Below are 56,259 nucleotides of genomic sequence, written 5' to 3'. Positions count from 1 at the left end.
GGCTTCGAGCGGGTCGCTACCGTCGACTGGGACGTCCATCACGGCAACGGCACCCAGTCCGCCTTCTATGCTGACCCGTCCGTGCTGACGATCTCGATCCACCAGGACGGGCTCTATCCGCCTGACAGCGGGCTTCTCAAGGAACGCGGCGAGGGCAGGGGCGAGGGCTACAACATCAATGTGCCGCTGCCTGCCGGATGCGGCAACGGCGCTTACGTGTCCGTGTTCGAGCGCATCGTGCTGCCGGCGCTCACTCGCTACAAGCCCGATCTCATCGTCGTACCGTCGGGCTTCGATGCCTCGGCGGCCGATCCGCTCGGACGCATGATGCTGCACAGCGGCAGCTACCGCGAGATGACGCGGCTGCTGATGCAGGCGGCGGACGACCTCTGCGGCGGGCGGCTGATGATGTCGCATGAAGGCGGCTATTCGGCTTCCTACGTGCCCTATTGCGGCCTGGCGGTGATGGAGCAATTGTCCGGCATCAGGACTGTGATCGACGACCCGTTCCTGCCGGTCTTCGAAGGCTACGCCGGCCAGCTTCTGCAGCCGCACCAGGCGGCGGCCATTGCCCAGGCGGAGGAGCTTGTGGACGGGATTGGATGATGAATAGTCAGTCGTGAGTTCGTCACGTCTCTGAGTCCAATTCTCACCATTCACCACTTGATCTGGATCAACATGCAGGTCCCTCAATGCGCGTATGTGGTTCCTGTCTTGGGAAGGACACGAGGCGGGCAGGTGATCCACTGAAAAGCTGAAAACAGCTCCGACGTGGATCACCCATACCCTTCATCGGCGTGATCCGCCGGTCAGTCCACTTTCGCCTTCTTCAGCACATCGTTGACTCTGGCCTGCCAGCCCTTGCCAGTGGCTTTGAACTTCTCGATCACCGCCGGTTCAAGCCGGATGGGAATCTGCTGCAACGGGACAGCGACGGGAGGCTGCCCCCGGCCGCGCTTGATGCTCTCGGCCAGATCGGGAAACGCTTCGGCAAAAGGCTTGCCCTTGGCGATCTGTTCAGCGGTTGTTTGCCTACTTTCCAAGGACAACCCAAAAGGCAGACACGGCACGCTGCATAGCCGCCTGATGGCAGGGCAGACTCATTGGCCCTGGCGCGTCGATTGTTCCAGGCTGCTCTTGCGCCACAGAAAATTGACACGACCGTCTGTCTCGGCCATCCTTATGCCAGCCGCCTTTCCTGCGGCGGTGTGTATGAGCGAGTCATGGCCAGTTCCGTCACCAGCCAGAATTCCAAGCGCGCCGCGGTGCGCAAGGCGCTCGATCGGCACAAGGTCTACATCACCGCACAGAGCTTTTCCGCCGGTGCCTACAAAGCGCGCGTCCTCGTCGACGGCGAGGCCTACTGGGTCGATGAGTTCCGGCTGAGCCAGCTCCAGCAGGGCCTGTCGCCGGCCGAGCTCGAGCTGACGCCGGCCACCGACGATTGAGCCGGGTGATTGGTGGCAGCGACTTTTTTTGGCTAGTCACCTGATGCCCGCAGCAACATCCATCTTTTCGAACGGGCGTATCGTTCTGTCGCGCCCCCCTCTGTCCTGCCGGACATCTCCCCCACGAGGGGGGAGATCGACAGCTTTGGCGCCGGCTCTTCCGTTGCAACGTCGCAGATTGGCGAAGGCCATCGTGACGGCCAATCTCCCCACAAGTGGGGGAGATGTCCGGCAGGACAGAGGGGGGCGCGAAGGAATGAGGCGGTTGCTCTTGACCGCCGCGCGCTTCGGTCCTTGACATGGCGGCCCCCCCAAAACTCGAGGTCTATCGCGCCAAGCGCGAATTCTCGAAGACGCCGGAACCCGTCGGCGGGCTGGCTGCCGGAGAAGGCAACCGCTTCGTCGTCCATAAGCACCATGCCACATCAGACCATTACGACCTTCGGCTGCAGGTCGGCGATGTGCTGAAGAGCTGGGCTGTGCCGCGCGGCCCGTCGCTCAACCCCGCCGACAAGCGGCTGGCGGTTGAGACCGAGGACCATCCGCTCGAATATATCGACTTCGAGGGCGTGATTCCCGAGGGAGAGTACGGCGGCGGGCCGATGATCGTCTGGGACACCGGCACCTGGGCGCCGATGGACGATGTCGAAAAGAGTTTGCTCACCGGTTCCTTCAAATTCCGCCTCGCCGGCGAGAAGCTGAATGGCGGCTGGATGCTGACACGGCTGAAGCCCAAGCCCGGCGAGGATGAGGGCAAGAACAACTGGCTGCTGTTCAAGGAACGCGATCTGGCGTCCGACACCAAGCTCGACATCCTTGCCATGCGGCCGGAAAGCGTCAAATCCGGCCGCCGCATCGAGGAGCTGGTGGCGTCGCCGAAGCCGGCGGCCAAACAGGCAAAGCCTGTCGTGCTGAAACCCGGCGCGCTGCCCGGCGCGGTAAAGACGCCAGCGCCTGCCCGCATCGAGCCGCAGCTGGCGACGCAGATTCCGAAGCCGCCGGGCGGTGATGACCCCGCGGACCGCACCGGCGAAGTCTGGCTGCATGAGATCAAGTTCGACGGCTACCGTACTATGGCGCATCTTTCCGACGGCGCGGTCAAGCTGATCACCCGCGCCGGTCTCGACTGGACGAAGCGCTATGGCGATCTGCCGCTTGCCTTCGCCAGGCTGCCGTGCCGGGACGCAATCATAGACGGCGAGGTCGTTGCCCTCGACGTCAAGGGCATCAGCCGCTTCGCGCTGCTGCAGGATGCGCTGGCCAAGGGTGCTGGCAACAAGCTGCACTTTTATGCCTTCGACCTGCTTTATCTCGACGGCTGGGACTTGAGAAAAGCACCTCTCGGCCGGCGCAAGGCGCTGCTTGCGCAACTGCTGTCCGGGCTTGGCGCCAACTCCGCCATCCAGCTCTCAGACCATGTCGAAGGCGACGGCCAGGCACTCTATGATCAGGCCTCCGAGATGGGGCTGGAAGGCGTCGTCTCCAAACGCGCCACGGCGACCTATCAGAGCGGCCGCACCAAGACCTGGACCAAGATCAAGGCGCTGAAAACCGACGACTTCGTCATCGCCGGCTACACCGTCTCCGATGCGGCCGAGGGGCTGGCCGCACTCGGTCTCGCCGAATTCGAGGACGGCGAATTGCATTATCGCGGCAAGGTCGGCACCGGCTTCGATGCCGAGACAGCAGGCGAATTGCTGGCCCGGCTGGAGCCGCTGCGCGCCGGCGCGTCGGCGCCCGAAGGGGTTCCGCGAGAGATCATGCGCGAGATGAACTGGGTGCGGCCGCTGCTCTCGGCCCGCATCCACTATGCCAACCGCACCGGCGACAACATGCTGCGCCACGCGGTGTTCCGCGGGCTCAGGGATGTCGGCCTGTCGACGCCGGTATCAGTCAAGCGCAAGCGGCTGATTTCGGAAGCCGACCTCGCCACGATCTGGGTGACCAACCCGACGCGGCGGCTGTTTGGCAAGACCGGGCCGACCAAGCTCGACATTGCCGTCTACTACGCGCTGGTCGGCGACTTCATGCTGCCGCACATCCTCGGCCGCCCGGTGTCGCTGGTGCGCTGCCCTACCGGCAAGCCGCAGGACTGTTTCTTCCAGCGCCATGCCTTTACCGGCATGCCTCCATCGGTGGCGACCTTCCAGGCGACCAATTCCGAGGGCGAGACCAAATCCTATCTGTCGGTGGAAGATGCCAAGGGCTATCTGGCGCTGGCGCAGTTCGGCGTCGTCGAGTTCCACACTTGGGGCACCCATCGCACGCGGCTCGACAAGCCCGACCTGATCGTCTTCGACCTCGATCCGGGTGAGGGGATTGCCTGGCGCGAGGTGGTCGAGGCGGCGGTGCATATCCGCGCCGAACTCGAGGCGATGGGGTTGGTGCCATTTGCCAAAACCTCGGGCGGCAAGGGCATCCACATCACCGTGCCGGTGACGCAAAAACAGAACTGGAAGAAGCTGCACCAGGCGACCAGCGCCATCTCCTCGGCATTGGCCGCCACCGCGCCCGACACCTTCACCACCACCATGGGCAAGGACAACCGCAAGCGGCGCATCTTCATCGACTATCACCGCAATGCGCGGGGCCACACCTCGGCAGCACCTTACTCGCTGCGCGCCCGCACCAATTTGCCGGCCTCGACGCCGGTGAGCTGGCCCGATCTGGAATCCATCGATGCGCCGGAGGATCTGAATTATTCTTCGCTGCCGGATCTTCTGGCCACCTCCGGCGATCCCTGGGCCGACATGGAAGAGTTCGCCAGGGATTTGCCGGTCTTGGGTTCCTCTCCCCCGTGAAACGGGGGAGAGGTGGCCGCCAAGCGGCCGGAGAGGGGACTTCGTAAGGCGCTACCGAGGCAAGATTCCACTGTTCCATATGCGGATGTGCGGCGTGGCTCCCCCTCTCCGTCTCGGCCGCTCGGGCAGTCCGGCAATACACGAGATTGGCCGAACTTCATAACTGGTAACTATATAATCATAAACGACTTTTTCCAGATTAATAGGAATATTGGCCGATCATTTGGCCGATTATCTGCCGGCGGGCCGGCGACCGGTCATGGCCGATCGCAAACTTCGAAACTCCAGCGTCAAAGCGGGTCGAGGCAAAGATTTGGCCGATCTTTTGGCCGACGCACAGAGCCTGATCCGTCCGGTAGAGCTAGTGACGCCGGTGCGCCGGTCCGATCTGGAATCCATCGACGCTCCGGAAGATTTGAACTATTCTTCGCTATCGGGTCTTCTGGCGACCCCTGGGCGACATGGAAGACTTCGCTAGGGATTTGCCGGTATTGTAAGGATGGATGTAGGATTTCCGCAGCCTCGTTCGTCCTCCGGACGAACAGCGCTGCAAACAGTTCGACAGTGCACGGCCGCGTAGGAGAATTTCATGGCGCCCAGGGCAAGTTGGAAAGGTTACCTCAAGCTCAGTCTCGTCAGCTGTCCGGTCCGGCTCTATCCGGCGACGAGCGCCAGCGAGCGGATCAGCTTCAACCAGTTGCACAAGAAGACGCACAACCGCATCAACATGAAGCCGGTCGATCCCGAACTCGGGCTGGTCGAGCGTTCGGACCTGATCAAGGGCTACGAATACGAGGACAAGCAGTACATCATCATCGATGACACCGACCTCGACGCGGTGCGCATCGAATCCAATCATACGATGAACATCGAGGCCTTCGTCGACGAGGGCGAGGTCGACGTCATCTACCAGGACGCGCCCTATTATCTGGCGCCGGATGGCGCGATGGCCGAAGAGACCTTCGTCGTGCTGCGCGAGGCGATGCGCAAGTCGGGCAAGCTGGCGATCGCGCGGCTGGTTCTGTCCAGCCGCGAGCGCGTGGTAACGATCGGCGCGCGCGAGAACGGCATGTTCGTCTGCACCTTGAGGAATCCGAACGAAGTGCGCGGCACGGCTGAATATTTCGGCAACATTCCGGGGGGCAAGCCCGACCCGGAAATGCTGCAGCTCGCCGAAGCGCTGATCAAGCAGAAGGAAACCACCTTCGATCCGAAGAACTACGAGGACCGCTACGAGATCGCGCTGATGGCGATGATCCGCGAGAAGCTCAAGGGTCACAAGCCGATCATCGCGGCCGCACCCGAGCGCGGCAACGTCATCAACCTGATGGATGCGCTGAAGGCCAGCCTGTCGCAATCGGCCAAGCCGCCGGCCAAGTCGAAGAGCAAGGCCGATGAAGCGGCGAAGCCTGCGGCCAAGGGCAAGGGCGCCGCGGCCAAGGAAAACCCGCTCAAGGCCAATCTTCTCAAGGCTGTCGGCAAGAGCAAAGGGTGACGGCGCCCACCGGCATAACACCCCGGGTAGCGTCGTCGGCACCATCGGCGCGCTGGCGGCGTTCCCGCTCAGGCTGGCGGCGCGCGAGGTCGAGCGCCAGCACGGCCAGTTGCGGCGCGGCGTCACCAGGCGCACCACCCATGTGGTATTCGGACGCACATATCTCGCCAAGGCCGGGGATGCCGAGATCGAGCGCCGTGTCGCGGCTGAGCACGCGGCCGGCCGAAAGCTGATCAGCGAAAACGGTTTTTTGCGCCTGCTCGGGCTGATGAAGGCGCCGGAGGCCTCGGCCTTGTCGCGGCAATCGCTTCTTGATCAGTCGCGGCTGGCCGCCGATGCTCTCGACCTTCTCAGCCTGTTCGATGCCTTCGAGCATGATTGCGAACCCTATTCGTTCCGCGACCTGATCCTGGCCCGCAAATATGCCGGGCTGGTTGCCGGCGGCGCCTCCTGGGGAGCGATCGCGCGCTCGGTGCATCGCTCCGGCCCGGTCGCCTCGCTGACCGCCAAGTCGCTCAATGTCGGCTCGCAGCATGGCCGCGCCGATGCGATCTATCTCGAGGACGGCCAGAGCGAGCTCGACGGCCAGTTGCTGTTCGATCTGGGGTCGGCGGATGACGACACGCTGGAAGAGCTGTTCGCCGACGCCGAAGCCGCGGAAGCGGCTGAAGACCACGAGCAGGCGGCGGTGCTCTACCAGCGCTGCCTTTCCATCGATCCGACCGATGCCATCGCCGCCTTCAACCGCGCCAACTGCCTGCGCGCCGCCGGCCGCGCGGCCGAGGCGGCGCACGACTATGCGCGCGCGATCAAGCTCGATCCTGGCTTTGTCGAGGCCTGGTTCAATCTCGCCGGGCTGATGAGCGACGAAGGCCGCGAAGCCTCGGCGCGCCGGCACCTGCAAAAGGCGATCGTACTCGACGCCAACTATGCCGATGCGGTTTTCAACCTGGCACGGTTGGAGTTCGATGCAGGCAACCTTGCCGAGGCACGGCGGAACTGGTCGCGCTACCTCGAGCTCGACGCCAGCTCCGAATGGGCGCGTATGGCGGCCAAGGGCATCCAGTTCATCGATTTGCAGCTGGCGCGGATGTCGGCGGGGTAACGATGGTTGGCGAAGGCCGAGATGACAGCCGATCTCCCCCCTTGTGGGGGAGATGTTCGGCAGGACAGAGGGGGGCGCTGTCCCGCCAGCGGTCCGACCAATTTCATGGCGTTTTTCCTCTCAGAAGTTTGACCGAAGGCTGGCATTCCTTCACGCCCCCCTCTGCCCTGCCGGGCATCTCCCCCACAAGGGGGGAGATGGGCAGCGTCGCCGTCGCACCAGGACGTCATCGTCATGCCCACTAGCTTCCTCCTCGACGGTCCCGCGACCGCCCCCATCACCATCCTTCTCGCCCATGGCGCCGGGGCGCCGATGGACTCGGCCCCGATGACCGCCACGGCAAAAGCGCTGGCTGTCGCCGGCTTCCGGGTCGCGCGCTTTGAATTCCACTACATGGCCGCCCGCCGCTATGGCCACCGCAAGCCGCCGCCGCGCGCCGAGGCGGTGAATCCCGAATACATCAAGGCGATCGCCGACCTCAGGGCAAAGGGTGTGACCGGCCCGCTGATCGTCGGCGGTAAGTCGATGGGCGGCCGCGTCGCCTCGATGATCGCCGACGAGATGTTTTCCAGGGGCGAAATCTCCGGCCTGCTTTGTCTGGCCTATCCCTTCCACCCGCCGGCCAAGCCGACGCAGTTGCGCACCAAGCATCTGGCCGGCCTCCAAACCCCGACATTGATCTTCCAGGGTACGCGCGACGAGTTCGGCACGAAGGACGAGGTCGCGACCTACGATCTCTCCGACAGCATCGAAATGTTCTGGCTGGAGGACGGCGACCACGATTTGAAGCCGCGCAAGAGCGTCTCCGGCTTCTCCACCGCCGATCATCTGAAGACGATGACTGATGCGGTAAAGGCGTGGGCTAACAGGATCGCTTCCTGACGTGTCGATGAAGATCGCCACCTTCAATATCAACAACATCAACAGCCGGCTGCAAAACCTGCTGGCCTGGCTGGCTGCCGCCAGGCCCGATATCGTCTGCCTGCAGGAACTCAAGGCAAGGCAGACGCAGTTTCCGCGCACGGCACTCGCCGCGGCCGGCTATGGCGCGGTGTTTGTTGGGCAGCCGACCTGGAACGGCGTCGCCATACTCGCGCGCGGTTCCGAACCCGTGCTGACCCGCGAGGCGCTGCCCGGCGACGAGAGCGACCAGCAGGCCCGCTACATCGAGGCGGCGGTCAACGGCATCGTCGTCGCCTCGCTCTATGCGCCGAACGGCAACCCGCAGCCCGGCCCGAAATTCGCCTACAAACTGGCCTGGCACGAACGCCTGAACGCGCATGCCGCGGAACTGTTCGACACCGGCCTGCCGGTGGTGCTGGCCGGCGACTACAACATCGTGCCCGAGCCGCGCGACATCTACCCGACCCGCTCCTATGACGACAATGCGTTGGTGCAGCCGGAAAGCCGGGAAACCTTCGCAGCACTCCTCGACCAGGGTTGGACCGACGCGCTGCGCAAGAAACACCCTAAGGAGACGCTCTACACATTCTGGGATTATCGCCGCAACCGCTGGCCGCGCGACGCCGGCTTGCGGCTGGATCATATGTTGCTCAGCAAGAAGCTGGCGCGTCGATTGGCCGGGGCAGGGATCGACCGGGACGTGCGCGGCGAGACCGGCGCCAGCGACCACGCGCCGGTGTGGGTGGAATTGCGGTGAGAACGGAGAGCCAATCTCAGTCACGAGGGAGAGATCGGCCATCAACAGAAGGACATCGACAAGCCCGGCGTTGACCGGCATCATTATGGGCGAAACGGATGGCGGCCCAAGGGGGGAGCCCAATGAACAGGTTTACCGACAGGCTGCTCGCGGTGCTGCTGCTGGCGGTCGGCGTGCTCTGCCTCACACGTGTGTATTTCGTGCTGGGCGGCGAGGGCGCTGGCGACGCTTTCGCCTCCGTGCGCCTGGCTTTTTTCGGGGTGGCGGGCATCGTCTCGGCGCTTGCAGCCCTGCTGTTCTGGGCCGGCCTGTTGTCAGGCCGGTCGAAGCCGGGACCAGCCGCGCCCTTGTTCGGCCGAGGTGCCGAAACGCAACCCGGCGGACGACCACGCCTGCGGAAGCTCTTCGCCGTCGTTCCGTTCCTTGCCGTTCTCGCTCTGGTGGCCGACCAGTTCGGCCCCTGGCCGGAGCGGCCAAACGCCGGCAAGGACTTGACCGCCGAGCAACCCGTGCCGAACGCCCCGAAGGGCGAAGATGTCGCCAGCGCACCGGCCTCTGCGCCGGAAGTACCCGCCGCGTCGGGTCCGCCTGAGGCAGCGGTTGCGCCTGAGGCAGCGGTTGCGCCGCCAGAGCAGGCTGTGCCTGCTTCGACGCCCAATGCAATGGCGGGGCCTTCGCTGCCGAGCGGAAACGGCGATCAATCCGGCGATGGGGATGGGCAAACTGTGGACTCTGGCGCCGGGGTCGAGCAGGTGCAACCGCCGAATACCCCGTTGGCGCCTGCCTCGCCAACCGAGGTTGCGCTTGCCCCGCCTGTCTCGTCGCCGGAGGCTGCACCAGCGCCCGCTCCGACACCGCAGACCGTCGCGCCGCTGCCCCCGGCTCCACCGCCGCAGCCGACGCAACCCGATGGCCACCGTGATGCTGTCGTCTGGCTGGCGGTGGCGTCCGGCGGGCACTCGATTCTGAGCGCCAGCACCGACCACACGATCAAGCTTTGGGATGTCGACGGCAAGCGCCTGATCCGCACCCTCGGCACCCACAAGGACATGGCGCGCACCGCGCTGTTCATGCCGGACGGGACGCGGGCGCTGACGGCGGGCGACGACGGCGAGATCGTGCTGCGCCAGGTCTCCGATGGCGCGGTACTGCATGTGTTCTCGTCAGGGCAGAACGGCGGCGTCAACAAGCTCGCCATCAGCCCCGACGGCAAACGCGCCGTCAGCGGGCACGATACCGGCAGGGTCATCGTCTGGGATATCGAGAAGGGCTCCGTGCTGCATGTGCTGACGAAGCACGATTGGTCGATCAGCGGCGTCGCCGTCTCGCCCGACGGCACACGCGCGGTCAGCGGCAGCATCGACGGCACGCTGAAGCTATGGGATATCGACACCGGCAAGCAGCTGCGCAGCTGGCGCGGGCATGAGCACGGCCCCTATGGAGTCGTGTTCATGGCCGACGGGCATCATCTGATCACAGGCAGCGGCGACTATACGATCAAGCTTTGGGATCTCGACACCGGCCGCGAAGTCAGGCGCCTCGAGGGCCATTCGGGCACGGTCTATGCGCTGGCGCTGTCGGCCGACGGCAAGCGCCTGCTTTCCGGCTCGCTCGACGGCACGGCACGGCTGTGGGATATGGAAACCGGCAACGAGACCGCCCTGTTCGACAGCCAGTCCGGACCGGTCTACGCGGTGGCGTTCGCCGCCGACGGCACGATGCTGACCGGCGGCTACGACCGCGCCATCCGCGACTGGCCGGCGGCCGGCGGCGACGGCGTGGTGCTTTTTGCTGGCGCGCCGGAGTGAACAAATTTTTGATCGGCGCTTAGACGCCCCCCTCTGTCCTACCGGACATCTCCCCCACAAGGGGGAGATTGGATGTCGTCATCGCCTTCGCCAATCGTCACTAACCTTGGAAAATACACCCATGACCGATCTCAGCATCGTCGAAGCGTCGATCGCGCAGTTGCGGCGGGCGCTGGAAGGCGGCACCGTCACCAGCGTCGAACTGGTTGGCGCGTATCTCAGGCGCATCGCCAGGTATGACCGCCACGGCATCACCCTCAACGCCGTTCCCGTGCTCAATCCCAAGATGTTTGAGGAGGCTGCTGCATCCGACCTGCGGCGTAGGGAGGGAGCCGCGCTCGGGCCGCTGGACGGCATCCCCTACACCGCCAAGGACAGCTACAAGGTATCGGGCCTGACGGTGGCCGCCGGCTCGCCAGCCTTCGAACATCTGATCGCCAATGAGGACGCCTTCACCATCGCGCGGCTCAGGGCCGGCGGCGCGGTGCTGATCGGGCTCACCAACATGCCGCCGATGGCCAATGGCGGCATGCAGCGCGGCGTCTACGGCCGGGCGGAAAGCCCCTACAATTCCGATTACCTGACCGCGGCCTTCGCGTCCGGCTCGTCCAACGGCTCGGGCACCGCGACAGCCGCCAGTTTCGCCGCCTTCGGGCTCGGCGAGGAGACATGGTCTTCGGGCCGGGCGCCAGCGTCGAACAATGCGCTGGTCGCCTACACGCCGTCGCGCGGCGTCATTTCCGTGCGCGGCAACTGGCCGCTGGTGCCGACCATGGACGTGGTGGTGCCGCATACGCGCAGCGTGCCGGATCTGCTCGAACTGCTCGACGTGATCGTCGCCGACGACCCCGACACGAGAGGCGATTTCTGGCGCGCGCAGCCCTGGGTGGCGCTGCCGAAGAGCTCGGATGTGCGGCCGCCACGCTACACCGGCCTCAGGCTGGAAGGAGCGCTGCAAGGCATACGGCTCGGCGTGCCGCGCATGTATATCGGCCGCGATACGGAGGCTGACGTTCCGATCCAGACCCGCGCGTCGGTGCTGGATCTGTGGGAGCAGGCGGCAGCGGATCTCAGGCTGCTCGGGGCTGATGTGGTCGAAGTCGATTTCCCTGTCGTCTCCAACTATGAGCGCGACCGGCCGGGCACAAAGAACATGGTCGATCGCGGGCTGGTGCCGGAAGGATTCGCCGAGCGCGAGATATGGGACCTGTGCGTCTTCGCCTGGGACGATTTTCTACGCGCCAATGCCGACCCGACCATCCCCGATCTCGCTTCGGTCGACGGCCCAAGGATCTTTCCGCAGCCGCCGGGCACGCTGCCGGATCGTTATGAGGACAGTTTCGATCTGGCGGAATATGTCGAACGGGCGAAGCTGGGCGTGACACCCTTCGCTGATATCCCCGAGCTGGAGGCCGGCCTGAAAGGCCTCGAGGCAACGCGGCGCGTCGACTTCGAAGATTGGCTCGACGCGCAAAGGCTCGACGCGGTCGTGTTTCCCGCCGTCGCCGGCGTCGGTCCGGCCGATGCGGATGTCAACGAGGCCTCCGCGGCGCTCGCCTGGCGCAACGGCACCTGGGTCGCCAACGGCAATCTGGTGCCGCGCCATCTCGGCATTCCGACCGTGACCGTGCCGATGGGCACGATGGCCGATATCGGCATGCCGGTCGGCCTGACCTTCGCCGGCAAAGCCCACAGTGATACTAAGCTGCTTCGGCTGGCCGGCGACTTCGAGCGCTCTGGCCAGCGCCGCACCAGCCCGCCGCGCACGCCTGAATTGACCGATGATGTATTTCCTGGTCGGGGCGGTGGCTTTCCGTCCAGCAATATCGATGCGTCGCTCACCGTCACGCTTGCCGCCGAAACGCGCCGTTCGGGCGGCCAGGACGAGATAACCATCACGCTCAGTCTATATGGCGAGGCTGAGTCCGCCAGCGTAAAAGTTCATGTCAACGGTGAGCCTGTCGCCGTGCAGCGCAGCGGCGCGCACTTCACCGGGCGCGTCCTTGTGGCGACCGCCACGCATAAGGCAGTCCACAGCGTCTGGCGCGGCTCGTACGGCTCGATCGTCACCGCTGTCGTTCGCCTGGAAGATGGGCGCGTCGCCGGCGCCTATGCGGTGATGGGTGGGATTGCGTAGCGTCGCGCTTCGCCGTGTGCCACGGCATGCAGGGCGGCATATGCGGCCGGCTTTTCAATCGGCATCAGTCCGGCTTGCAGGGGTCGCTGCCGGCGTCGGCCTTGGCCGCCGCGGTCTCGTCGCCCTCCTGCTGCGCCTCTGTATCCTGCTGCGACGTGGCAAGGTTCTTATCCCCGCCGCCTTCCTGGTTGGCGAGCGGCATGGTGTTGGCGTCCTTGTTGGCCGGGCCGCCTTCGGCCCTGTTACCGGCATTCGCGTCAGTTTCAAGCGGCGCACGCGTTCCGTCTTTTGAGATACCCGCCTGGGCCTGGCTGTCGATCGATGCGGTCGTGTCATGGCACTTGGCGCTTGCCGTGCCGGCGGTCAGGCCGATCATAGAGGTGGCGAGCAAAATAGCGGTTAGCGTCTTCATCTTATCCTCCTTTCGGTGTTTGAGGCTATCTTCCTAAACTGCCGTCAGCATCCGAGGTTCCGCCAATTAAGTTCAAACCTCGAAATCGGAACGCCAAGCGGATCCTTCCGGACTGGCCATCGCTCCTAATGTCCGGCCAACATCCCGAGCTCTCGTCGGCGGCGTCGAGAAACAACCGGACCCAAGCAACTTGGACAACCAGACGTTGCATCGGCGCAGCCGTTACCCGACATGGTACTTGCGTAATCTCTAAAATAATGGGATGCTGGTTTGGGACTATTGGGTATTGAGTATTGGGGTAAGGGGAAGGCGCCTCGGCTGTTGTAAGTTCCGGGACGGCTTTGAAAATCATGAATGTAGTGAAGTTCCTGGTGGGCATGCTCATCATGTCGTTCGTCTTGGCGATCTCGACTTATTGGGCAACGGGTTCAGTCTGGAAGGCTCTCGGCTGGACGATTATCGGTGTAATCATTTTGGAGGTTGGACATTTTGCGTACATCCTCTGGGCGGCCTATGGGCCCGGCGAGGAAGCCGCAGAAGATGATCCCCCCGAAACGAGCATCCGGCTCGACCATGGAACTGGTATCTGCCTTTAGGCGGGTGCCGCGCGGCCCGGGCTTGGCAGCACAGGTGCCGGTCGGGTCGGCGAAGCACCGCCGGCGCCTATGCAGTCACCGGCGGCATCGGGTGACAGAACAACACTGATCTGGCATGTTGGACCAAAAGGCCGGGCAGGCTGCCGCAAGCATCGAGTAGTCGGCAGGAGAGGGGCTGTGTAAGTGTACGGGTCGGCTCGGCTGAAGGGTCTTTTGTGCTTGCGGCTTTTGCAGGCGATCGTGGTGTCTGCCACGCTGGCAGGCCTGATTGAGGGCTGTGCTGGCCCTCACGTCATCGAGAGTGCGGTCCCGATGGCTCCCCAGGCCGCCCGGGCCAAGCCGTCCTGCACCGCGCAATGGCGAGCTCATCGCCACACGACCCAGCCGCAAGCCCAGGCCTTCGCCAAAAAATGCCTCCATGCGCAAGGCGCGGTGGAGCAGCAGTTCGACAGAAAGACGGTCGCACGCAAGCTCGCGGCGCTGATCGACGCCGACAAACCGTTGACCGCGCTCGAACCGTCCGACGTTGGTGCCTTCTGCCCCGGTTACATGCTGCAGGACCGGAAAGGGCGCGCGGTTTTCTGGCGCACGCTGTTGGTCAACCTGACCGGTGCGGAATCCGTCTACAACACCGCTACGGCCTATTGGGAAGAGGATCTGGGCTGGTACAGCATAGGGCTGCTGCAGCTCTCGCTGGCCGACGAGCAAAGATACAGATGCGGCTTCAAATCGGAGGCCGACATTACCGATCCCAACCGGAATCTCGTATGCGGCGTCAAGGTCGTGACCATGCTCGTCGCCGAGGACGGCATGATTGGTGGTGGCGCCGGTCACGAGATGAAAGGTATCGGCGCTTACTGGCAGAACCTTCGGCGGCCTTCCAAGGTGCGTACCGAGTTGATGAACTCCACAAGAGCCATCGCCCAGTGTCAGGCCGACCCCCGAAACTCATAGCGGACGGAATCGGCGCCGGCAGCCGCGTTCGGTCATGCGCCTACGCAGGCGAGATTGGATGCGGCGTTGCTGGCTGAGCGCGCAATCTCCCCCACGAGGGGTGCGAACAACTCTGGCGGCTGACCTGCCCAGGTTCGGGGCAATTTGGCGCGGGCCTGCATGATTTGCGGGCTTCCTCTGGCGCGGCCGATCGCGTAAGGCCGGGGAAATTCCCCTGAAGCCTCGTGTGGAAGCATGATACGTCTCGAAAATATCAGCAAGCAGAACGGCCGGCAGATCGTCTTCATCGAGGCCTCCGCCTCCCTGCAGAAAGGCGAGAAGGTCGGGCTGGTCGGCCCCAACGGCGCCGGCAAGACCACGCTGTTTCGCATGATCAACGGCGAGGAGCAGCCCGACGAGGGCCAGGTCTCGGTCGATCGCGGCGTCACCATCGGCTATTTCAGCCAGGACGTCGGCGATATGGAAGGCCGCAGCGCTGTCGCCGAAGTGATGAACGGCGCCGGGCCGGTGAGCGAAGTGGCGGCCGAGATGCGCGCGCTCGAAGCCGCCATGGGCGACCCGGAGCGATCAGGTGAGATGGACGAAATCATCGCCCGCTATGGCGATCTGCAGGCACGGTTCGAGGAGCTCGACGGCTATGCGCTGGATGGGCGCGCCCGCGAGGTGCTGGATGGCCTCGGCTTTTCGCAGGAGATGATGGACGGCGACGTCGCAAAGCTTTCCGGCGGCTGGAAGATGCGGGTGGCGCTGGCGCGCATCCTGTTGATGCGTCCCGACGCCATGCTGCTTGACGAGCCGAGCAATCATCTCGACCTTGAAAGCCTGATCTGGCTGGAGCAGTTCCTCAAGAACTATGACGGCGCGCTCTTGATGACCTCGCACGACCGCGAGTTCATGGACCGCATCGTCAACAAGGTGGTGGAGATCGACGGCGGCTCGCTGACCGCCTACTCCGGCAACTACGAGTTCTACCAGCAGCAGCGGGCGATCGCTGACCGGCAGCAGCAGGCGCAGTTCGAGCGCCAGCAGGCGATGCTGGCCAAGGAGATTGCCTTCATCGAGCGCTTCAAGGCGCGCGCCTCGCATGCCGCCCAGGTGCAGAGCCGGGTGAAGAAGCTGGAGAAGATCGACCGCGTCGAGCCGCCCAAGCGCCGCCAGAAGGTGTCGTTCGACTTCCAGCCGGCGCCGCGCTGCGGCGAGGACGTGGTGACGCTGAAGAACATCCACAAGAGCTATGGCAGCCGCTCGATCTATGAGGGGCTGGATTTCCAGGTGCGCCGGCGCGAGCGCTGGTGCGTGATGGGCATCAACGGCGCCGGCAAGTCGACGCTCTTGAAGCTGGTGGCCGGCGCCTCCGAGCCGGACAACGGCACGGTGGCGCGGGGCCCGAGCGTCAAGATGGGCTATTTCGCGCAGCACGCCATGGAAGTGCTGGAGGGCGAGCGCACGGTGTTCCAGACGCTGGAGGATGCGTTCCCGCAGGCAGGCCAGGCGCCGCTCAGGGCGCTGGCCGGCTGCTTCGGCTTTTCCGGCGACGAGATCGACAAGAAATGCCGGGTGCTGTCGGGCGGCGAGAAGGCGCGGCTGGTGATGGCGCTGATGCTGTTCGAGCCGCCGAACCTGCTGGTGCTGGACGAGCCGACCAACCATCTCGACATCGCCACCAAGGAAATGCTGATCACAGCGCTGTCGCAGTACGAAGGCACCATGCTGTTCGTGTCGCACGACCGCCATTTTCTGGCGGCGCTGTCGAACCGGGTGCTGGAACTGACGCCCGAGGGCATCCACACCTATGGCGGCGGCTATACGGAGTATGTCGAGCGCACCGGGCAGGAAGCGCCCGGGTTGCGGAGCTGAGGCGGGCAACGGCGCTCGTCGCTCCCCGTCACCCAAACGTTCGATTTCGGGGGCAGGAGGTCGCTGCTCAGCCGTGCCGCGACAGGGAACAGCGGGGATACTTTAAAAGCGCGTCCCGGAACCGGGCGGAACCCCGAGCGGCCCGGCGTCGTAGCCTGAGGGGGGAGGGACTGGCGCCGAGCCTAACCGGTTGGAGGGGTAGATCACCGGCCATTTATTTATATACGCTCAAGCTAATGTAAGAGCAAGCTAATGTTTTGCGTTAGCGATCTCCGTCGGTGGATCAACGGATGTTTCCGGCCGGCCGCTTCCCCGGCCGTGCTCTCAAACCGGATGCTGAGCTGGCACCGGAGGGCACCCACACCTGTGGCGGCGGCTATACTGAGGTGTCGAGCGCAGGAGTGGGGGGCCGAGGCGCAGAGCGGAGGCGCTGGAAGGCGTCTTGATGGTCGGCTTGACCATTCACAGGGCCGGCGACATTGTGGATGTGCTGTTCGCCGGTCCATAACGGTCGTGTGGAAATGGATTTTCGCAACGCCATCGACGAATCGCTGGCCTGGGCCAGCCGATGGTTCGACTACGCCGTCACGCCGTGGTTTTTCTATCAGGCCGCAATCATCGTCGTGCTCTTCTTGGTCGCGAAGCTCGCGGCGCGGCGTATCGAGCCGCTCGTGGAGGACCGGGCACGCCAGATCAAGGGGCATCCCGGACTGTTGAGGGTCGTGGTTGCCCTGCTGCGGCGCACCGACTGGATCCTGTTCACGCTCTTCCTGCTTGCCGCGCTCGTTCTCATGCGCGCCGTCACCTGGCCAAGCCGGACCCATTTCATCTATATCGCACTCTCGCTGTCCCTTGCGTGGCTGTTCGCGTCGGTGCTGTCGCGCATTGTCCGCAACCGCCTCGTTGCGCGCACTCTTGGCTGGCTTACCTGGATCTATGCGGCCCTTGTCATCCTGGGCATCGATGACGAGACCGCGACTTTCCTGGACGGCCTCTCAATACCTTTGGGCGCGGTTCGCCTTTCGGCGCTCATGGTGCTGAAAGCGGCGCTGCTGCTGATCGCCACCGTTTGGCTTGCGGTGGTCGTCGGCAAATATATCGATGAACGCGTCCGGATCTCCGAAGAGCTGACGCCCTCGATCCGCGTCCTCGTCGGCAAGGTCGCAAAGATCGGCCTCGTGCTGGTGGCGGGTGCCATCGCTTTGTCTTCCGTCGGTGTCGACCTGACGGCGCTGACGATATTCTCCGGCGCCGTCGGCGTCGGCCTGGCTTTCGGGCTGCAGAAGGTCGTCTCGAATTTCGTCTCCGGCATGATCATCCTTCTCGACAAGTCGATCAAGCCGGGCGACACCATTTCGCTCGAAGGCACCTTCGGCTGGGTACGCGAATTGCGGGCGCGGTTCGTCTCGGTGGTGACGCGCGACGGTCGCGAATTCCTGATCCCGAACGAAGACTTCATCACCCAAAGGGTCATCAACTGGTCGTTCAGCGACAACCTCGTGCGGCTCGACGTGAATTTCGGCGTCTCCTACGACGCCGACCCGCACAAGGTCAGCGAACTGGCGATAGCGGCCGCCATGAGCGTCGGCCGGGTCGAAGCCGACCGGCGGCCGGTCTGCTGGCTCACGGAGTTCGGCGACTCCTCGCTCGACTTCGTCCTGCGCTTCTGGATCCACGACCCCCAGCAAGGCCTGACCAACGTGCGCGGCAAGGTGCTGCTGGCGCTGTGGGACACATTTAGGGAAAACGGCATAAGCATCCCCTATCCGCATCGCGAGATCATCATGAAGCCGGATGGGCGGGTTGGGAGATCACGCGGGCGCTGAGGGTGCGGCAGGTTCGGCGCTGAGCACAGCCTTCCCGTCCGTGCCACCCCAGCACGCTTATTGCCTTCAAGCCCTGGCTCCAATGCTGTATCCAGCGCGTTCAAGGAGCCCTTCGATGACCTCACACCTCGACATCCCCGACGCCAGTATGGCTGTCGACGACGCCAGTATGGCTGTCGACGACGCCAGTATGGCTGTCGACGACGCCAGCATGCCGGCCGGTGACGAGCGCGCCCCGGACGCCGACGCCGCGTGGCAGGACGATGTTCGCGCGGGCGTGCGGCATGTGCGCGATCTGGATTCGTTGCCGCTGTCGCCAGCCGAGCGCGCGGCGGCCCAGGAAGCGGCCACGCGCCACAAGGTGCGCATCCCAAAAGCCTATCTCGACCTGATCGACTGGAACGACCCCGCCGATCCCATCCGGCTTCAGGTCATCCCTTCGGCGGGGGAACTGGCCGAGCAGGAAGGCGAGCTCGACGATCCGATCGGCGACCATGAATTCAGCCCGGTGCCGCGACTGACGCATCGCCATGCCGACCGGGTCCTGCTGTTCCCGACCTATCAATGCGCGGTCTATTGCCGGTTCTGCTTCCGCAAGGAATCGCTGACCTCGATCGGCCGCGGTTTTTCGCGCGAGGCGCTGGAGCCGGCCTTTGCCTATATCGAGGCTCACAAGGAAATCCGCGAGGTGATCCTGACCGGCGGCGACCCGCTCTCCCTGCCCGACAAGGCGCTGGCCGAAATCCGCGCCCGCATCGAGGCCATCCGGCATGTGCGGCTGCTGCGCATCCACACGCGCGTGCCCGTCGCGCTGCCCTCGCGCGTCACGTCTGGGCTGGTTCAAGCCCTGCAGGGCCGGCTGATGGTCACGGTCGTCACCCATTTCAACCACGCGCGGGAGATCACGCCGGCCGCCGAAGCGGCCTGCCGCACGTTGCGGCAAGGCGGCTTCGTGCTGCTCAACCAGAGCGTTCTGCTGAAAGGCGTCAACGATACGGTCGAGGTGCTGGAGGAACTGTGCCGCGAGCTGATGTACCGCCTCGGCGTCAAACCCTATTACCTCCACCACGGCGACCTCGCGCGCGGCATGGCGCATCGGCGCACCACGATCGCCGAAGGCCAGGCGCTGGTCTCCGCGCTGCGCCAGCGCCTGTCGGGCATCTGCAACCCCGTCTACGTGCTGGACCTGCCAGACGGCGGCGGCAAGGTGCCGATTGGGCCGTGTCATGTCGAGGCGCGGGAGGGGGAGACGTGGCGGATTCGCGGGCAGGATGGAGAGGTGCGAGGGTATCGGGAGATTGTCGGCGACCTTTGAAGCTTGGGTTCCTCGCCTGTGCGACGCGGGTCGCGAAGCCTTGAAAAATGTCAATATAAATATTGACATTTTAGATCATTCTGTATACATATATAATGACGGTTTGATAGATCGTGTCTATATATGAGTTTACAATGAGTGTCAAACAAGCTGTCCGCGAGCAGTACCAGGCGACGGTGGATCTCGCCCGGGGTGGCAATATCCACATCCGCCCGGAAGGCTGGATCCGCACGGTGCGCAAGGCGCTCGGCATGTCCGGCGCGCAGCTTGCGCGGCGGATGGGGGTGACGCGCGCCCGCATCGCGCAAGCGGAACGGGCCGAGCTCGATGGCGGCATCACGCTGAAATCCATGCAGGCCGCTGCCGAAGCCATGGGCTGCCGCTTCGTCTATGCCTTCGAGCCACCCGTTGACATCGAGACCATCGTCGCCGCGCAGGCGCGAAAAAAGGCGGAGGCGATCGTCGGCGTAGCAAGCGGGCACATGGCGCTGGAGGACCAGACCGTATCGGACAGCCGGACGGAGCAGGAAGTGTCGCGCCTCATGCGCGAGCTGATGTTCGAAATGCCGCCCGATTTCTGGCAGGACAAGTGACATCAGGCATGGCGGTCAGGCTCGACTATCCCGAAGGCGCGACGCCTCTCGATCCGAACGAGCTTGGCGGGCTGAAGCACAAGCACATCACCACCCAAGGCCAGTTGGACGAGCTGGAGCAGGCAAACATCGCATCCGGGCTGCGCTGGCTGGCCAGGATGCGGCGCAAGGGCATCCTCACCGACGACTTCGCGATCGAGCTCCACCGCCGCCTCTTTGGCGAGATCTGGAGTTGGGCCGGCAGCTTCAGGAAGACAGGCAAGAACATCGGCGTCGATCCGGCCCAGATCGGCACCGAGTTGCGCGCGGTGATGGACGACGCGCGCTATTGGGCGGATCATGGAACCTATCAGCCTGTCGAGATGGCGGTACGCCTGCACCACCGCCTCGTATGGGTTCATCCTTTCCCGAACGGCAACGGGCGCCACGCCCGCATCTTGGCCGATGTCGTGCTCGACAGGATCTACGGGGCCGGCCCCATAGACTGGACCGCCGGCGCGAACCTCCAGAAAATGAACCGGCGCCGCGCGACCTACATCGCGGCCCTCAACGCCGCTGACAATCACGACATTGTCCCGTTGCTGACGTTTGTCGGGGCGCCGAAATAGGCGGCTTCGTGCTGCTCAACCGGAGCGTTCTCCTGAAAGGCGTGAACGACACGGTCGAGGTGCTGGAGGGCCCGCGAGCTTGATGGCTCGGCGAAGCCGAGACGGAGAGGGCCTTCGAGAAACGGAGACCTTCCCTTAAGCGCGGAAGCTCCAGCCGCGCATGAGTGGAACCGGATCCAATGCCTCGCATTTTTAGAGACGACGGGGCAAAGGAGCGCAAGGTGAGACCTTTACTGGCGGTAGTTGGCGGCTTCGGGCTGACCCTCGCGGTTTTCGCCAGCGGACTGGCCTTCGCCACCTGGCTTCTTACCGCCGAGCCAGTACGCCAGGTCGCCCCTGCCTCCAGCGTCGCCGAACTGTGGACGAGGGAGCCGCGAGCGGTGAACCCTGCTTCGCAGCGTCTTGAGCGCCTTCCCGCCCGCCCGGTCGATCGCGCCTCGAAAGCTGCCGATGCCGCAGCTTGGGCGCCCGACACCATCGCTACCGGCTCTATCCAGCCGCCAGCGGAAGAGCAGCAGGCGGTGCCTGCCGCCCATGTGGAATGGTGCGCAAGCCACTACCGCTCCTACCGGCCAAGCGACGACCACTACACATCCTACAGCGGACAACAGCGCCCCTGTATCTCGCCCTACTTCGCGGCCGGTGCCGCCGAGGGCATCTCGCCGCTTACCGCCGACGACGCCAGCTATGTCCAGGCGAACGACGCCTGGTCAATGGATGGCGACGTCCCGTCTGATGAGGGCGCATGGGACGGCGCCCAGCTTTCGCCCGACCACGTGCAATATTGCTTGAGCCGCTACCGCTCCTATCGGCCGGAAGACAACACCTACCAGCCCTATTCCGGCGGCCCGCGCAGGCAGTGCGAGTAGGGGTGGGGTTGCCAGGCGGGCCCTTTCTCTATTTGCAGGGAGAGACAAATGATCAGAAAACTCAAATCCGGAAAATACCGGCTCTATTCGCGCAAGAAGGATGAAAAGACCGGCCGGCGACGCAATCTCGGCACCTTCGACACCCGCGAGGCAGCCGAGAAGCACGAGCGCGAGGTTCAGTATTTCAAGCGGCATTGAGGCGGCGCCGGCCTTCCTGACCGCTGCTGTCCGCGATGTGCTCTCGTTACCCGAAGGCGCTGGCCGAACCATGCGGCAGGGGGCTTCGTGCGGCACCAGAGCATTCTCTTGAAAGGCTCCTGCAGATTGGCAAGCTCGCGCGTCCCGTCCGGCGCGTTGCGCACCACCGGGCCGGGCTGGTTGGGGTAGATGTCGATGGAAGGCTCAAGATTGCCGAGGATGTCGCGCAAGGCGCGCGTCCACTGGCGGATCGCCTCCTGGCTGGTCGTGAGATTGTAGAGGTTGCACATGTCGAGCCCCAGCGATGTTCAGGCATCCTGTGGGAAAGGGCAGGGAATTTCCAGCGCTGTCCGGTCGGCTGCTGACACTCTGCACCACTGCGCGCGATCACCGCCGCCACCCCGGCGATCGACCGCGCCAGAAGGATATTATCCTGCGCAGCGGCGAACGCTTACGCAACGCACTCCGATTGTGCGCGTTCTACCCCTTAGGAGGACCATGGCGGATGTGACCGCTGGTCTCATGCGCTCACAATCGGAGGCAAACCATGATGTCCAAGTTCAAAGAAGCTGTTGAGCGCGGGAAGGAAGCTCGCCGTGAGCAAGAGGGAAAGGTCCGCAATGAGAAGGCCGAGGGAGATGTGGCGGACTTCGGCGCGCAAGCCAGGGCCTGGCTAAACGACGTCGTGGTTGCGTCATTGCAAGCGGCCAAGGCTGACGTGGCGGGCGAGGTGACTGTCGACATTGACACCGCGCCACCCCGCCAGGCCAAAGCGTCAACACCATCTATTCGGTTCCAAATCTACAGGAAGCGAGGCATGGAGGAGGAGGTGGTCAGAAGGACGTTCACGGTCAACGTTCAGCTGAGTGGGGAAGTGTCAGTCTCTTCGCCCGGGATCGTGGCGAGAGAAGTGGGAAATATAGGGGATAGGGCTGACCAGCGGTTCTCTACCTTGCTAGCGGAACTGATCGAGGACGCAGCGAAGGGCACTTAGCCAGCAAGGTCGAGGAAGGGCAGGCAATTTTCAGCGCTGTCCGCTCGGCTGCTGACACGGTTGGCCTGTCAGTAAATGGCTTTCCTAATGTCGCGAACACCCCCTCCATTAACCTTTCATTAACCATGGCTGGCTAGCGTTTACCTCTCAGTAAGGATTCGCCGCCAGTGACCTTTGCCGCCCCCGTCGAGACCAAATCCATCCGCTTTCGCGCCCGCTCCTTCGTCGCCTTCACGCTCACCCCTGAAGCGCCGTTGGGCGAGTGGCTGGAGAGCCTCGATCGCTGGATCGGCAACTCGCCGGGCTACTTTGCCGGCCGGCCGGTTGTGCTTAACCTCAACACGCTGAAGCCCGAGGTCGGCGCGATCGAGGCGCTGGTCGCCGAGCTTGGCCTGCGCGGCATCCGCATCTATGCCATCGAGCTCGACGGAACCACGGCGCTTGCGCCCAATCTGCCGCCGGTGCTGATCGGCGCCAAGGAGGCCACCGCCGGGCTGCTCATGCAGGCCGACAGCAAGGGCAGGCCCGAAGAGGCGGGCAAGCCGGACGAGGCGGGCAGGGCGGAACAGGGCAAGCAGCCAGAAGACAGGCAGCCAGAAGACAGGCAGCCAGAAGCGCCGGCCACGCTGATGGTCAAGACGCCGATCCGCTCGGGCCAGTCGGTCTTCCATGCGCATGGCGATGTCATCGTGCTGGGCTCCGTCGCGTCGGGGTCCGAGATCGTCGCCGCGGGCTCCATCCACGTCTACGGCACGCTGCGCGGGCGCGCGTCGGCCGGTGTGCTCGGCCATTCGGCGGCGCGCATCTTCTGCCGCAGGAACGAGGCCGAGCTTTTGTCGGTCGACGGCTGGTATTGCACCGCCGAGGAGATGGAGCCGTCCTCGCGTGGAAAAGCCGTCCAGGCCTTTCTCGAAAAAGACACGCTGCGCATCGCGCCGCTTAACTGACAACAGCCGCTCAACAACAATAATGGAGGCATTTTCATGGGCAAGGTAGTGGTGGTCACCTCGGGCAAGGGGGGCGTCGGCAAGACGACCTCGACGGCCGCCCTTGGTGCCGCGGTCGCAAGGACCGGCAAGAAGGTGGCCCTGGTCGACTTCGACGTCGGCTTGAGGAATCTCGACCTGATCATGGGCGCCGAGCGGCGAGTGGTGTTCGACCTGGTCAACGTCATCCAGGGAACGGCCAAGCTGTCGCAGGCGCTGATCCGCGACAAGCGGGTCGAAACGCTGTTCCTGCTGCCGGCCTCGCAGACGCGCGACAAGGATGCGTTGACCGAGGAGGGCGTCGGCGAGGTGATCGACAAGCTGCGCTCGGTGTTCGACTACGTCTTCTGCGACAGCCCTGCGGGTATCGAGCGCGGCGCGCAGCTTGCCATGCGCTTTGCCGACGAGGCGGTCATCGTCACCAACCCGGAAGTCAGCTCGGTGCGCGATTCCGATCGCATCATCGGCCTGCTCGACGCCAGGACCGTCAAAGCCGAGCGGGGCGAGCAGATCGCCAAGCATGTGCTGGTGACGCGTTACGATGCCGCCCGCGCCGCGCGCGGCGAAATGCTCTCGATCGACGACGTTCTGGAGATCCTGTCGACGCCGCTCCTGGGCATCATCCCCGAAAGCCAGGACGTGCTCAAGGCATCGAACCTCGGTTCGCCGGTCACGCTCAGCGATCCCACCAATTCCGCCGCCCGCGCCTATATCGAGGCGGCCAAACGGCTCGAGGGCGAGGAGCTGCCGGTCGTCGTGCCGTTCGAGCGCAAGGGCTTCCTCGACCGGCTTTTTGGAAGGAGGGCAGCATGAACCTGTTCGACCTCTTCAAGCGGCGCGGCAGCGCGCCGGTGGCGCGCGAGCGGCTGCAGGTGCTGCTCGCCTATGAGCGCCGCAACCGCAGCCAGCCCGATCTCGTCTCGGTGCTGCGCGAGGAGATCATGGCCGTCATCGCCAAACATGTGCAGATCGACCAGGATTTTCTGCAGGTCTCGATGGATCGCGGCGAGACGATGTCGACGCTGGAGATCGACATCCAGATCCCCAACAAGAGCGCAAGGCCATTGGCGTTGGCGGGGTAAATCCGTTCCGTAGAGATCCTTCGCGCCCCCCTCTGTCCTGCCGGCCATCTCCCCCACTTGGGGGGAGATCGGACGTCTCGCCGGCTTTCGCCAATCTTCAGCGGTGCAAGAGGGCGTGGAGCGCCGAAGCTGCGATCTCCCCCCAAGTGGGGGAGATGGCCGGCAGGCCAGAGGGGGCGCTGTTCCGCCGGCATCTCCAAGGCTGTCGCCTGAGCTGCAACCGCGATCAGAGGGCCGGTCTGCTTGCCCCACCCAACCACCTCTCGCTGCCTCACGACAGGCATGCCGGTAGGTCCTATCTCCGCCCCATGCCGTTGCGCATAGTCCGGCGGCAGGGGAGGACCAACCACAGTGACGTCGCCGGTTATCACGCCTGTTTCCGCGCCCCTGCCCATCGCGGCGCTGCTCGGCGCCATGGTGTCGATCCAGATCGGTGCGGCAGTCGCCAAGGGTCTGTTTCCACTGGTCGGCGCGCAGGGAACGACGGTGCTGCGGCTGGTCGTCGGTGCGCTGATGCTGGCGGCGGTGCTGCGGCCCTGGCGGGTGCGGCCGTCCAAGGCCGTCTGGCCATGGCTGATCGCCTATGGGGTGACGCTCGCCGTGATGAACCTTTTGTTCTATGCGGCGCTCAAGACGATCCCGCTCGGCATCGCGGTGGCGCTCGAATTCTCCGGCCCGCTCCTGGTCGCGACGCTGTCGTCCCGGCGCGGCAGCGACTTCGCCTGGGTGGCGCTCGCCGTCGCCGGCATCGTGCTGCTGTCGCCCCTCGTCCATTCGCCCGAGGCGCTCGATCCGGCCGGCGTGATGCTGGCTCTGGCGGCCGGCGGCTGCTGGGCACTCTACATCGTGTTCGCCCAGAAGGCGGGCGCCGAACTCGGTGGCCAGACCACGGCTTACGGCCTGGCAATCGCTGCGGCGCTTGCGCTGCCGTTCGGCGCGGCCGAGGCGGGACCGGCGCTGGTCGCGCCGTCGATCCTGGCCGCCGCCCTGCTGGTCGGGCTGTTCTCCAGCGCCCTGCCGTTCTGGCTGGAGATGGTGGCGCTGACCAGGATGCCAGCCAGGCTCTACGGCACGCTGACCTGCCTGGAGCCGGCGCTCGGCGCGCTGGCGGGGCTGCTGTTCCTGCGCGAGACCCTCACCGGGCTGCAATGCCTGGGGATCGTCGCGGTGATTGCCGCCGCCTTCGGCGCCGCCATGACGAACAAGCCGCCGGTGCCTTCGCCCGAATAGGGTTCAGTAGGTGACCGTGACCACCACGGTGTCAGTGTAGGTGCCCGGGGAGGGTGTCGATTGCGCCGGCACCCGGCCATAGACCGGCAGGTTCTGCGTTGCGCCCGCGCCGGTGCCTGCAACGGTGTCGGTGCCGATGGTTCCACCCCAGGGCTGACTGCGCGCGGCATCCTTGTAGAGGCCGTAGGTCACGGCCTGGCCGCCGAGCGTCATGCGCCGTGCCGTCGGACCGGTGCCGCTTAGCCCGTTGTTCAAGCCGACATTGTAGGTCGTGCCCGGGGTGCAGGTAACGTCGATGCCGCCGGCCGCATCGGCTGCCGCGTCGAGCACTCCGTGGCTGCCGAAATCGATGTTCTGCGCCGTCACGTTGCAGTTGTTGACGACGTTGGCCTGCGCCGTGAAGCTGGGCTGGGTCGGGTTCTGCGTGACTGAGCTGCAGGCGGGGGAGTCAGCAGGTAAGTGGTCCAGTTGAAGTTCACCTGGCTCCCGGAGAAGGTCGATGTGTAGAGGTCAGCCGTCGCGCTTTGCTGGCTCCCGAAGATGCGCGCATAGATCGTCCGCGTCGCCATCGCGGTGGTGAGCGGCAAGGCGGTCAGGTTCACGGCCACCGGACTGCCAAGGTCAGGCTGCTCTCGCGAGCCCCACGGCGTGGTGCGCGCTGCCTCCTGGTAGAAATTGTAGTTCAGGGCCGCATTGGTGGCATTGCGCATGTGGCGGATGCCGGACGTGGCGCCGCCCGTTCCGGCGTTGAGGTTCAGGCAGACGCGGAAATTCAGGCCGGTCAACCCTGCGTTGCAGCTGATATTGACGGTCGCCGTTGTATCGACCGCAGCGCCGGACAAGGTGTCGACACTGCCGAAGTTGGCATTGGAGACGCTGAAGGAACAACTCTGGGCTTGCGCCTGCGCGGACACAAGCAGGAAGCAGGCCAGCAGGATCAGACGTGGCATGACTTCCTCATTCAACTGGTTCATTCGATTAGACGGCAGACCGCATTGGGGATCGCCACCTGCTCGCCCTCGCGCGGTTCGAAATCAAACTCGGCTGCGCAGCGGCCGCGGGTCGGCTGATCCACCACGATGCGGTTTTGCGGACCGAGTCCCGTAATGTAGGCCTGCCCCTCATAGCCCACGACAAAGCCTTCCGAGTCTCCTGCTGCCACCTGTCCGGCGGCACCTGTCTCCAGGAATTCGCCGCTCTCGTCGCGGAGCGTGACAAGCGCGTTCTGGGCACCGGCCTCGACATCGAACTTGACCACGGTGCCGCTGCGGTCGGCCGGAACGGTGACCTCGCGGGTGCCGGCGACCGTTGCATCGACCGGCAGGTTGGTCGGGTCGATAGTGATCTGGTTCGGCTCGTAGGAGCGCAGATCCGGCACCAGGAGCTTGCCCCTGCGGTTGGTGCGGCCGGCCGGCCGGTTCTCATATTGAACGTCAATATCCGGAACGCCGGCATCGACAACGGTGAAGGCGTCATCGATGCGGTTGGAAAAGAAAACGTCGCGGCCGGCGAAGACGACGGAACCATCGGCCTGGGCCGTTGCGCGAAATTGATCTTCGTATTGCTGGACACCGGCCTCGAAGCGGGCAAAAGGCGCGCGATAGCTGACGGATGCCGCACGGTCCGTGTAAGCGCCTTCCGTGTCGCGGAGCCGCCAGCCGACGCTGCCGATCTCGGTACCTTCCGACTTGACCAGGTCCGCCGTCACCGCCGTCCCATCGGAATCGGAGGAAACGCCCGCCGAGGCATAGATATCGTTGCCGAGCGGGAACGAAATCCCGGCGAACGCGCCGAACGAATCCTCGTCCTCGATGTCCGTGAAGGCGGTTGCAAAAAATGATGCGCCGTTGCCGAAGGGGCGGTTGAGGGAGAGCCCGAGGATCCGGGATTTTTCACCTTCGGCCGTCTTGAGCTGCGTGTAGCTGAAATTGAGCGACGATGGGTCGAACTTCAGGGGCACCGAGACGGAAACTTGGTCGAGTACGCGCGGCGGCGCGGCGCTGTGGAAGTCATCGTCGGGCAACAGCGGCGGCAGAGGATCGACGGTTACCGCGGCAATGTCGTTGTAGTCTCCGAACGTGCGCTGCGTTCGCGCAAAAAAATGAATGTCCCAAAGCTGAAGCTCGATACCGCCCGCCACCTGAAAACCCGTCTGCCCGCCGTAGCTGCTCGCGGCAGCGGCGAATGATCCCACTCCGTATTGGCCGAGCCCGAAAACCGCTCCCGCACCGCCGTTCACAAGGCCGCCGCCGCCTTCGGCATGGCCCTCGAAGGTCAGCCAGTCGGTCAATCCGTAGCGAAGCGTGCCCGAGGCCATGAAGCGCCCGTCATAGTCGCCGGATTCGACGCCGTAAAACCGGCGGGCAAAGCCAGCTTCGGCCGAATAGTCCCAAAAGCCCGACGCCAACAGGTCGGATGATGCGAAAAAGGGCGTTTCGGAAACCGTCTCCCGTCCGAGAGCGTCGCGCACCACGACACGCGCCGTTCCGCTTCCCGTCACCACCGGCAGATTGGTGATCTGGAACGGGCCGGTCGGAACCTGCTGCGAAAGGCGCCGGGCATTGTTGACATAGATATCGACCGTCGACGGAACGGCCGCGGAACCGGAGAGTTCGGGCAGAGGCATGGTCACGAGATCCGGCCTCAGGCCAAAGTTGCGCTGGATCTGCACCCCGCCCAGGCGTGTCGGCCGGGTCCAGCTCAACCCGCCCGTAATGACGTCGCCGGCGCGAAGCGTCGTCAGCCATTTGGGGCTCGAATAGGACCACGTCGTGTCGAGGCGGGTCGAGCCGTAGAGGTCGTCGGGCGAGCTGCTGGCGATGTAGGAGCTTGCGAGGACGCCAAACTGGCTGAATGCGCGACCTTCGAACCATCCCGATGCGCCCTCGAAGGCCCACATGTCATCGATGCCGTCACCTCCGGTGCTGGCGAACAGCGTGTAGTTCATGAGCGCGCCGAGGCTGCTTTGAGGGTCCGCGGTGGGTGTTTCGTCCTGATCTCGCTCATGGGCATCGATGACGCGCGCGGAACGCGCATCATATTCGACGGTGAAATGGATGGTCTGGGCGGTCTCGTCGAATTCGGCGGAAACGCGGGGAAGCTTGGCTATGTCGACCAACCCATCCGGTCGGATGGCTTCTTCGTCGGGTTTGATGCCGACATTGCGCAACTGGTCCGGTTCGATTGCCAGGGTTCCATCGGCATCCTGCCGAAACGCTGCAATCAGGTCGGTCGATGTGCCGTTGATGAACACCTCAAGTTGAAGGTCACGAGAGGCGCTGACGGGTGTTGCCGCTGCACCGACGCCTGCTGCCGACGGGATCGATTCAGCGAAGACTTTTGAGCCGTGCAGCGCGACGAGCCCAATCGACATCAAAAATGAAGCACTAGCCGCCTGTAATGCGTGCGGTAGCATCAAAACGTCCTGCTTCGCTGTCCGCTGAGATCGCCACCGAACCACCGGACAGCCGGCCGCGGCCGGTGGCCGGCACAAACCACTTCGCAGTAGAGTTCCCGAGTGCATAGCCAACCAGCCCCTCGCGGCGCGCAACGGCCTTACCGCCGCTGCTCAAGGCGAGGTTCGATATCTTGAGCCGCATCGATCCCCGGTTGCGGACGGTAACGAGATAACCACCGCGCCTTCGCTGGACGCTCCACGACGGAGACGCCCCGGAGGCGTCGGTCGTGGCGAAGAAAACGGGTATGGAATGGCGCACCACCAGAACGACTGTTCCAGCGACGCGGCGGGACGGGTCCGGCAGTTCGTCGACGACCAGCCGGTAGCTCTCTTCCCCGTTGACGGGCCGTTTCGAGGTTCGGACAATCCGGACCAGATTTTCGCCCCCGGGTCGAAGCGTCGTGATTGGCGGACTGGCGACCACGTCGTTTGTCGCCTCGTAGGTGTCCTCGCCGTTTTGCTGGGTCCAGCGTAAAACGCGGACCTGCACATTGATCGGCCGGCGCGCATCGTTCCAGATCCGGATCGTGGAGGCTGCAGTCGGCGCCCTGAGGTCGAGCACGACGGGAGCCACGCGCAACGACGCGGCTTCCGAAGGGCCGGCAAACTCAAGAACGGCTGCAAGACACGCGACTATGAAGGCGAGCGACCGCATTTCCCCTCTCTCCCTGGTGTGGCGTGACCTTAATAGGTCAATGTCACCGTGATGACGTCGGCATAGGTGCCGGCGGTAGGGGTGTCCTGCGTTGGCACCTGACCATAGACGCTATAGGTTTGCTCGGCGCCGGTGCCTGTGCCCGCTACGGTGTCGGTTCCGATCGTGTCACCCCAAACATCGGTATGACCTGTATCGGTATAGAGGGAATAGGTCACCGTTTCCGAATTTGGCCCGGTCATCAACCGATCAGCAACGGTGGCGCCAGTACCTTGTCCGGCATCGAGCCCAATGTCGTAATCCGTTCCATTGGTGCACTGAACGGCGATGGCGCTCGATGCTGCAACCGCGGTGTCGATCACGCCCGACGAGCCGAAATTCAGATCGGTCGCCGAATTGATCTGACATTCGGCGCTGATCGTGATCTGGACGTTGAACTGAGTGGTGTCCGTCTGAGCAAGAGCCGGGGGTACGAGCAGCGCCGAAGCGGCTAAAGAACCGGCAAGGCAGAGAAGGTGATGTCGCATGCATCCTCCATTCAAAATGCCGGAGAAGACGCGCGGGCGGACCGCCTAAACCGGCGAATCACCCACCCACATTTCATCTGTACCACACACGCGCGCGTTGCGAAGCCCTTATTCGGCCATTGTTTCGCCTTTTTTGGCGCTGCCGCGCCGAGGTGCCACATCTCCTGGCGATGATCCCGGCAACGGTGTCTCTCGGTGAATTTTTCTTCGATCGCTGTATGGCTCGCCCGAAGGTGCGGTTGACCATGCTCCATACGCCGCTACCTCAGCCACCACCACAATCCGCCAAGCACGACAGCCCTTGAGCACCGCGCATCCCCTCATTGAATGGCCAGCGGCAGCCGGGAGCGCCTCAACTAGAGGACGTATTAAACATGCGTACACCTCTAATCCATTTGGCACTTGCGCAACCATCAAAAGGGTGAAACCGTTGGTGTGGGGTAAATGGGTAAGGGAAGTCGTCTCGGCTGTCATCAGGTCCGAGGCGGCCAAGAAGATGATGAATTTTCCACAGTTCCTGGTGGGAATGACCACCGCGTCATCCATCGTAGCGCTCTCGACTTTTTTGACGACGGGTTCGATCTGGACGGCGCTGGCCTGGACGCTCCTTAGCTTGATCGTCCTGCAGATCGGATATTTCGTGCTCGTCATCCGGCTGATCTATGGAGCCGGGGCGGAAGACGCAGAGGCAAGTCCGCGGTCCGTGAATGCTGTTCGGCCAAGGCATCGAGGCGGTGTCCGACCCAGACCATGACATCACGGTCCAAGCCGAACATGTTCGGTTCTGGGAATGTGCATTGGACGTTCCGTTATTTTAGCCAACTAGTATATACTCCGATGCATAAGCTTGGGATTAGGCAGCGCGGAAGCCTGCCTGCGGCTTGTGCAATCCCGACGCCGGACGATCGAATCCCCTTCTGCCTCGATCAAGCTCCAAGGCGCCGGCTTGCGTTCCGATCTCGCGGCAATCGTGGCGCTCGTGCACCAGGCTCGACGGGCTCGCGAGGCGGGAAGGGCGGGCACGAGGTCGGTCCGAAATCGCTGCTTGTGCGTTCCGGCCCGAGGCGAGATGAGTGCTCGTCGCTTCGATCAAATGAAGAGGGGGGTCGATCGAATGAAGAAGGGCCGATCGGATGAACAGGCCGATCAAATGAAGGCCATGGCGACCGACGATTCCGGATCGCCGCGCCGCCGGCTGGTCTTCGCGAGGCTGATATTCGATGGACCGAGCGGTCTGTCGCTTCGAGAATTGCCGGCCATGCCATAGGTGCGTTTCTTCCTATCGCTCCGACTTGGTGCTAACCTTACAGGGCTTTGCACTGGACCTGCCGGACGATGCCGGGGATCAACCTAGACCATCGGGTGGCGACACGTGCCGATATGCCGGCGCTGGCTATCCTGATGAATGCAGCCATCGGCGAACTTCAGAAGCCTTTCCTCACGCAGGAACAGATTGATTCCAGCAGAGCAATCATGGGCCTGGATACGCAGCTCATCGACGATGGAACCTATTTTGCCGTGGAGCAGAATGGCGTCTTGGTAGGCTGCGGCGGATGGAGCCGGCGGGCAACCCTCTATGGGGGCGACCGTTCACCGGGGCGCGATGCGGCGCTGCTCGACCCGGCGCACGACGCCGCCCGCGTGCGTGCCATGTATACGCATCCAAGCTTCACCCGCCGAGGGGTAGGACGCCTGATCCTCACGCTGTGCGAGGATGCCGCCCGCACCGAGGGCTTCACCCATGTCGAGCTGATGGCTACGATGGCCGGCGAACCCCTCTATCGAGCCTGCGGCTATCAAGCGATCGAGGGCGTCGTCGACGCCAGAGGCGGAGCGGACGTGCCGCTATTGCGGATGAGGAAGGCGTTGTGAACGATCGTCAGGGGGTGGCGATGCGGCGGAAATCATTGAGGCGTCTCAACATCCGCTCCCCGGAAGCGTAGGCGCCGGAACTCTCCGGCGCCACGCGTTTGGCCAATGCCGCTCACTCCGCTGCCAGCTTGTCCTGCGTCTTGGTGTCGAAGTCGCTGGCGTCGTGGCGCTCGTGCAACTGCATCGCGGGCTCGCCGAAGGCGCGGTTGACCATGCGGCCGCGCTGCACCGCCGGCCGTGCGTCGATCGCGTCGGCCCAGCGCTGCACGTTTTTGTACTCCGCGACCGACAGGAAGGTGGCGGAATCATTGTACTGCCGGCCCTTGGCCAGGCCGCCATACCATGGCCACACCGCAATGTCGGCGATCGTGTAGTCGCTGCCGGCGAGATACTCGGTTTCGGCCAGCCGCCGGTCGAGCACGTCCATCTGGCGCTTCACCTCCATGGCGAAGCGGTCGATGGCGTATTCGATCTTTTCCGGCGCATAGGCGTAGAAATGGCCGAAGCCGCCGCCGAGATAGGGCGCGGAGCCCATCTGCCAGAACAGCCATGACAGGGTTTCCGCGCGGGCCGGCTGCTCGGTTGGGAGAAAGGCGCCGAACTTTTCGGCCAGATAGAGCAGGATCGAGCCGGATTCGAACACGCGGATCGGCTTTGGCCCGCTGCGGTCCATCAGCGCCGGGATCTTGGAGTTGGGGTTGACCTCGACGAAGCCGCTGCCGAACTGGTCGCCATCGTTGATCCTGATCAGCCAGGCGTCGTATTCGGCGCCCTTGTGTCCCCGTGCCAGCAGCTCCTCCAGCATGATCGTCACCTTGACGCCGTTCGGCGTCGCCAGCGAATAGAGCTGCAGCGGATGCTTGCCGATCGGCAGTTCCTTCTCATGCGTCGGGCCCGATATCGGGCGGTTGATGTTGGCGAAGGCGCCGCCGTTTGCCTTGTTCCAGGTCCATACTTTCGGCGGTGTGTATTGGTTCATCTCGGGAGGCCTCTTGAATGTGAGCGGGGAGGGTCTTGGGGAGGGTCAGCTTGCTCGATAGCGGCGAGGATTTGCATGGGACAGGGTCATCTACACATAGGTACAGGTTGTGCGGGGTACAGGTAGTGCGGGCCGCAGAAAGTTCAACTTGTGTTGAACTATTGTCGATGTCACGCGCCATCCTTTTCCCACAGGGGGCGGAAGGGATTACCGATGCCCTTGCGCCTCGTCACGTGCGCCATACCTATAGAAGATATCGGGCCTTTGCCGGCCTAAGCATCGCTTGCCAGGATTGAAAGCATGACCATCGATACGATTTTGCGGTCCATCGTGGCGGTGCGCGCCTCGATCCCCGACGACGCCTTCACCGCGAATGCGCTGGGCACGAGCCGGGAAGGCAGCGGCGTGGTCATTCGCGACGACGGGCTGGTGCTTACCATCGGCTATCTCATCACCGAGGCGGAGGAAGTCTGGCTGACCGATCACAACGGGCACGTGGTTCCCGCGCACGCGCTCGCCTACGACCAGGAATCGGGCTTCGGCCTGGTGCAGGCGCTGGCTCCGCTCGGCTTGCCCGCAGTGGTTTTCGGCAATGCGGCCAAGGCGATGGCCGGCGACCCAGTCGTGCTCGCCGACGGCATCGGCCAGTCGGTCAGGGCGCACATCGTCACCAAGCAGGAATTCGCCGGCTATTGGGAGTATCTGCTGGACGAGGCGATCTTCACCGCGCCGGCCCATCCGTCATGGGGAGGTGCGGCCCTCATCGGGCAGGACGGCAGGCTGCTCGGCATCGGTTCGCTGCGCCTGCAGATGAGCCGTGCCGGCGAGATCGCCGATATCAACATGGTGGTGCCGATCGACCTTCTGCCGCCCATTCTCGACGACCTCCTGACACGCGGCCAGGTTGCCAGGCCACCGCGCCCCTGGCTCGGCGCCTTCTCGGCCGAGAGCAATGGCGAGGTCGTGGTGATGAGCGTCGCCGAAGGCAGCCCGGCCGCCGAAGCCGGCCTGCGCCAGGGCGACATCATCTCGGATGTGCGCGACGGCGAAGTCGACGGGCTGGCCGATTTCTACCGCAAGCTGTGGCAGAACCCGGCGGGCGCGGAGATCCCGTTGCGGGTGGTGCGCGACGGCCGCGAAACCTGGCTGCGCGTCAAGTCGGCCGACCGCAACAGCTTTCTCAAGAAACCGCAGCTGCAGTAAAGCAGGCAACTGGTCAGATCCTCCTGATGCATCCAAGACTGCTCAAGACGTTTCTCGCGGTTGCGCGATGTCGAAACATCACCCGCGCCGCAGAGGAGATCCATCTCGCGCAATCGAGCGTAAGCGATCAGATCCAGACGCTTGAAACCGAGCTTGGCACGGTGCTGTTCACACGGTCGAAACAGGGCCTGCAACTGACGCCGGCGGGCGCCACGCTGAAGTCTTATGCGCAAGACATTCTGATGCTGGCCGAAGAGGCACGGGCGGCCGTGGACGTGGCCGCCGGACACGCCGTCGGATCGGTGACGATCGGCGCACTGGAGACGATCGCCTCGGCGAAGCTTGCGCAATGGCTCCCGGATTTCCAGGCCTCCCATCCCGACATTAATCTTCGGCTGACGGTCGCGGGCAGCGGCGATCTGCTGCGCAAGCTGGAAGATGGCGACATCGACGTCGCTTTCTGTTTCGACAGGGACGGTTTCGAGAAGGCCGATGAGCGCCTCGCCAGGCGGACGCTATCGGCGGAGCCATTGATCCTCGTCGTTCCTCCTGGGGAGGCAGCGATGAGAGGCGATCTGACGGCGCTCGGTAACATGCGCTTCGTCGTCACCGAAGCCGGGTGCATCTATCGGCACCTGTTCGACAAGGCTTTTGCCGAGGCAGGCATTGCATCGCCGAGGCTCGCCGCCGAAGTCGGCAGCATAGGCATGATCGCGCGACTGGTGGCGGCTGGGGCCGGCCTTGGTCTGGTTCCGCGTCTGGCGGTGGTCGACGCGCTCGGTCGTGGCGAGATCATCGAAATGCCCTGGCCGGGTCCGGTGCGGACGGCCTCGCTCGCCATGATCTGGCGCCGCAGGCGGGTTCAGCCACCAGCATTGAAACTGCTGCTGGCGGCCGCAGGCGACAGTTTCGCGCCGCTCAGACCAGCCGATGTCCACCCTCGACATGCAGTGTCGTCCCTGTCGTGAAAGCGTTGCCCATCAAGAAGCCGATAGCGTCGGCGATATCGTCTGGTTGTCCGACCCGCCCGACCGGTAGCCGCTCTGCCATCGCACTCAGCGTGTCATCCTTCTTGTCGCCGGCAACGAAACTCCAGATCGGCGTGTCGACCCAGCCAGGCGAGACCGCGTTGACCCGGATAGGCGCCAGTTCGATGGCGAGCGCCCGCACGAGCCCTTCCAGCGCCGCATTGACGGCGGCGACGACCGAGCCTCGCGCCGCCGGCCGGTAGGCAGCGATGCCGGATGTGAAGGTGATGGAGCCCGTAGCTGAGAGCATGGGCGCGCCGTGCTTGGCCAACAGCAACGGCCCATAGAACTTGCTTTCCACGACTCTCTGCGCCGCCTTCAACTCGAGCGCGGGCAACAGCTCATAGGCGCCTTCGATATCGGCTGCGGTGCTGACGATATGGTCGAGCCCGCCGATGTGCTTGAACAGTTCGGCGACCTGGTCCTCCTGGGTGATATCGACCGCGACGGTGTCCAGCGCGGCAGGGTTGCCCAGTTCCTCGCGGACGCGCTTCAGCCTGTCCTCATTGCGCCCGGCAATGAGGACTTGCGCGCCGGCGTCGAGACACCACCTTGCCAGCGCCAGACCCATTCCTGAACTGCCGCCGACGATCAGAACTCTCCTGTTTACCATATCCGCCATGCCCTTCGTTTCCGTAGACGATCACTTTGGCGGTGAAGTCGCAGGTCGGTGTTCGAAAGGGAAACGGAAGAAAACGATAGTGCCATCGGAAAATCCGATGACGCGGGGGACAGAGGGGGTGGACTGGCAGCTACAGCCATCAGTTGACGCTTCCCCGCTGTTGCTTCATCCAGACGGATGGCGGCGGCGCAGGCAGGGAACGATGACTGAGACATCCGATCGGTGGGCGCCGGGCGTTATCGGCACAAAAAGGCAGGCCCGCTGATGGCGCCGGTCGAGGTTGATCCCGCCAAGGTGCGCGAATTCCCGGATGCCGAAAGCTTCCATGCCTGGCTCGGCAAGCACCATGACCGGGAAAACGAGGTCTGGATCAAGATCCACAAGGTCGGTTCGGGGCTGAAGTCGATCACGCCCAAGGAGGCGATCGACGTCGTGCTGTGCTGGGGCTGGATCGATGCGGTGCGCAAGGGGCTCGACGACAAGAGCTACCTGCAGCGCTACACGCGGCGCGGCAGGAAGAGCATCTGGAGCCAGATCAATGTCGACAACGTCGCCCGGCTGATCGAGGAGGGCCGGATGACCGAGCACGGGCTGAAACAGGTCGAGGCGGCGAAGGCCGACGGCCGCTGGGCGCGCGCCTATGGAAGCGGCAAGGACATGAAAATCCCCGAGGATTTGCAGGCGGCAATAGATGCCGAGCCCAAGGCCAAGGCGATGCTGGCAACGCTCAGCGCGCAGAACCGTTTCGCGCTCGCCTTCCGCACCCACAACATGAAGACCGAAGCCGGACGCAAGAAGAAGATCGCGGCGTTTGTCGAGATGCTGAAGCGCGGCGAGACGATCTACCCGCAGGGCAGGTGAGGGGTTGCGGCGAGCACCGTCGCGGCAGGCGCGCCGGCTGTCAGCAAGCATAAAGAGGAACTACAAATTCGTGCCCGGTCGCCGCTGGCCGCGTCGAGCCAGAAGGTTGGCGACGACGAGCAGGACGATCGACAATGCCATCATCAACGTGGCGGCGGCGGTGATCGCCGGGGAAAGCTTCTCGCGCAGGCCGATGAACATTTCGAGCGGCATGGTGCGCTGGTTGGCGCTGGCCAGGAACTGCACGACGACGACCTCGTCGAACGAGGTGACGAAGGCGAACGCGGCTCCCGACAGCACGCCGGGCAGGATCAGCGGCAGCATCACCCTGAAGAACGATGTCACCGGTTTGGCTCCAGAGATGGCGGCGGCGCGCATCAGATTGCGGTCGAAGCCGGTCAGGCTCGCTCCCACCGTGACGACGACGAACGGGCTGGCAAGCGCGGTGTGCGCCAGGATGATGCCGGCATAGGTGCTGGCGAGGCCGACACGCGCGTAGAACAGATACGAGCCGACGGCGGTGATCACCACCGGCACGATCAGCGGCGACAGCAGCAGCGGCATGACGATGCGGCGGCCGGAGAATTTTTCGTCGGAAAGTGCAATCGCTGTCAATGTACCGAGCGTCGTTGCGATCAGCGTCGTGCCGAAGGCGACGATCAGGCTGTTGCCGATCGCCGACTGCCAGCGCTGGGTGCCGAGCACGACCTCGTACCAGCGGGTCGAAACCCCCTCCAGCGGAAAGATGAAGAAGGTGCCGCTGTTGAACGACAGCGGCACGGGAATGAGGATCGGCACCAGCAGGAACAGGATCACCAGGCCGCACCACAGCCAGAGCAGCCCGATGCGGATGCGCTCACCAAGGGTTGGATAGGGAGACAACAACATGGCTACACCAGCTTGAGGCGGTCGAGGCCGAGGATGCGGGCAAAGATACCGAACAGCGCCAGCGTGAAGACCAGCAGGATGAAGCTGAGTGCTGCCGCCATCTCCCAGTTCAGCTCGACATTGACGTAGTTGGCGATGAAATTGCTGATCAACTGGTCGCTGGCGCCGCCGATCAGCGCCGGCGTGATGTAGTAGCCGAGGCAGAGGATGAAGGTGAGCATTGAGCCGGCCATCACGCCCGGAAAAACCTGCGGAAGATAGACGCGCCGGAAGGCGGTGAAGGGCTTTGCGCCGAGCGAATAGGCAGCCTTCATCTGCGAGGGCTGAATGGTGCGCATGACGCTGTAGATCGGCAGCAGCGTGAATGGCAGCTGGATATGCGTCATGGCGATGATCAGGCCGATGCGGCTGTACATCAGGTCGAGCCGGGCCTCGGCGACGCCGAGCCACAGCAGCAGGTCGTTGACCAGGCCGAATTTCTGCAAAAGCACAGTCCAGGCCGCGGTGCGCACCAGGATCGATGTCCAGAACGGCAGCAGGACCGCGACGATGAGGATGGCGGCAAGACCCTTCGGCACGCTGGCGATGAGATAGGCGAGGGGAAAGCCCAGGATCAGCGTGGCCAGCGTCACCGCCGCCGCGACGAAGAAGGTGCGCATGAACACCTGCAGGAAGATCGCCTGCTCGGGCGGCACCCTGCCGATGCTGCCATCGGCATTCCAGCGAAGATCGAGCGCGCTGAGCAGGTAGAACGACGTCACGCTATGGGTGCCGCGCTCTATGGCCGGCCACGTGCCCGGCGCCGACCAGAACGGCACGGATTTCACCACCTCCAGCGGCGGCCTGTCGCCGGCACCCTCGAGCTGGCGCACGGTCTTGAGCACTTGGCTGCGCGCGCCGGGCAAGCGGGCGTTGAGGCTCTTGGCGAGTTCATAAGCCGTGCCTTTGGCCTGATTGTCCCTGAGGTCCGCAGCAAGCGCCAGGAAGGCGGCATCGTCGGGCAAGCCCTGGCCATTCCAGCCGCTCAGCGCCTGGGCAGTCTGCGGCAAGGCGTCGGCCATCGTCGGGTCATAGACGGCGCGCGACAGGAGCAGGACGATCGGGATGCCGAAGCTCATCGCCAAGAGCACGAGCAAAGGTGCCGCCAGCGCCAGCGACCGCAGCCGGTCGCCAAGGTCGGCGCGCCGAAGGGCGGCCGTGACCGATTTCGCTGCGTCGGCATCGGCGGCCGACCGGTCGCGGGCTGCCCGCGGCCGGTCTTGTGTCATGGGCTCGAGAGCCGACATCGCGTCTTACTGCGCGAGCCAGGCGTTGAAGCGCTTGACCAGATCCTCGCCATAGTCGCCCCAGAATTCGGTATCGGCGACCAGATAGGCGCCGCTCAGATGATCGGGCGCGTTCGGCAATTTCGGCAAGGCATCGGCCGCCACGAAGGACGCCGCATCGGTGCGCACCGGCCCATAGGTGATGTAGCTGGCGAGCTTGGCGTTGTTTTCCGGCTGGCTGATATAGGCAAGGTACTTGTAGGCGAGGTCCGGGTTCTTGGCGCCCTTGGGAATGGCGATCATGTCATATTCGAGGATCTGGTTGTTCCAGACGATCTTGAACGGCTTCTTGTCGGTATCGATGGCGTTCTGGATGCGGCCGTTCCAGGCGGTGGTCATCACCACTTCCTGGGAGGCCAGAAGCTGCGCCGGCTGCGCGCCGGCATCCCACCAGACAATGTCCTTCTTGATCGTGTCGAGCTTCTTGAAGGCGCGGTCGACGCCTTCCGGCGTTCCCAGCACCTTATAGACGTCGGCCGGTGCGACGCCGTCGGCCATCAGCGCCCATTCGAGGTTCTGCGCCGGAAACTTGCGCATCGCGCGCTTGCCCGGAAACTTGGTCGTGTCGAAGACGTCGAGCACCGAGGTCGGCGCTTCCTTCAGCACGGTGGTGTCATAGGCAAGAATGTCGCCATAGGCGTCGAGGCCGACGCCGCAGTCGAGCGCGGAGCCTTCGATGAATTTTTCGCGCGGCGCAATCTTGGAATAGTCGAGCCGTTCGAGAATGCCTGCGTCGCAGCCCTGCAGCACGGTCGCGGTCTCGACCGTCACCAGGTCGATCGGCACGTTGCCGGTGTCGACCATGGCTTTGACCTTGCCGAGATCGCCGAGATATTCCTGCTCGACGATCTTGGCTCCGGTTTCCTTGCTGAACGGCTCGAACCATGCCTTGCGCTGGGCGTCCTGCCAGGCGCCGCCGCTGGCCATGATCGAAAGCTCCTCGGCGAAGGCGGCATGTCCTGATGTGATGCATGCTGTGGCTGCCGCTAAGGCGAACAGCCGGGCTTTTATGGCTTTCATTTTTTCTTATTCCCCTGTTTCAAGATGGACCTGTTTTCGAGATGGAACCGCCCGCTCCGGCTTCGGCCAGGAACGCACGGCAGTCGCTGGGCGCGCAGGAAACCGTGACCGGCTCGCCGTTGCTCATGGTCGCTTCGGGACCGACCTTGACGGTCAGCACTTGTCCGCTTTCAAGCCTGGCCAGCAGCCGCAAGTGGTCGCCGAGGTAGATGCGGCCGTCGACCGTGGCGGCAAGCGCGTTTCCAGCTTTCGAATCGGACGCAAGTCTCAGCCGCTCCGGGCGGATGGCGACATGGCAGGCTTCGCCCTCCGCGACGCCGATGGCGAGCGCCGTTACCGAACCGCCGCCATCCAGCGCGACGCGGCATTCCTTGCCGGAGACGCGCTCGACCCTGCCTTCCAGCGTGTTGTTCTCGCCGATGAAACTGGCAACAAACGAACTCTGCGGCGTGTTGTAGAGGTCGTCAGGCGAACCGAGCTGGGCGATCCCGCCATTGTTGAAGACGGCGACACGGTCCGACATCGTCAGCGCTTCGCTCTGGTCGTGCGTCACATAGACGACGGTGACGCCGAGCATCGTGTGCAGCTGCTTGATCTCGAGCTGCATATGCTCGCGCAGCTTCTTGTCGAGCGCGCCGAGCGGCTCGTCCATCAGCACCAGGCTCGGCTCGAACACCAGCGCGCGGGCAAGCGCGACACGCTGCTGCTGGCCGCCGGAAAGCTGCGCCGGCCGCCGGTCGCCGAACTGCCGCAGCCGCACCATGTCGAGCGCGCGGCTGACGCGGGATGCAATGTCCGCCTTGGTGATCTTCCGTACCGAGAGCGGGAAGGCGACGTTTTCCTCGACGCTCATGTGCGGGAACAGCGCGTAGTTCTGAAACACCATGCCGATGTTGCGCTCATAGGGCGGCAGCCGGTCGACCAAGCGGCCTTCGAGCGTGATGACGCCGCTGGTCGGCCGCTCGAAACCGGCAAGCATGTTGAGCGTCGTCGTCTTGCCTGAGCCGGAAGGCCCGAGAAGCGTGAGGAACTCGCCGCGCGCGACATTGAGGTTCAGCCGCGTCACCGCAAATGTGCGGCCGTCATAGGATTTCTCGACATCGGCGAATTCGACAAACCCGGCGGCATCGGCTGCTGGCGCCGAAGCGGCGATGCCGGCTGGCCGGGCTGTCGTAGCGGCGGTCACCGGCGGGAATCCGTCGAGCGGTCGCGGAGGCCGCCTGTCGAAACGAGGGGGTGCTTGCCGTGCATGTCTCGGTCTCGCATGACGCTGGCCGCACTAGGCGGCAACCAAACTTGTATGCTCACACAATCGATCTTCAACCACCATAGATGCAGACAAGTTTGATCGTCAAGCGGCATTTTTCGCGATTGTATGGGATTTTTGCGGCCATATTTGAATTATGGATCAGACAAGAGCTATTGTCCGGAGCATTGTCATATGCTAGATGCGCCAGTAGCTAGATGTCTCAAACACGCCGCAACCGCCAATCCCATGCTTCAAGACCTGCAACTCGCCTCGGATGAAGGTCCGGTCTATCGCCGTCTTGCCGAGGCAATTGCCGACCGGATCGCTGCCGGCACGCTTGCCGTGGGGGACCGGCTGCCGCCGCAGCGCGAGATCGCGCGGGCACTGGGCATCAACGTCACCACGGTGACGCGCGCGCTGTCGACGCTGCAGCAGCGCGGCCTGCTCGAAGCGCGGCCTGGACGCGGCACGACGGTCGCGGCCCGCGACGCCGGCGAAAGACCGGGTTTCGTGTCGGCGCCGAGCGACGACACCGGCGTCATCGACCTTTCCGTCAACCGGCCGGCAACCTGCGCCTATCTCGACGCGCTGGCGCTGCTTCTGCCGCGTCTGGCCAAGGATCGGCACTACGCCACGCTTCAGGACTATCACCCGCCGGAGGGGCCGCTGTGGGCGAGGGCGGCAATCGCCGAATGGATGCGGCCGGTCGCCGGCGACGGTGATCCCGGCCGGGTGGTGCTGGCAGCAGGCGCCCAGCACGGGCTGGACTGCGTGCTTGGCGCGGTGACCAGGCAGGGCGAGGTCGTGCTCGCCGACGAAGTGACCTATCAGGGCATCAACGCGCTGTGCCGGGTGCATGGGCTCGATCTCAGGGGCGTCGCCATGGACCGTGGCGGCATGCGGCCCGACGCGTTCGATGCGGCATGCGCGCAACTCCGCCCCCGCGCGGTCTTCCTGGTGCCGACGCTGCACAATCCGACGACCATCACGCTATCCGAGGAGCGCCGGCACGAGCTGGTGGCTGTCGCCCGGCGCCACAACGTCCTCATCATCGAGGACGACGTCTACCGGCCGCTGGCGGACAATCCGCCGCCGTCGTTTGCCAGCCTCGAGCCCGAACTGACGATCCATATCGGCGCCTTGTCTAAATGTCTTGCGCCGGGGCTGCGCCTCGGCTTCGTCATCGCGCCACGCGCCATCGCCGGCCAGGTCGCGGCGGCTTTGCGCATCAACTGCTGGAGCATCAGTCCTTTGACGGCGCTGATCGGCGCGCGGCTGCTAGAGGAGGGCGCGGCGGCGCGCATCATCGAAGCCCAGAAGCAGGAGCTTCGCCAGCGCCAGGCGGTGCTGACCGAAATCCTCGGCCGCTACGATGTCCAGAGCCATGCCACCTCGACCCATGCCTGGCTGCGCCTTCCGGAACCCTGGCGGGGCGCGGGTTTCGCTCGCACCTGCCTGGAACGTGGCGTTGCCGTCCTGCCTGGGGATGCCTTCGCTGTCGGCCGCGAACCGGTGCAGCACGGGGTGCGCATCAATGTCGGCGCCGCGCGCTCGCTCGATGATCTGCGCACCGCCCTGAACACCATGGCCGAACTGTTATCAGCCGGCCATCTGCAACTGCCTGGCTTCGTCTAGGAATCCAACAGTGGCAGCATCGGAAACCGTCGAAATCGCCGTCGTCGGCGCCGGCGTTGTCGGGCTGGCGACGGCGCTCCGGCTTGCGGCCGAGGGTCGCGAAGTCCTGCTCATCGACCCCAACGAGCCGGGCTCGGGCGCCTCATTCGGCAATGCCGGAACGATTGCCGAATATGCCTGCATGCCGGTCGGCAATCCAGCCGTGCTGCGCGCGCTGCCGAAACTGCTGCTCGATGCCGACAGCCCGTTTGCGCTGCGCTGGCCGGCTCTGTTCCAGCTGGCGCCATGGCTGGTCAGCTTCGTCAGGCAGTCGCTGCCCGAGGCCACCCGCGCCAATGCGCTGGCGCTCGCCGGGCTGCTGGCCGAGGCCTTGCCGGCTTGGGAGGAGATGGTCAAGGAGGCTGACATGGCAGACCTGCTGCGCCGCAATGGCTGCCTCTATCTTTATCGCGGCGAGAGCGATTTCGCCAAGGCCGCCGGGGGCAGGGCGCTGCGCGCCGGGTTTGGCGTCAATCAAGAGGTGCTGACGCCGCAACAGGTCGTCGCGCTGGAACCCCACCTGCGGGAGATCGAGGCCCGCGGCCTTTACTTTCCCGATTCTATGAACGTCACCGATCCGAAGACGCTGATGCAGCGGCTGCTTGGTGCAGCGACCGCCCGCGGTGCGTCGGTGAGGCAAGCGAAAATTACCGGGCTGCAGGTCGAGGCAGGCGGCGTCCAACTCAGCGGTCCCGGCTTTCGCATCAAGGCGGGTACGGTGGTGATCGCCGCGGGCGCATGGTCGCTGGAACTGGCCACGAAGGCCGGCGACAGGATCCCGCTCGAGGCCGAACGCGGCTATCACCTCGAATTCCCGACCGACGCGCCGCTGCTCGACCGGCCGGTCTGCCCGGTCGATCTCGGCTTCTACATGACGCCGATGGCTGGCCGACTGCGTGTCGCCGGAACCGTCGAACTCGGCGGGTTGGCGGCACCAGCAAATCCCCGCCGGCTGGCACTGCTTGATCGCGGCGTCCGCCAGTTCTTTCCTCAACTCGGCCGGCCGTCGTCCGAATGGCTCGGCTTCCGGCCGTCGCTGCCCGATTCCCGGCCGGTCATCGGTCCGTCGCGCGGCAGCCTCAGGGTGATCCATGCATTTGGTCATGGCCATCTCGGCCTGACCCTGGCGCCGATCACCGCTCGCCTGGTCGCCGACCTGGTAGGCGGACGTGGCGACCCCGCCCGTCTGGCATCCTTCGCGGCGGATCGGTTCAGCGCCCTGGCCTTCTCCCGTCACATAGCGGGATTGCCCTCCCGCCGGCCTTGAAACCACGCCCGGCTCCTCCACCTAATCTGGAATAGCGCGCAACTTTCCGAGGAAGCGCCAAGGAGTTGCTGGCCTCAGACAAACCAGAGTGGCCGCTGTTCGTTTGTGGCGGGCAGCGTTAACAATCGAGCGTCTTCCTCGTTGTCAGACGAAGGGAGATCAAAATGACAAAGGTCGTTTGCGTCCTCTATGACGATCCGGTCGACGGTTACCCATCAAATTATGCCCGGGACGGGCTGCCGAAGCTCGACCGCTATCCCGGCGGTCAGACGCTTCCCACGCCGAAGGGCATCGATTTCGAGCCGGGGATCCTGCTCGGTTCTGTGTCTGGCGAACTCGGCCTGAGGCCATTTCTCGAAGGCGCCGGGCACAGCCTGGTCGTAACCTCGGACAAGGACGGTCCCGACAGCGTTTTCGAACGCGAACTCGGTGACGCCGAAGTCGTCATCTCGCAGCCGTTCTGGCCGGCATATCTGACCAGGGAACGAATAGCCAAGGCAAACAAACTGAAGCTTGCGATCACCGCGGGCATCGGGTCCGACCATGTCGATCTGCAGGCCGCGATGGACCGCGGCATCACCGTCGCCGAAGTGACCTACTGCAACTCGATCAGTGTGTCCGAGCATGTGGTGATGATGATCCTGGCGCTGGTGCGAAACTATATTCCCTCCTACCAATGGGTCATCGAGGGCGGCTGGAACATCGCCGACTGTGTCGCACGCTCCTACGATGTCGAGGGGATGCAGATCGGAACCGTCGGCGCCGGCCGGATCGGCGGCGCGGTGCTGCGCCGGCTGCGGCCGTTCGACGTCAAGCTGCACTACACCGACCGCCACCGCCTGCCCGAGGCGGTCGAAAAGGACCTTGGCGTCACCTTCCACCCAGATCCCGCGTCGATGGTCGGCATCTGCGACGTGGTGACGATCAACGCACCTCTGCATCCGGAGACGGAGAATCTGTTCGACGAGGTGATGATCGCCAGGATGAAACGCGGCGCCTATCTGGTGAACACGGCGCGCGGCAAGATCTGCGATCGCGACGCCGTCGCCCGCGCGCTGGAGAGCGGCCAGCTCGCGGGCTATGCCGGCGACGTCTGGTTCCCGCAGCCGGCGCCCAAGGACCATCCGTGGCGATCGATGCCGCATCACGGCATGACGCCGCATATTTCGGGATCGTCGCTCTCGGCCCAGGCGCGCTACGCCGCGGGCACCCGCGAAATCCTGGAATGCTGGTTCGAAGGCCGGCCGATCCGCGAGGATTACCTGATCGTCGATGGCGGCAAGCTGGCCGGCGCCGGCGCGCATTCCTATAGCGCGGGCGACGCCACAAGCGGTTCGGAAGAGGCGGCGCGCTTCAAGGACAAGGCCTGATCCGGCAAGGCCTGATCCAGGCGGGATCAGGTCTACCGCAGGCCGAACGCGACAGTTCGCGCGGGATCGTGTAGACCTGCGGTTGGCCAAGCGCGGCGAGACGATCTACCGGCAGGGCAGAGGCGGGGGCGGCCGTTCAAGTGGCGCGGGCGATGCGCTTGACGAGTAGGTGGCGGAACGTCGGAAGCGACCGCAATCGAGGGTCTATCTGGCGACGCACGAGACTTTTGGCGTTCGGCCGACCTCATTCGCCGATTTCGCCCGGCGCCAAGCGGCGGTGTTTCGCGGTGAGGTCCGCTGAGCCTGCGGACGTTGGCGGTCAGCGCCGCCGCATACAGTGTCTTGGCGGAGTGACATCGCAGCGCTTTCTCGCGCGTCTCGTCCTCGAAATCGACGTTGATCTCGGATAGCCCACTGGCGGAGCCCTCCCGCTCAACATAGTGTTGATACGCGCCGCTTTTGTGGGAGGGGCCGCAATGCTTCTTCGAAGCTGGATAACCTTCTCGGTGGTTATCGCCCTGCTGCAGGCCGTCGTGGGTCTGCTTTCGGTTCTCCAGCACAATGCCGTGCTTTCCGACCTTCTGCGCCAGCGCATTTCCGTCATCGCCCAGACGACCGCAACGTCGTTCAAGCCGATCATCGACCTCGGCTTGCCGATTCGATGATCCGCCGACCTCATTCGCCCGAATTTCGCCCCGGCGCCCAACGCGGTGTTTCGCGTGAGCCGCTGAGCCTGCGGACGTTGGCGTCAGCGCCGCCGCATACAGTGTCTTGGCGGTGACATCGCAGCGCTTTCTCGCGTCTCGTCCTCGAAATCGACGTTGATCTCGGATAGCCCACTGGCGGAGCCCTCCCGCTCAACATAGTGTTGATACGCGCCGCTTTTGTGGGAGGGGCCGCATGCTTCTCGAAGCTGGATAACTCTCGGGGTTATCCCTGCTGCAGGCCGTCGTGGTCTGCTTTCGGTTCTCCAGCACAATGCCGTGCTTTCCGACCTTCTGCCCAGCGCATTCCGTCATCGCCCAGACGACCGCAACGTCGTTCAGCGACTCGACCTCGGTTGCCGATTCGATGAGACGGCGACGCCTTCGTCGCGCGGGCGCTGGAGACCGATGCGGAGGTCAACGCCGTCCATGCGTTCAATCCGTCGGGGATCATCGTCTACACAACCGATGCATCGCGGCCAGTATCGGTTCCGCGCGAGGTGCTGCAAGCGATGCAGTTGTCGAAGGGCGTCAAATGGAGCACCGAGACAGCCGAGCAAATCTACAGCGGATTCAACGTGGTGGGCCGTGATGGCGCCACCAGCGGCGCCGTGGTTGTCGCCTATCCGAAGGACCGGCTCGAAGCGGCTTCACAGGCCATGGTGAGCAAGGTGGTTCGCGCCGCCCTGCTGATCTGGGTCGCTTTCTCGGTGCTATCCTACCTTCTGTTGAGTCTGCTTCTCGGAACCCCTCAGCGTCGGCTTGCCCGCCTGGAGGGCGTCGCCCGCGGCGAGCCCGACGCGGAGATCGGTACCGATGGCGATCTGAGGACGGGCGGCCCCGGCGGGTTCTGGCGCGATCTCTTCGGCCCTCAAATCCGGCAGCTTGGCGCGAACCTCGCAGGCGCCAGACGACAGTATGATGAGGCCAGCCGGGAACTCGGCGCCTTCGCATCACCGGCTGCAGAGGGCAGGCAAGCCGAGGGCGACGACGCCGTCGTTGCGACCAGTCCGGCTCCCCAGACCGAGCTTGCGTCCAACCCCTCGCGCTCACTCGCCCGGCAGATCGCATCGCGCCTGGCTCCGCTGGCGGCGATGCTGATGGTGAGTTCCGCCCTGGTTTTGGGCATCATCACCCTTGGCAACGTCAATCGCTCCATCGAACCTGAGCTGTCGGCCCGCACAAACCTGATTGCCACGGTCGTCGGCGAAGACGTCCAGCGCGCCTTGGCGACGGGTGTGCCGTTGGACAGTCTGGTCAGCGCCGAGAATTTTTTCGCCGATATGCTCAAGCAATTGCCCGAGATCGCGTACGTCGCAGTGGCGACAGGGCGGGTGGTGCTGGAAGTCGGCGAACGGATAGATCCCTATCTCGCACCGCCGCGCGAGCGCAAAGGCGTACGCAGCCACCCGATCATGCACAATGGCGAGGAGATCGCCTATGTGGTGATCGATGTCGACCCTGCCTTCATCTCCAAGAAGTTCCTCGACGTCTTTCTCGACATGGGCGTCGTCGTGGTGGTCGCCGTATTGATCGCCTTCGAAATCATGGTGCTGATGAGCAGTCGCTCGCTGACTGCCGCTCTCGACCGGCTGCAGCGGCTGGCGGCGATGCAGGCGGCCGGAGACTTCTCCAAGCGGGCAATCGTGGGGGCCCGCACCGCCATCGACCGCGCCGCCCAGGTGCTGATCGAGCGCGCCGAAGGCCTCAGCGCACAGTTCGCGGCGGCATGGCAAGGCCCCGGTGGTTCTGACGTGGCCAGTGGTTCTGACATGGGGAGAACCAGGCTCGCGGCATTGCAGGCGCGCTACGGTCTTTCGTTGAATGGGCCGGCGACCCTGCGATTTTCCTATTTCACCGATCTGCGGCTGGCGCTGTTTCTGTTCGCGGCCGCTGACGAGTTGCCGCTTTCCTTCATGCCGCTCTATACGAGGGCGGCGCACAATCCCTTTCCGTGGCTTTCCGAGACCGTGCTGATCAGCCTGCCGCTCGCCGGATACTTGCTTGCAATTGTGCTGGTATCCCCGTTTGCACGGCCGATTGCCCGCTGGCTTGGGCCGCGAAGACTGCTGATCCTGGCGGCGGCACCGACAATTGCCGCTCATCTTTGGCTCTATTTAGCAAGCAGCGTGCCCGAGATCGTGGCATCCCGCACGATCCTTGGAGTGGGCTATGCTTTGGTGACGCTCGCCTGCCAGGATTACGTCATCGACAACACGCCGCGCGACGAGCGAGACCGATCGCTCGGAATGTTCTCAACGGTGTTGTTCGGGGGAATATTCTGCGGCACGGCGCTGGGCGGGGTGCTGGCAGACAGGTTGGGCCAGGCCAATGTGTTTCTGCTCAGCGCCACCTTTGTCCTGATCTCCGCGCTTTTGATCTTCTCGCTGGTCGCCGATACTGCCAACCGGGGAGACGGCACACGTGCCAAGGCGGCTCGACCGCCGCTGCTTGCCTCATTGCGCAACTGGCATTTCGCCGCGCTGGTGTTCGGCATCGCCATCCCCGGCAACGTCTGCCTGCAGGCCTTCATTTCCTATCTCGTGGCTTTGACGCTCGATTCCCTTGGTGCCTCGCCGGCGGACATCGGACGCACGCTGATGGTCTACTTCCTCGCGATCGCCCTGGTCGGCCCGCTTGCCGGGCGTGCGGCGGAGCGAGGAATTCCGGTAACGGCCGTAGCCTTGTCAGGGGGAATTCTCTGCGGCATCTCGCTCCTGACGGCGGCCGTCTGGCCGAGCGAGATCGCCATCTTCCTTGCGGTGCTGGGCGCCGGGATCGGCAGCGGCATGGTGCGGGGAGCGCAAGTCTCGCTCTCGATGTCGATCGCGGAAACAGAGCTGAAGCATCTGGGGGCCGATCCGGTCCTGGGAGCACTGCGAACGATCGAGCGCTTCGCCAGCATCGCCGGCCTCCTGCTGATCGCCGCTGTCGCAGGCCTCTACGGCTACGCTATGGCGATAGCCGTCGTGGCGGCGCTCGCGCTTGGGGGAGCCCTGCTGTTCGGGCTGTCGGTGCTGGGCAAGCCAGCGGCGCCGGCTCGGCAGCTGGCGCCGTGAATTAGTTGGCGGTAAATTAGCTAGAAATTGCCCGCCAGGGCTAGGCAGCGTTAGACTTGGTGCTTGGGTTCATAGGGGGAGTTGTCGTGAAATCGATTGCGCGCAGACTGCTCACATTGGCCGTGTTTTTCGTGATGACCACCGTGGCCGATGCGGCCGATAGAAAGCAGATACTGGGCATCTTCTACGAAGGGTGCGAAAATGTCTGCGAAGGGTTCAAGGCGGGGATCAAAAAGAGCGGCTTCGCCGCAGACGTGACGATCATCGATCTGGCACAGGACAAGTCGCGCATCCCCACCGCAATCGCCCAGGCGCGGGCTATGCCGGCCGATCTGGTGCTCACCTATGGCACGAACGGGACGCTTGGCGTCATCGGCACGCTGGACGATACGGCCAACCCTGCATTTATCACCGAGATTCCTGTTGTCTTCGTGAAAGTTGCTGACCCCTTCGGCACGCACATCGCCAAGGGCTTCGAAGGCAGCGGACGCGCCAATGTCGCCGGAACCTTCAACCGGGTGCCGGAAGCGATCAACATCGAGATCGTCCGCCAGTACGATCCGACGTTCGATAAGCTCGGCCTGCTCTACAACTCGAACGAACGCAATTCGGCGATCACGGCAGAAGAACTCAAGAAAATTGCGCCGACGCTCGGTATCGAGCTGGTCGCGCTCGAAATCGACCCCGGAAATAACGGCGTTCCCGACATTGCGCGGATTGTGGAGCGCATGGCCGAGTTGCGCGAGCAGGGAGTCCGGTGGCTTTACGTCGGATCGAGCTCGTTCCTGAACGCCAATGGCGAGTTGTTCACGAAGACGGCCGTCGACAACGGCATCGCCGTAGTCAGCCCATATGAGCCGCTGGTGCGCGAGCATCACGCGATGCTCTCCATTGCGGCGCGGCTGGAAGACGTCGGACGTCTCGCAGCGGAACAAGCGCTCAAGATCCTGCGCGACGGAGCGACCCCCGGCGATCTTCCGATCGTGCGGTCAACCGACTTCGCCTATGTCGTGAACATGGAGGTCGCCAAAAAGCTGGGCCGCTATCCTCCATTCGCTTTCCTGCAAGTGGCCGAGGCGGTGAACAACTGACCCAAGGGGCAGAGGCATCTCGGGGTTGGGGAATGAACGCCCATATGTGCGCAAAGCCACCCCTGATCAAACCAACCGTCAGACCACACCTCGCCGCGTCGACACCTCCAGGCCCAGCTTGACCCGGTCCATTCGGAAGGAATGAGACCTGCGTTTCCGCCCGGTTGATTTCGCGATCCCCGCGGTAACGGTTTCTTCTTTGCTTTTGCCGCACATTGGCCGCGGCAAAGCGGGCAAGGCCAGGGCATGGCTGAGAAGAAGAATCGCGACGGAGAGTTCTGGGAGCTTGCGCTCGAACGCGCGCATCTTGGCGTGTGGGACTGGGATCTGAGGACCGGAGAGTGCTTCTACTCGACAATGTGGTCGCAAATGCTCGGCTATGGCGAGGGAGAGCTTGCCGAGACAAGCGATCTCTGGCTGCAGCTGACGCATCCTGACGATCGCGAGCGGGCGACGGCGAGCGGCGAACGCCACATTGCCGGCCTGACCGGTTCGATCGAGACCGAGCTCAGGCTGAAGCACAAATCCGGCGATTGGGTATGGGTTCTCGATCGCGGCGGGGTGGTCGAGCGCGACGCGGAAGGCAAGCCCGTCCGGCTGATGGGCGTCCAGACCGACATCACCAAGCAGAAGCAAGCGGAACACGAGCTTGAACAGGTGAATGTGCGCTTTCGCCTGGCACTGGCGGCCAGCGGCACCGGCATCTGGCATCACGATCTGGCGACACGCAAAAGCTACTGGGACGAGCGCACCAGGGAGATCTTCGGGTTTGTCGCCGACACCGACGAGGTGCCGCACGACCTCTGGCACAGTTATCTGCATCCCGACGACAAGGACGACACCGAGCGGGCCCACATGGTGCCGTTGCAAACGCAAAAGGTCGTCGCCGTGCAATACCGGATCATCAAGCGGGACGGCGAGGTCCGGCACGTCGAATCGCTGCTGCGCTTCATTGCCGACGCTCAATCGTCAGGTCAGATCCTCGGCACGGTGCGCGACGTCACCGAGGCGAAGCAACGCGAGCAGGAGCTTGCCCACGCGGCCCATTACGACGCGCTGACCGGCCTTTTGAATCGCGCCGCATTCGACCGGCTGCTGGCCTACCATATCGCAACGGCGCGCCCGCTTGCGGTCTTCTACGTCGATCTCGACTACTTCAAGGCCCTGAACGACTTCGCCGGCCACGCCGCCGGCGACCTCGCGCTGAAAAGCGTCGCCGAGGGCATTCTGGGCTGTCTGCCGCCGTCGGCGCATGCCGCGCGGCTCGGCGGCGACGAGTTCGCGCTGCTGGTGCCCGATTGCGACGCACGGCAAGCCGAAAAGCTGGCCGGCGCCGTTCTCGCGGCGGTTCGCGACGCCGAACCCGGCTCGGCGGCGTCGCGCAAGCTCGCGGCCAGTATCGGCATCGCCCATGTCGCCGACCGGACCACCACGGTGGCCGACGCGCTCGCCTGCGCCGACGACGCCTGCTATGCGGCCAAGGCCGCCGGGCGCAATCGCTTCGCGGTGTTCTCCCCTGAGACAACATCCGGGACCAGTGGCCTCAATGCGGCGCGGCTGGCGGCCGACACCGTCGATGCCATGGAAGACGGAAGGCTGAAACTGTTCGGCCAGGAAATCCATCGGCTTGGAAAACCCTGGGACGAGAGCCGCCATGCCGAGGTCCTCGCGCGGCTGGTCGGACGCAACGGGCGGCTGATCCCGCCGGGCGAGTTCATCCCGGCGGCGGAGCGGTTCGGCGTTGCCTCGCGGCTCGATCGCTGGATCATCAGGACTGCGCTCTCGCTTCATGGTCCGGCGCTGAAATCGGGGGCGCTCACGCTCGGCTTCAACCTGTCGGCGCAGACGCTGAGCGACCCGCAGCTCTGGGATTTCGTCGACGCCGTCATCGACGAGACCGGGGCACCGCATTCCGGCATTGGCTTCGAGATCACGGAAACCGCCGCGGTCACCAATTTCACTGCCGCCGAACAGTTCGTCCGCAAGGCGCGCGAGCGGCGCTGCCGCGTCAGCCTCGACGATTTCGGAGCGGGGATGAGCTCGTTCGAATATCTCCGGCGCTTTCCCGTCGATGCGATCAAGATCGACGGTTCCTTCATCGAGCATATTGCGCAAAGCCGCTTCGACCGTGAGATCGTCTCGGCCAATATCGGGCGCGGCTGGCGGCGCCCGGACACTTCGCCGGTCATGCCTGAGAACAAATCGGAACGGGAGGGGCGGGAGAAATAAGCGAGTTGTACGGCCGAGAAGAAAATTCGGCGGATTTTACGAGCTTCTGGCTTGCGAGAAAAATGACGCCGACTGGGGCACGCTGAGCCCCGTCGCAAAGGCCCGAGGGTCCCCGCTGCGGCCTGACGCGCGACTGTGGTCGTCCCAGGAGATCGGATCGTCAATCGAGAGTTGGACCCGTCTGATCCCGCCGGTTGCCACGTTGGGTCATCCCGCGGCGGAGCGGTTCGCGTTGCCGCATTAATCCAAACCATCTGCGGCGTCCGAGTCCGCCGTAGAGGGACCTCATTCCCAGACCATTGCCGCTCGGCGGCCAGATGTTCGGGCCGTCGATGAGTCCCAGAGCTCCAGACCTGAAGGCATCGGGAGGCGCTCACGCGCGGCGTGCGGACCTATACGAAGCCTGCATCTCAGAACGTCACAGCTCTGAGGATTCTCGACGCCGTCATCGACGAGACGGGGCACCGCTTCCGGGATGGCTTCGAGATCACGGAAACGCCGCGTCACAAATTCCTGCCGCCGACAGTTGTCGCGCAAGGCGCGCGGCGCGCTGGCCGCGTCAGCTCGACGATTCGGAGCGGGGATGAGCTCGTTCGAACGTATCTACTGGCGCATTCCGTCGATGCGATCAAGATCCGACTTCCTTCATCGAGATATGCGCAAAGCCGCTTCTGACCGTGAATCTGTCTCGGCCATACGGGCATCGCCAGAAGCCTCGGCTGCTCCGTGGTGGCGGAGAAGATCGAAGAGCAGGATGCGCTCGACGTCCTCAGGGATATGGGCGTTGCCTTCGGTCAGGGATTTCTGCTGCACCGGCCGGAGCCGCTGGACGCGATCGTGGCGCGGGCGAGCGCGCAAGCGGCTTTGCCGGTTGGACGGCAAGCGTAGGACTCCGTCAGGGCAGAGGGTCAAGGCTGAGGGTCAAGGGCAGACGGGGCGAGCCGGAACTTCCGCTCAACGCCGCGTGCCCTTCGTGTCGCTCGAAGGTCGGCTGCCTTCCTGGCCGAAGCCTTGCCGCCCACTGCCTCGTGGGCCTAATTCTTCCGCTTGGCGGTGGTTGGCATCGTCGTGCTCACCCAGCCCTGGGCCTCGCGCATGATCTTCAGCGCTTCATCCCGCGTCAGCCCGCACTTCCGGGCAAAGTAGGTCGCTTCATGGGCTTCCGCCGCGGAGACCGCGGAAATGCCGGACGGTTCCAGCTTTGATTTCTTCTTGGCCATGCCAGTTCGCCAAACTGTGAATCGATTAGTCAGCTAATATAGCATCTTTGTTTGTCAAGGCAAAATCCCGGTCCTCCGAAGCAAACGGCGAGCGACATCTGCGTGTCATGCCACGCGCGCTCCACCCGCAAGGCAGCCTTCCAGGGCGAGGGGAGTTTATCCTGCAGCCGCGCGAGCCCGGCGCCGTTTACGCTCCCGCAGAAACCGGGTTGGCAAACGGCCATTCCGCAGATCGATGGATTCAGTTCGGAACGCCGGCAGCCTCGGCGCTGGGCAGCGCAACCATCAGGAGGCCCGGCTCTGTCGGGTATCGGCGGAAGCTGTATCGGAGCCGGTCTTATTCAGGAGATTGCAGAGCGAGACGGCCTCGTCGTGACACAGGCCGATCAGCGCAAGCGCCGAAAACTGGGCCGGCAGATCGATCCTGGTGTCCCAGACCATCCACCGGCCGTTTGGCTCCATGACACATTCAAAGCGCAATGCACGGTCCGACATCCAACCTCCCCAACGAATCTTCGCCGGACTGGTAGCGTCTCGAAGTAAACGAGTTGTTGCGTTCTTGAAACCTGACGTTGAATCCGGTCGATGGCAATAGCGGGCCGAAAACAGGCGGCGTGGTCAAGCCCGCCGCGGCATGGCCAAGCCTGCCGGATGGGCCAGGCCAGGCCGCATGACAGCGTTTCACAGGCTCATTGTGAGGCAGGCCAGGGCACCGACCGGACCCTTGGGATGCGAGGTTCCTTTAACCCGTGACGCCGCCAAGGCGGATCAGGCGTTGCGGCTCGCCATATGCGCGTCGAGCTTCTTCCTCGAAGGCCCGTACCGCTTGATGATGGTCGCGGCCTCGCTCGGCGGTATGCCGTATTTTTTCGCAAAAGCCGCAACTTCGTAAGGCTCCTCGCTGGAAACCAGCTTGCGATCCTGCTTGGTCTTGGATTTGTCGTCGGCCATGTTGTCCTCCGTCACATCTGGTCGTTATAGGGTTCCCTAGTCCGCCCGACCATCCTTGCCCGCTCGGAAAGGGAAGGCATGCCGGTTTCGCCCAGGCGTTGTTGGCGCCTTGCAGCAGGCTGATCGGATCAAGGCTGATCGCTCGCCCGGCGCGGGCGATGCTGGTTCCCGCTCATGGGCTCGAACCACGATTCACGCCTTCAAAGGGCGCTGTCCTACCATTAGACGAAGCGGGAGTAGAGGAAGTGGACGCTGTCTAACACCTTCTCTTCCGCGAATGAAGCCGCTTGATGCCGTTACCTGCTTGAGCATCGTCGGCTGCTAGGCACCGCTGGATCAGCCGGGCTTAGCCTAGACGCGCGCAATCGCGAACAGCCACGCCAAAAGTTCGAGCAACAATAGAAACAGGGCAAGCTGCAGCGAGATGCGCAGGCGTTGAATGATCCGCCAATTGCTGGCCATGTCGGTCTTGATGCGGAGCGCAAGCACGCGGTGCATCCCATCCATGGTTTCAGAAGGATTTTGATCGACAAAGTCCTGGAGCAGCTGCTCCGGATCGAAGCGGAACGTAAGATTGTAGTAGGGCCACAACATGATCACGACCAGCAGCCCGATCAGGAAAAGCAGCGTCAGCGCCAGCCAGCCCCATAGTCCCAGTCCCTCCAGCAGAGCTCTGCCGCCGAGGAGAGAACTCACGAAGGCGGTTGCAAAGATCAGATTGCCGGCGCGCGTGTTGAGGCTCTCGACCACATTCTGCTGGTGTTGAAGACCACGCACCGCCTCCGCATAAACGAAGGCCAAGCGCGGGTCAGATGCCGCAACGGGCTGGGAATGGCTTTCTCCCGCCGATGAAGGATGCTCGGGCATGAGTGCGCTTCCATGTTCCGATATGAACCACGATATGGACAATGGCGGCTGCCTGTCTACCGCCTATCAGGCCGCCGGCCTTGACGCCTGAACACTCCGCCCCAGTTTACGCGGCGGAGTTTCAGATATGCGATACGATTGGCAGGGGCCGCCCGGATTCCTGCAAC

Annotated in this window: 55 protein-coding genes, 1 tRNA gene and 1 pseudogene (1 of these 57 only partly in view); 37 read left to right on the top strand and 20 right to left on the bottom strand. The window is 64.1% G+C overall.

The features are described 5' to 3' along the window. A protein-coding gene (locus tag EJ066_RS27975; RefSeq protein WP_126043150.1) for a class II histone deacetylase crosses the window boundary here: on the top strand, positions 1 to 606 show its 3' portion. The gene continues 495 nt to the left of window position 1, outside the view; the window shows 606 of its 1,101 coding nt (coding positions 496–1,101); the start codon falls outside the window, past its left edge; its stop codon occupies positions 604 to 606. A gap of 203 nt (positions 607 to 809) precedes the next feature. Here EJ066_RS27975 and EJ066_RS27970 read toward each other — a convergent pair whose 3' ends face one another. Next, positions 810 to 1,061, bottom strand: a complete 252-nt coding sequence (locus tag EJ066_RS27970) for a BrnA antitoxin family protein (protein WP_245455240.1) — start codon at positions 1,059 to 1,061, stop codon at positions 810 to 812. 162 nt (positions 1,062 to 1,223) lie between these two features. Between EJ066_RS27970 and EJ066_RS27965 the strand changes: the two genes are divergently transcribed. From EJ066_RS27965 to EJ066_RS27920, 9 genes are all read left to right on the top strand, one after another. Next, entirely contained in the window at positions 1,224 to 1,448 is a 225-nt protein-coding gene (locus EJ066_RS27965; protein WP_029351283.1) for a hypothetical protein, read from the top strand. A gap of 299 nt (positions 1,449 to 1,747) precedes the next feature. Beyond that, entirely contained in the window at positions 1,748 to 4,249 is a 2,502-nt protein-coding gene (ligD, locus tag EJ066_RS27955; RefSeq protein WP_126043149.1) for a DNA ligase D, read from the top strand. 259 nt (positions 4,250 to 4,508) lie between these two features. After that, the gene (locus EJ066_RS31550) at positions 4,509 to 4,727 is read left to right on the top strand and encodes a hypothetical protein (protein WP_189644383.1); all 219 of its coding nucleotides are present in this window, start codon (positions 4,509 to 4,511) and stop codon (positions 4,725 to 4,727) included. Between the two features lie 111 nt (positions 4,728 to 4,838). Beyond that, positions 4,839 to 5,744 carry a Ku protein gene (locus tag EJ066_RS27950; RefSeq protein ID WP_126043148.1) on the top strand — a complete coding sequence of 302 codons (906 nt, stop codon included), beginning with the start codon at positions 4,839 to 4,841 and terminating at the stop codon, positions 5,742 to 5,744. Beyond that, complete coding sequence (locus EJ066_RS27945) at positions 5,644 to 6,849, top strand: tetratricopeptide repeat protein (protein WP_126043147.1); 1,206 nt, start codon at positions 5,644 to 5,646, stop codon at positions 6,847 to 6,849. The genes EJ066_RS27950 and EJ066_RS27945 overlap by 101 nt, the downstream gene beginning before the upstream one ends. Before the next feature lie 234 nt (positions 6,850 to 7,083). Further along, positions 7,084 to 7,731: an alpha/beta family hydrolase gene (locus EJ066_RS27935; protein ID WP_126043145.1), complete on the top strand. Its 648-nt coding sequence runs from the start codon at positions 7,084 to 7,086 to the stop codon at positions 7,729 to 7,731. A 7-nt stretch (positions 7,732 to 7,738) separates the two neighbouring features. Continuing rightward, positions 7,739 to 8,509 (top strand): exodeoxyribonuclease III, encoded by a 771-nt coding sequence (locus tag EJ066_RS27930; RefSeq protein WP_126044078.1) that lies wholly within the window; start codon positions 7,739 to 7,741, stop codon positions 8,507 to 8,509. 122 nt (positions 8,510 to 8,631) lie between these two features. Then, complete coding sequence (locus EJ066_RS27925) at positions 8,632 to 10,317, top strand: WD40 repeat domain-containing protein (RefSeq protein WP_126043144.1); 1,686 nt, start codon at positions 8,632 to 8,634, stop codon at positions 10,315 to 10,317. Positions 10,318 to 10,438: 121 nt separating this feature from the next. Next, a complete protein-coding gene (locus EJ066_RS27920) occupies positions 10,439 to 12,454 on the top strand; it encodes an amidase (protein ID WP_126043143.1) in 2,016 nt (671 codons plus the stop codon). 64 nt (positions 12,455 to 12,518) lie between these two features. Here EJ066_RS27920 and EJ066_RS27915 read toward each other — a convergent pair whose 3' ends face one another. Beyond that, the gene (locus tag EJ066_RS27915) at positions 12,519 to 12,866 is read right to left on the bottom strand and encodes a hypothetical protein (RefSeq protein ID WP_126043142.1); all 348 of its coding nucleotides are present in this window, start codon (positions 12,864 to 12,866) and stop codon (positions 12,519 to 12,521) included. Positions 12,867 to 13,207: 341 nt separating this feature from the next. On the opposite strand from EJ066_RS27915, the gene EJ066_RS27910 reads away from it, so the two are divergent. The 9 genes from EJ066_RS27910 (at position 13,208) to EJ066_RS27870 (ending at position 21,682) form a co-directional block, all read left to right on the top strand. Beyond that, positions 13,208 to 13,462 carry a hypothetical protein gene (locus tag EJ066_RS27910; RefSeq protein WP_126043141.1) on the top strand — a complete coding sequence of 85 codons (255 nt, stop codon included), beginning with the start codon at positions 13,208 to 13,210 and terminating at the stop codon, positions 13,460 to 13,462. Between the two features lie 219 nt (positions 13,463 to 13,681). After that, positions 13,682 to 14,416, top strand: a complete 735-nt coding sequence (locus EJ066_RS27905) for a hypothetical protein (RefSeq protein ID WP_126043140.1) — start codon at positions 13,682 to 13,684, stop codon at positions 14,414 to 14,416. A 234-nt stretch (positions 14,417 to 14,650) separates the two neighbouring features. After that, entirely contained in the window at positions 14,651 to 16,273 is a 1,623-nt protein-coding gene (locus tag EJ066_RS27900) for an ABC-F family ATP-binding cassette domain-containing protein (RefSeq protein ID WP_126043139.1), read from the top strand. 521 nt (positions 16,274 to 16,794) lie between these two features. Beyond that, positions 16,795 to 18,099, top strand: a complete 1,305-nt coding sequence (locus EJ066_RS27895) for a mechanosensitive ion channel domain-containing protein (protein ID WP_126043138.1) — start codon at positions 16,795 to 16,797, stop codon at positions 18,097 to 18,099. A gap of 211 nt (positions 18,100 to 18,310) precedes the next feature. Further along, positions 18,311 to 19,414, top strand: coding sequence for a KamA family radical SAM protein (locus tag EJ066_RS27890; protein WP_126044077.1), 1,104 nt, complete (start codon positions 18,311 to 18,313; stop codon positions 19,412 to 19,414). 134 nt (positions 19,415 to 19,548) lie between these two features. Then, positions 19,549 to 20,007, top strand: coding sequence for a mobile mystery protein A (locus tag EJ066_RS27885; protein ID WP_126043137.1), 459 nt, complete (start codon positions 19,549 to 19,551; stop codon positions 20,005 to 20,007). Between the two features lie 8 nt (positions 20,008 to 20,015). Continuing rightward, positions 20,016 to 20,615, top strand: coding sequence for a mobile mystery protein B (locus EJ066_RS27880; protein WP_126043136.1), 600 nt, complete (start codon positions 20,016 to 20,018; stop codon positions 20,613 to 20,615). Positions 20,616 to 20,836: 221 nt separating this feature from the next. Next, positions 20,837 to 21,484, top strand: a complete 648-nt coding sequence (locus EJ066_RS27875) for a BA14K family protein (protein WP_126043135.1) — start codon at positions 20,837 to 20,839, stop codon at positions 21,482 to 21,484. 48 nt (positions 21,485 to 21,532) lie between these two features. Further along, positions 21,533 to 21,682 carry a hypothetical protein gene (locus EJ066_RS27870; protein ID WP_126043134.1) on the top strand — a complete coding sequence of 50 codons (150 nt, stop codon included), beginning with the start codon at positions 21,533 to 21,535 and terminating at the stop codon, positions 21,680 to 21,682. A gap of 122 nt (positions 21,683 to 21,804) precedes the next feature. Here EJ066_RS27870 and EJ066_RS27865 read toward each other — a convergent pair. Next, a pseudogene (locus EJ066_RS27865) lies at positions 21,805 to 21,972 on the bottom strand (SOS response-associated peptidase); the annotation flags it as partial. Positions 21,973 to 22,229: 257 nt separating this feature from the next. Between EJ066_RS27865 and EJ066_RS27860 the strand changes: the two are divergent. The 5 genes from EJ066_RS27860 (at position 22,230) to EJ066_RS27835 (ending at position 25,974) form a co-directional block, all read left to right on the top strand. After that, complete coding sequence (locus tag EJ066_RS27860; RefSeq protein ID WP_126043133.1) at positions 22,230 to 22,676, top strand: hypothetical protein; 447 nt, start codon at positions 22,230 to 22,232, stop codon at positions 22,674 to 22,676. A 167-nt stretch (positions 22,677 to 22,843) separates the two neighbouring features. After that, positions 22,844 to 23,623, top strand: a complete 780-nt coding sequence (gene minC / locus EJ066_RS27855; RefSeq protein ID WP_126043132.1) for a septum site-determining protein MinC — start codon at positions 22,844 to 22,846, stop codon at positions 23,621 to 23,623. 36 nt (positions 23,624 to 23,659) lie between these two features. Next, positions 23,660 to 24,475 (top strand): septum site-determining protein MinD, encoded by an 816-nt coding sequence (minD, locus tag EJ066_RS27850; RefSeq protein ID WP_126043131.1) that lies wholly within the window; start codon positions 23,660 to 23,662, stop codon positions 24,473 to 24,475. Further along, complete coding sequence (minE, locus tag EJ066_RS27845; protein WP_126043130.1) at positions 24,472 to 24,744, top strand: cell division topological specificity factor MinE; 273 nt, start codon at positions 24,472 to 24,474, stop codon at positions 24,742 to 24,744. The genes minD and minE overlap by 4 nt, the downstream gene beginning before the upstream one ends. Before the next feature lie 414 nt (positions 24,745 to 25,158). Next, positions 25,159 to 25,974: a DMT family transporter gene (locus EJ066_RS27835; protein ID WP_126044076.1), complete on the top strand. Its 816-nt coding sequence runs from the start codon at positions 25,159 to 25,161 to the stop codon at positions 25,972 to 25,974. A gap of 3 nt (positions 25,975 to 25,977) precedes the next feature. On the opposite strand, the gene EJ066_RS32230 is transcribed toward EJ066_RS27835, so the two are convergent. The 6 genes from EJ066_RS32230 to EJ066_RS32220 all read right to left on the bottom strand — a co-directional run bounded on the left by EJ066_RS32230 (position 25,978) and on the right by EJ066_RS32220 (position 31,264). Then, positions 25,978 to 26,340: a spore coat U domain-containing protein gene (locus EJ066_RS32230; protein ID WP_245455000.1), complete on the bottom strand. Its 363-nt coding sequence runs from the start codon at positions 26,338 to 26,340 to the stop codon at positions 25,978 to 25,980. Further along, positions 26,337 to 26,924: a spore coat U domain-containing protein gene (locus EJ066_RS32225; protein WP_245454999.1), complete on the bottom strand. Its 588-nt coding sequence runs from the start codon at positions 26,922 to 26,924 to the stop codon at positions 26,337 to 26,339. The genes EJ066_RS32230 and EJ066_RS32225 overlap by 4 nt, the downstream gene beginning before the upstream one ends. A 20-nt stretch (positions 26,925 to 26,944) precedes the next feature. Next, positions 26,945 to 29,347, bottom strand: coding sequence for a fimbria/pilus outer membrane usher protein (locus EJ066_RS27825; RefSeq protein ID WP_245454998.1), 2,403 nt, complete (start codon positions 29,345 to 29,347; stop codon positions 26,945 to 26,947). Positions 29,348 to 29,360: 13 nt separating this feature from the next. Next, positions 29,361 to 30,086, bottom strand: a complete 726-nt coding sequence (locus EJ066_RS27820) for a molecular chaperone (RefSeq protein ID WP_126043128.1) — start codon at positions 30,084 to 30,086, stop codon at positions 29,361 to 29,363. Positions 30,087 to 30,115: 29 nt separating this feature from the next. Further along, positions 30,116 to 30,613, bottom strand: coding sequence for a spore coat U domain-containing protein (locus EJ066_RS27815; RefSeq protein ID WP_126043127.1), 498 nt, complete (start codon positions 30,611 to 30,613; stop codon positions 30,116 to 30,118). 108 nt (positions 30,614 to 30,721) lie between these two features. Continuing rightward, positions 30,722 to 31,264 carry a hypothetical protein gene (locus EJ066_RS32220; protein WP_245454997.1) on the bottom strand — a complete coding sequence of 181 codons (543 nt, stop codon included), beginning with the start codon at positions 31,262 to 31,264 and terminating at the stop codon, positions 30,722 to 30,724. Positions 31,265 to 31,948: 684 nt separating this feature from the next. On the opposite strand from EJ066_RS32220, the gene EJ066_RS27805 reads away from it, so the two are divergent. After that, entirely contained in the window at positions 31,949 to 32,485 is a 537-nt protein-coding gene (locus EJ066_RS27805) for a GNAT family N-acetyltransferase (protein ID WP_126043126.1), read from the top strand. A gap of 112 nt (positions 32,486 to 32,597) precedes the next feature. On the opposite strand, the gene yghU is transcribed toward EJ066_RS27805, so the two are convergent. Then, on the bottom strand, positions 32,598 to 33,464 hold the full coding sequence (gene yghU / locus EJ066_RS27800) for a glutathione-dependent disulfide-bond oxidoreductase (RefSeq protein WP_126043125.1): 867 nt from the start codon (positions 33,462 to 33,464) through the stop codon (positions 32,598 to 32,600). A 300-nt stretch (positions 33,465 to 33,764) separates the two neighbouring features. Between yghU and EJ066_RS27795 the strand changes: the two genes are divergently transcribed. Then, positions 33,765 to 34,667, top strand: coding sequence for a S1C family serine protease (locus tag EJ066_RS27795; RefSeq protein WP_126043124.1), 903 nt, complete (start codon positions 33,765 to 33,767; stop codon positions 34,665 to 34,667). Positions 34,668 to 34,693: 26 nt separating this feature from the next. Beyond that, positions 34,694 to 35,635: a LysR family transcriptional regulator gene (locus tag EJ066_RS27790; RefSeq protein ID WP_126043123.1), complete on the top strand. Its 942-nt coding sequence runs from the start codon at positions 34,694 to 34,696 to the stop codon at positions 35,633 to 35,635. Here the strand turns inward: EJ066_RS27790 and EJ066_RS27785 are convergent. Further along, positions 35,586 to 36,317, bottom strand: a complete 732-nt coding sequence (locus EJ066_RS27785; RefSeq protein WP_126043122.1) for an SDR family oxidoreductase — start codon at positions 36,315 to 36,317, stop codon at positions 35,586 to 35,588. The two genes, EJ066_RS27790 and EJ066_RS27785, sit on opposite strands and share 50 nt — an antisense overlap. 264 nt (positions 36,318 to 36,581) lie before the next feature. On the opposite strand from EJ066_RS27785, the gene EJ066_RS27780 reads away from it, so the two are divergent. Then, the gene (locus tag EJ066_RS27780) at positions 36,582 to 37,178 is read left to right on the top strand and encodes a YdeI/OmpD-associated family protein (protein ID WP_126043121.1); all 597 of its coding nucleotides are present in this window, start codon (positions 36,582 to 36,584) and stop codon (positions 37,176 to 37,178) included. A 60-nt stretch (positions 37,179 to 37,238) separates the two neighbouring features. On the opposite strand, the gene EJ066_RS27775 is transcribed toward EJ066_RS27780, so the two are convergent. From EJ066_RS27775 to EJ066_RS27760, 4 genes are read right to left on the bottom strand one after another with little or no spacing between them, the layout of a single operon-like run. Then, the gene (locus EJ066_RS27775) at positions 37,239 to 38,066 is read right to left on the bottom strand and encodes an ABC transporter permease (protein ID WP_126043120.1); all 828 of its coding nucleotides are present in this window, start codon (positions 38,064 to 38,066) and stop codon (positions 37,239 to 37,241) included. 2 nt (positions 38,067 to 38,068) lie between these two features. Then, complete coding sequence (locus EJ066_RS27770) at positions 38,069 to 39,352, bottom strand: ABC transporter permease (RefSeq protein ID WP_126043119.1); 1,284 nt, start codon at positions 39,350 to 39,352, stop codon at positions 38,069 to 38,071. 6 nt (positions 39,353 to 39,358) lie between these two features. Next, positions 39,359 to 40,411 carry an ABC transporter substrate-binding protein gene (locus EJ066_RS27765; protein WP_126043118.1) on the bottom strand — a complete coding sequence of 351 codons (1,053 nt, stop codon included), beginning with the start codon at positions 40,409 to 40,411 and terminating at the stop codon, positions 39,359 to 39,361. Between the two features lie 19 nt (positions 40,412 to 40,430). Continuing rightward, positions 40,431 to 41,597, bottom strand: a complete 1,167-nt coding sequence (locus tag EJ066_RS27760; protein ID WP_126043117.1) for an ABC transporter ATP-binding protein — start codon at positions 41,595 to 41,597, stop codon at positions 40,431 to 40,433. A 309-nt stretch (positions 41,598 to 41,906) separates the two neighbouring features. On the opposite strand from EJ066_RS27760, the gene EJ066_RS27755 reads away from it, so the two are divergent. The 9 genes from EJ066_RS27755 to EJ066_RS32210 all read left to right on the top strand — a co-directional run bounded on the left by EJ066_RS27755 (position 41,907) and on the right by EJ066_RS32210 (position 53,942). Further along, positions 41,907 to 43,295 (top strand): PLP-dependent aminotransferase family protein, encoded by a 1,389-nt coding sequence (locus EJ066_RS27755; protein ID WP_126043116.1) that lies wholly within the window; start codon positions 41,907 to 41,909, stop codon positions 43,293 to 43,295. 10 nt (positions 43,296 to 43,305) lie between these two features. Further along, entirely contained in the window at positions 43,306 to 44,601 is a 1,296-nt protein-coding gene (locus EJ066_RS27750) for an FAD-dependent oxidoreductase (RefSeq protein ID WP_126043115.1), read from the top strand. A gap of 164 nt (positions 44,602 to 44,765) precedes the next feature. Continuing rightward, positions 44,766 to 45,971, top strand: coding sequence for an NAD-dependent formate dehydrogenase (locus EJ066_RS27745; protein ID WP_189644381.1), 1,206 nt, complete (start codon positions 44,766 to 44,768; stop codon positions 45,969 to 45,971). Between the two features lie 476 nt (positions 45,972 to 46,447). Next, the gene (locus tag EJ066_RS27740; protein WP_126043113.1) at positions 46,448 to 46,636 is read left to right on the top strand and encodes a hypothetical protein; all 189 of its coding nucleotides are present in this window, start codon (positions 46,448 to 46,450) and stop codon (positions 46,634 to 46,636) included. A gap of 551 nt (positions 46,637 to 47,187) precedes the next feature. Next, a complete protein-coding gene (locus EJ066_RS27735) occupies positions 47,188 to 49,734 on the top strand; it encodes an MFS transporter (protein ID WP_126043112.1) in 2,547 nt (848 codons plus the stop codon). 122 nt (positions 49,735 to 49,856) lie between these two features. After that, positions 49,857 to 50,825 carry an ABC transporter substrate-binding protein gene (locus tag EJ066_RS27730; protein ID WP_245455239.1) on the top strand — a complete coding sequence of 323 codons (969 nt, stop codon included), beginning with the start codon at positions 49,857 to 49,859 and terminating at the stop codon, positions 50,823 to 50,825. 246 nt (positions 50,826 to 51,071) lie between these two features. Next, positions 51,072 to 53,054: an EAL domain-containing protein gene (locus EJ066_RS27725; protein ID WP_126043110.1), complete on the top strand. Its 1,983-nt coding sequence runs from the start codon at positions 51,072 to 51,074 to the stop codon at positions 53,052 to 53,054. 384 nt (positions 53,055 to 53,438) lie between these two features. Then, complete coding sequence (locus EJ066_RS32215; RefSeq protein ID WP_245454996.1) at positions 53,439 to 53,729, top strand: hypothetical protein; 291 nt, start codon at positions 53,439 to 53,441, stop codon at positions 53,727 to 53,729. A gap of 54 nt (positions 53,730 to 53,783) precedes the next feature. Continuing rightward, the gene (locus EJ066_RS32210; protein ID WP_245454995.1) at positions 53,784 to 53,942 is read left to right on the top strand and encodes a hypothetical protein; all 159 of its coding nucleotides are present in this window, start codon (positions 53,784 to 53,786) and stop codon (positions 53,940 to 53,942) included. Positions 53,943 to 54,088: 146 nt separating this feature from the next. On the opposite strand, the gene EJ066_RS27715 is transcribed toward EJ066_RS32210, so the two are convergent. The 5 genes from EJ066_RS27715 to EJ066_RS27695 all read right to left on the bottom strand — a co-directional run bounded on the left by EJ066_RS27715 (position 54,089) and on the right by EJ066_RS27695 (position 56,092). Then, positions 54,089 to 54,274, bottom strand: a complete 186-nt coding sequence (locus tag EJ066_RS27715) for a hypothetical protein (protein WP_126043109.1) — start codon at positions 54,272 to 54,274, stop codon at positions 54,089 to 54,091. Positions 54,275 to 54,559: 285 nt separating this feature from the next. Beyond that, positions 54,560 to 54,769, bottom strand: a complete 210-nt coding sequence (locus tag EJ066_RS27710; protein ID WP_126043108.1) for a hypothetical protein — start codon at positions 54,767 to 54,769, stop codon at positions 54,560 to 54,562. 273 nt (positions 54,770 to 55,042) lie between these two features. Next, positions 55,043 to 55,225 carry a DUF3606 domain-containing protein gene (locus EJ066_RS27705; protein WP_126043107.1) on the bottom strand — a complete coding sequence of 61 codons (183 nt, stop codon included), beginning with the start codon at positions 55,223 to 55,225 and terminating at the stop codon, positions 55,043 to 55,045. Between the two features lie 162 nt (positions 55,226 to 55,387). Next, positions 55,388 to 55,461: transfer RNA gene (locus EJ066_RS27700), tRNA-Gln, on the bottom strand. A 115-nt stretch (positions 55,462 to 55,576) separates the two neighbouring features. Next, positions 55,577 to 56,092: a hypothetical protein gene (locus EJ066_RS27695; protein ID WP_126043106.1), complete on the bottom strand. Its 516-nt coding sequence runs from the start codon at positions 56,090 to 56,092 to the stop codon at positions 55,577 to 55,579. Between the last annotated feature and the right edge of the window lie 167 nt (positions 56,093 to 56,259).

It is taken from the genome of Mesorhizobium sp. M9A.F.Ca.ET.002.03.1.2 (assembly GCF_003952365.1).
Taxonomy (GTDB): domain Bacteria; phylum Pseudomonadota; class Alphaproteobacteria; order Rhizobiales; family Rhizobiaceae; genus Mesorhizobium.
This window is presented reverse-complemented; position numbering and strand designations above follow the sequence as displayed.

Coding starts and splice junctions, on each gene's coding strand:
- EJ066_RS27965 (WP_029351283.1), top strand. CDS start 1,224: ATGGCCAGTTCCGTCACCAGCCAGAATTCCAAGCGCGCCGCGGTGCGC.
- ligD (WP_126043149.1), top strand. CDS start 1,748: ATGGCGGCCCCCCCAAAACTCGAGGTCTATCGCGCCAAGCGCGAATTC.
- EJ066_RS31550 (WP_189644383.1), top strand. CDS start 4,509: ATGGCCGATCGCAAACTTCGAAACTCCAGCGTCAAAGCGGGTCGAGGC.
- EJ066_RS27950 (WP_126043148.1), top strand. CDS start 4,839: ATGGCGCCCAGGGCAAGTTGGAAAGGTTACCTCAAGCTCAGTCTCGTC.
- EJ066_RS27945 (WP_126043147.1), top strand. CDS start 5,644: ATGAAGCGGCGAAGCCTGCGGCCAAGGGCAAGGGCGCCGCGGCCAAGG.
- EJ066_RS27935 (WP_126043145.1), top strand. CDS start 7,084: ATGCCCACTAGCTTCCTCCTCGACGGTCCCGCGACCGCCCCCATCACC.
- EJ066_RS27930 (WP_126044078.1), top strand. CDS start 7,739: ATGAAGATCGCCACCTTCAATATCAACAACATCAACAGCCGGCTGCAA.
- EJ066_RS27925 (WP_126043144.1), top strand. CDS start 8,632: ATGAACAGGTTTACCGACAGGCTGCTCGCGGTGCTGCTGCTGGCGGTC.
- EJ066_RS27920 (WP_126043143.1), top strand. CDS start 10,439: ATGACCGATCTCAGCATCGTCGAAGCGTCGATCGCGCAGTTGCGGCGG.
- EJ066_RS27915 (WP_126043142.1), bottom strand. CDS start 12,866: ATGAAGACGCTAACCGCTATTTTGCTCGCCACCTCTATGATCGGCCTG.
- EJ066_RS27900 (WP_126043139.1), top strand. CDS start 14,651: ATGATACGTCTCGAAAATATCAGCAAGCAGAACGGCCGGCAGATCGTC.
- EJ066_RS27895 (WP_126043138.1), top strand. CDS start 16,795: ATGGATTTTCGCAACGCCATCGACGAATCGCTGGCCTGGGCCAGCCGA.
- EJ066_RS27890 (WP_126044077.1), top strand. CDS start 18,311: ATGCCGGCCGGTGACGAGCGCGCCCCGGACGCCGACGCCGCGTGGCAG.
- EJ066_RS27885 (WP_126043137.1), top strand. CDS start 19,549: ATGAGTGTCAAACAAGCTGTCCGCGAGCAGTACCAGGCGACGGTGGAT.
- EJ066_RS27880 (WP_126043136.1), top strand. CDS start 20,016: ATGGCGGTCAGGCTCGACTATCCCGAAGGCGCGACGCCTCTCGATCCG.
- EJ066_RS27870 (WP_126043134.1), top strand. CDS start 21,533: ATGATCAGAAAACTCAAATCCGGAAAATACCGGCTCTATTCGCGCAAG.
- EJ066_RS27860 (WP_126043133.1), top strand. CDS start 22,230: ATGATGTCCAAGTTCAAAGAAGCTGTTGAGCGCGGGAAGGAAGCTCGC.
- minD (WP_126043131.1), top strand. CDS start 23,660: ATGGGCAAGGTAGTGGTGGTCACCTCGGGCAAGGGGGGCGTCGGCAAG.
- minE (WP_126043130.1), top strand. CDS start 24,472: ATGAACCTGTTCGACCTCTTCAAGCGGCGCGGCAGCGCGCCGGTGGCG.
- EJ066_RS27835 (WP_126044076.1), top strand. CDS start 25,159: ATGGTGTCGATCCAGATCGGTGCGGCAGTCGCCAAGGGTCTGTTTCCA.
- EJ066_RS32225 (WP_245454999.1), bottom strand. CDS start 26,924: ATGCCACGTCTGATCCTGCTGGCCTGCTTCCTGCTTGTGTCCGCGCAG.
- EJ066_RS27825 (WP_245454998.1), bottom strand. CDS start 29,347: ATGTCGATTGGGCTCGTCGCGCTGCACGGCTCAAAAGTCTTCGCTGAA.
- EJ066_RS27820 (WP_126043128.1), bottom strand. CDS start 30,086: ATGCGGTCGCTCGCCTTCATAGTCGCGTGTCTTGCAGCCGTTCTTGAG.
- EJ066_RS27815 (WP_126043127.1), bottom strand. CDS start 30,613: ATGCGACATCACCTTCTCTGCCTTGCCGGTTCTTTAGCCGCTTCGGCG.
- EJ066_RS32220 (WP_245454997.1), bottom strand. CDS start 31,264: ATGACGAGCACGAAATATCCGATCTGCAGGACGATCAAGCTAAGGAGC.
- EJ066_RS27805 (WP_126043126.1), top strand. CDS start 31,949: ATGCCGGGGATCAACCTAGACCATCGGGTGGCGACACGTGCCGATATG.
- yghU (WP_126043125.1), bottom strand. CDS start 33,464: ATGAACCAATACACACCGCCGAAAGTATGGACCTGGAACAAGGCAAAC.
- EJ066_RS27795 (WP_126043124.1), top strand. CDS start 33,765: ATGACCATCGATACGATTTTGCGGTCCATCGTGGCGGTGCGCGCCTCG.
- EJ066_RS27790 (WP_126043123.1), top strand. CDS start 34,694: ATGCATCCAAGACTGCTCAAGACGTTTCTCGCGGTTGCGCGATGTCGA.
- EJ066_RS27785 (WP_126043122.1), bottom strand. CDS start 36,317: ATGGCGGATATGGTAAACAGGAGAGTTCTGATCGTCGGCGGCAGTTCA.
- EJ066_RS27780 (WP_126043121.1), top strand. CDS start 36,582: ATGGCGCCGGTCGAGGTTGATCCCGCCAAGGTGCGCGAATTCCCGGAT.
- EJ066_RS27775 (WP_126043120.1), bottom strand. CDS start 38,066: ATGTTGTTGTCTCCCTATCCAACCCTTGGTGAGCGCATCCGCATCGGG.
- EJ066_RS27770 (WP_126043119.1), bottom strand. CDS start 39,352: ATGTCGGCTCTCGAGCCCATGACACAAGACCGGCCGCGGGCAGCCCGC.
- EJ066_RS27765 (WP_126043118.1), bottom strand. CDS start 40,411: ATGAAAGCCATAAAAGCCCGGCTGTTCGCCTTAGCGGCAGCCACAGCA.
- EJ066_RS27755 (WP_126043116.1), top strand. CDS start 41,907: ATGCTTCAAGACCTGCAACTCGCCTCGGATGAAGGTCCGGTCTATCGC.
- EJ066_RS27745 (WP_189644381.1), top strand. CDS start 44,766: ATGACAAAGGTCGTTTGCGTCCTCTATGACGATCCGGTCGACGGTTAC.
- EJ066_RS27740 (WP_126043113.1), top strand. CDS start 46,448: ATGCTTCTTCGAAGCTGGATAACCTTCTCGGTGGTTATCGCCCTGCTG.
- EJ066_RS27735 (WP_126043112.1), top strand. CDS start 47,188: ATGCAGTTGTCGAAGGGCGTCAAATGGAGCACCGAGACAGCCGAGCAA.
- EJ066_RS27725 (WP_126043110.1), top strand. CDS start 51,072: ATGGCTGAGAAGAAGAATCGCGACGGAGAGTTCTGGGAGCTTGCGCTC.
- EJ066_RS27715 (WP_126043109.1), bottom strand. CDS start 54,274: ATGGCCAAGAAGAAATCAAAGCTGGAACCGTCCGGCATTTCCGCGGTC.
- EJ066_RS27710 (WP_126043108.1), bottom strand. CDS start 54,769: ATGTCGGACCGTGCATTGCGCTTTGAATGTGTCATGGAGCCAAACGGC.
- EJ066_RS27705 (WP_126043107.1), bottom strand. CDS start 55,225: ATGGCCGACGACAAATCCAAGACCAAGCAGGATCGCAAGCTGGTTTCC.
- EJ066_RS27695 (WP_126043106.1), bottom strand. CDS start 56,092: ATGCCCGAGCATCCTTCATCGGCGGGAGAAAGCCATTCCCAGCCCGTT.